Source organism: Paenibacillus sp. M-152, assembly GCF_003856555.1.
GTDB lineage: Bacteria > Bacillota > Bacilli > Paenibacillales > Paenibacillaceae > Paenibacillus > Paenibacillus polymyxa_C.
Map to the genome: position 1 here is coordinate 5,337,843 of NZ_CP034141.1, position 57,671 is coordinate 5,395,513.

A 57,671-nucleotide genomic window follows, 5' to 3' on the forward strand; every position below is an offset into this window, starting at 1 on the left:
TACACCATTTTCAATTGGCATATTAATGTCCATCAGAACAATATCCGGTTTCTCGACGTTGCAGAATTCCAACACTTGAATGCCATCGCCACATTCTCCGATGACCTCAATGTCGTCCTCCATATTCAAAATACGTTTAAGTCCTTCACGGAACAACTGATGGTCGTCCGCTAAGAGAACTTTAATGGGTGCATTACTCATTTCCTGATTTTCCATGTTGTTACTCCTTTCCCTTTTCCACGTTGGTTGGGATATGAATCACTATCTTGGTGCCTTGATTCTCAGCTGATTCGATCTCCATTCTCCCCTCGAGCAGTTCAACCCTTTCCCGCATACCAATCAGACCAAAATGCCCATGGTCCTTGCTTTTTTGCTGAAAAAGCTCTGGCTTAAAGCCCAGACCATTATCCTGCACAACAATTTTTACAAGCTGTGCCTGGTAGGTAATCTCAACAAGCACATAGGTAGGGTAAGCATGCTTGGCAGCGTTAGTCAAAGCTTCCTGGATCAGACGGTAAATGGCTGCTTCCATCGCGGAAGAGAGACGGTGTTCCTTGCCCCTTGTTTCAAAAAGCGCTCTAATCTTTGTTTTTTCTTCAAAATCCTGCACATATTTCCGGAGCGTCGGAATAAGCCCCAGGTCATCCAGAGCCATGGGACGCAAGTTGAAAATGACCTTTCGCATTTCCTCAAGACTGGAGCGAACTTGTTTCTTCAAGTCTACTATTTCGTCCTGAACCATCTTAAATTCCTGCTTGGCGATCATTCTTTCCACAATTTCCGTCCTAAGCACTAGATGCGCAAGGAGTTGCGCAGGTCCATCGTGAATTTCACGGGATATGCGCTTACGCTCCTCTTCCTGAGCCAAAATAATTTTCAGACCAATAAACTGCCGATTTTTGGCCGATTCAATGATCCGCGTCACTTGCCCCAATTCACCCGATAAATATTCCAGCACGACCCCCATCTGCGAACCGATAGTTTCGGCCCGCTCAACAGAAGCCTCGACACTTTTGGCCCGCTTTTGAAGATCATCTCTTCTAGCTTTGAGATACATTTCCTTCTCGCGAAAAATCATCACATCGAGTTGAAGCTGTGTTGCCTTCTCATAAGCCTGCTTGATATCCTCTTCCGAGTAGCGGACGAAATCACGACTGACCTCAGTCAACCGAATTCGGGACCGCCGATAGTTCATTTCCAGCTGGTCCACTTTTTCGATCGTTTCTGCCGTTTCCTTCAATACGCTCTGGAGCTCTTGATTTAACGTGACCAGCTCGGTCCGGGCCGTGTCCAATATTTCGAACATCTGATATTTGCTGTTCTCCATCACCTGGATGGCATTTTTAATGACTCGGTCTATGATATCGGCTTGAAAGTCCACAAATGTTCTACTCCAATCCTAGCATTTCAAGTATATATCATACCATATCATGACTGGAGGGTGATGGTCTTCGTTTCTTGTTCCCATTTTACAGTCATTCCTAACTGTTCAGACACAAGTCTTAATGGGACTAAAGTCCTTCCTCCTAGTACAATAGGTGCAACTTCAGAGCTCTTACGCTTTCCGTTTAGAATCAGTTCTTTTTTTCCTACAGTCAAATCCATCAGCACACCACCGCGCATAATGGTGATCCGTTGATCGCCCGCATTCCATTTGGCTTGCCCGCCAAATGCGTCCAACACATACTTGATTGGAACATACGTCGACCCATTGCGAGTCATCGGAGCTGCATCAATCGTTGTTGGCGTTCCATTTACCGTCATCGATTTTTGACCGATCGTCATCTGAGCTGTTCCCTTTTTAAGTCCTTCTGTGCCGACTGTTCCTGGTGTATTAAAAGAGATATTATCAAAAGCGACCTTACCTGACTTAGCACGCTCATCCTGACCTTCGGCTACATTGACCACATAGAGACGTTTCAGCTTCGCCGGATACGAAATATTCAAACCGCTCATATCTGCGTTAATCGTTTTCCAGCCGTTCCAGTCGATCACTTTGGCAAGATCAATATATGCAGTTTTGCCTTGAGCATCTTCCAGCTCCGCACGTAGCCAGTTCAGACTCTTATCTCCTTTGACATCAATCGAGATGGATGTAGCTGCCTGCTCCAGCGTCTTGCCGGATGTGCCGTTTAATTGAGCGTAAGCATACATTTTACCACTGCCGTTCGTCATGACATAGCTTAGCTCCAGCACTTTGGAATTGGCATGGTCTCCATCCCCTTGTACAACTGCCGCTGTACCGGTAACACCTTCCGCATTTGAAGTAAAATCAACCGGATACGAAACATTTTCGAAGTTTTCCCAGTTATTTGTACTTGCCCCCCCAGCAGACAGGAAGACAACCGCACTGAAACCATCGTAGCGACCAATGGCATAGCCTGTTTTCACACCCACATCCACTGTATTTACCGTAAGCTGATTGTCCTTAACGCTTCCCTTAAAGCCGATGAACTCCCATTTGAGCGCATCTGATGTAATGCTGACACTCTGTCCATCTTTCGTCTTGGCCGTTATCGGTACTGCGATTTTTGCTCCTGCAGTAAGCGAGCCTGTCCCACTTCCTGCAGTAAGTGATGAAATTTCATCTGCCCCAAGCACGGTGACCTTGGTTGTCGCACTGGCTGAACCACTGGATGCTGTTAAGGTAGCAGTTCCCGGTTTGGCCCCCTTCACAACACCGCCGCTCACGGACACAACAGCAGGGTTGCCGGACTTCCACGTCACTTGAACTTTCGAGGTATCAAATGGATTGTAGTAGTTGTCGTAGCCTTTGAAGGAGTAGCTTCCGGTTTGACCAATCAGCAGCGTTTTATTGCCCTTGATGGTAAAGCCTTTGAGCGTTCCTTTAGGAGCAGTGGTATATACCCCCACTCCATTTACGATGCTACGTTGCTCTGTACCATATTCTGTATTGAATGTAAGCCCCGCTGTCGTATCTCCCAAATCACGAGTGACCATAGTGGTAGAGCCGCCACCATCAAGGTTCATCCCCTTCCAGACACCGATATCTTTCATCAGTGTTTGCAGCTCGCTCAGGGATACACCAACGCTGTTCCCATTCTTCTCAACGGCAATGACATATGCGTATCGTTTGTCACGGGAATATCCCAAAGCCGTACGCGCACGTGTCCCGCCAATACTTGTTGTACTTCGGGAGAACGAGGTCTTCTGTCCGTCATTTACTAATATGGTATGTCCACCGATCATCATCTGAAGGTTGGAAGGATCTACTTCGCTCCCTGTCGATTTGACGCGAAGGTGATAGTTCGTTTCTACGGTCTGTCCCACAGTCAGATGCGCTTTGGCATATTCAGCTGCTTTACCGTGTGTACGTAAAATATAGCCATCCTGCGGAACAGTCATATTCAATGTAGCATTTTCGGAGACTTGCGTAACCACGCCATTTTGTACCAATATTTCTGTAGGCGTTGTCGAACTGTTTTTAGGTCGCTCAATCGCTTTCCAAGCAGATGTATAAATATACATAGCATTGGAGTGACTGTAGCTGCTCCCACTCGTCTCTGGCGAGTACGAAGCCTTGTTCATCCCTGCCAAGGAGAAGGAAGACCCATCCCCAGCTTTTACTGTACCTTCGAAAGTAAATTGCTCAACCATCGGCGAGCCATCCTTCGTAACAGCAAAGGCATACATCCCTGTTAAATCAGAGGGTGTAGACATCAGCACGCCCTTGGATACCTGTCCACCGATCGGTGCTCCCTCACTAGAGGTATTAAAATAATCCCCGTTCACTCCAGCAACCGCACCGGTCTCTTTTGCCATACCGCCTGTGCTCTGACGGGTCGTAAACTGTCCGTTCTTCCCTGTCATGACATCCAGCTTTACGTACGGATTTTGCAGGTCTACTCGAATGATATCAGCCAGCGCTGTTCCTTTAGACCCTTTAAAGCGATATTTCAATAATGTTGCGCCCGAAGTAATAATCTCTTCACCCAATTTTACCGTTGAACCGGAGGCAGCACTCGCGATTGGAGCAGATATCCAATTGTTTAACGGGATTAGAACCCCAGTTCCAGCAACCGGACCGACCCATAATACTCCTGCCAGCGTTAATACAGCCCATCTTTTAGCGATTCCTTTGCCATCTACTTTCACTTTGCTGTGTTTTCTATTACTTAAAAACATTTGGATAATAGCTCCCATCTTCTTTTTATTCAAACGGTTTAATCCGCACATGTACTCTACCAATAAACAAAAAAATCCTCTTATGTTAATAGACTTATTATAAAGGCAAAAGTTCCGAAATCCCGCCAACTAATTCATAAAATCCAAAACAGTGAATTGACGAATACAATATTGGCGCACTATAATACACATGAACTTATGAGTTCAATTTAAACCAGTAAGTTTAAACAGAAACTTATGACCCTATTGGAAGGATGGATAATAATCATGAATAAACAACGGGCCATCATCATACTCACCTTATCACTGAGCCTCGCCATCGCTGGATGCTCTACCGGAAAAAAAGATGCTACTTCAGGTTCATCCGCACAGCCGACCGTTGTGCGCACTACAGTCGTCAAAAACACACCACTCCATACCGCCTATGACTTGTCAGGTACCCTTCAGGCCTATGAGGAACGTACACTAGCCTTTCAAAACGGAGGTACCGTCGCTAGCGCAGAAATCACGACTGGAACTCTTGTCCAAAAAGGTACAACCATTGCCCGTCTCGATGACGCCGACTACAGGCTACAGGTTGCACAGGCTACAGCCTCTATCCAAGAAGCTCTAGCCGGTATAGATAACGCACAGGCTAACTTACAGGCAGCTACCTCTGCGATTCAATCTGCCGATGCTGGTATTGCGAATGCTCGTGCAAATGTTAGCAAGGTCAACAAGGGTGCGCGCGCTCAGGAAAAACAGCAAGCTCAAACCACTGTCGATAAGGCACAAAGCGCCTATAACAAGGCCAAGACGGATAGCGAGCGGACACAAAAGCTGTTCGAGGCGGGTGCAGCTACCGCGTCGGATAACGAGAACGCCCGCCTGAACGCTACCACTGCTCTTCAAAATCTGGAGCAAGCAAAAGCTTCCTTATCTCTTTTGCTGGAAGGAGCCACAGTCGAAGAGCATCAATCTGTCCAAGCTTCCTTTCAGGATGCGATTGCAGGTAAAACTAAAGCTCTTGCAGCCAGCGAACAGGCTGAGGCTTCCCAAAAACAAGCGCGTGCCAACTACGAAAAGGCGCTTGTTGCCAAGGGCCAGGCAGAGCTGGCACTGTCACGCACCCGTTTAACTTCTCCTGTGAACGGCGTAATCCTAGACAAAATCGTGAATACAGGTGATTTGGTCGCGTCGGGCCAAGCCGTCTATCGCATAGGCTCCATCGACCGTCTTAAAGTACTCCTTCCCGTACCAGACAGTGAAATTAAGGATTGGAAAAAGGGACAACAGGTAAAGGTGGCGCTCTATGAAGAAACTCGTCAGGGTACGGTGTCCAACGTCTATCCTTCAACCAGCACCGATACAGGGAGGGTTAACGTAGAGATTGTCATTGCCAATCCACAGCGAGACTGGTTACCCGGCCAGGTCATCAAAGCTGCGCATCAGGTGACAGACAAGAATGGTATTCTTGTGCCTGCTGAAGCAGTCATCAATACGGGAAGCAAGCCTTTTATTTTCAAAGATGTTCAAGGAAAAGCAGTTAGAACCCCTGTGGAGCTTGGCAATCAGGTTGTAGATAATCAATTGCAAATTGTATCCGGGCTTCGTGAAGGAGAACGTATTGTCATTAAAGGGGCAGAATCCCTATTTGATGGAAATGCGATTCAGTCGGAGGAAGGCGGACGTCCATGATTGAGTACATCGTAAAAAAACGAAAAATTACGTTGCTGTTTTTTGTCATGCTGATTGTAGTTGGAACTTTTGGTTTTTTCCAGTTACCACAGCAGGAAATGCCCGATGTGACCATACAGAATGCTACGGTCACAACCGTCTATCCCGGCGCTTCACCACAAAAAGTAGAACAAACCGTAACTAAAGAGCTGGAGAAACGCATCAAGGAGGTTGAAGGTGTTAAAACGATTAATTCGACTTCTGGGAACGGATTCTCTTCTATTTTAATCGAATCCAAAAATGGAGTCGATCCTCAAACGGTTTGGGATAATATGCGTAAAAAAGTGCAGGATGCACAAGCTGATCTTCCTCAAGGCGCTGAAGTGCCTGTTATAAATGACAAGCTAACCAGCTCGTTTATCGGCTCTTATGCCCTGACCGCCGACTCATCTGCCCCACTGTATAAACTAAATGATTTGACCACCACCTGGAAAGATCAACTTAATATAATTTCCGGCGTATCCAGTGTCAAATTCAATGGTCTTCCCGATCAGGAAGTACGTATCCATATCGACAACCAAAAGCTTCAGCAATATCAATTGTCGTGGGGACAAGTGGCACAAGCGATCCAGTCTCAGATTGATCGGGTTCCTACTGGTAATATTGAATACAACGGACGAACCTATCAACTCGTTGTTCGTGAGACCGAAAAAGCTGACGAATTAAATCAGGTCATCTTGACACGTACAAAAGAAGGTAACCCTGTTTATTTAAGAGATATCGGCACAACTGAGCTGGCACATCCTGAGGTAGAATATTTCGCTTACGTAGAGGGTAAACCGGCCATTACACTAAGTATTGGGGCGGAAACAGGCACAGACATCCCTTCTATGAGCGCAAAGGTCAATAGCAAGCTCAAAGAGCTGGAGAAAACACTCCCTGCGGGTGTTCACTTACAGACTCTCTTTGCACAAAAGGATCAGGTAAGCCATATCTTTGACGACTTAAAGCGTGAAACGATTCTGGCCATTGCAGCGGTTATTCTTGTTTGTATGTTGGGCTTGAATTTACTCACCTCAGCTTTTGTCGCGCTGGCAATCCCTATTTCGGTTTCGATTGCCGTTATCTTTTTACCTATGTTCGGCATTACTCTAAATCAGATTTCCGTTGTCGGTCTGATCATTGTACTCGGCATACTCGTGGATGACGCTGTAGTGGTAAACGATAATATTGAGCGCAGACTTACGGAATTAGGAGAGCCACCCTCCGTTGCAGCTATAAAAGGTACCAAAGAGGTCATGCTATCTATTTTGATTGCAACATTGGCCACGATCTCTGCCTTTGCTCCATTGTTGTTTCTGCCCGGAAATGTAGGTGCCTTTATTAGACCTATTCCCACCATTGTTTCTCTGGCCATGTTAGCTTCTATGATCATGTCTCTCACGATCATCCCTATTTTTCGAGAGTGGTATGAGAAACGCAGACAGACTCGTCACCCTCAGAGGAAATCTAAACCAGTAGGCTTGCTCGGTCAGCAGATTCACTCTTTAAACAAGCTTTATTCACAAAAGCTGATGCCTAAAGTCATTCAGCGTCCCTTGCTGACGGCTATGGTTGGACTCATGCTTGGAACAGCCGCTTATGGATTAGTTCCCTTTACATCGGTTGAGCTTTTCCCTGAATCTGAAGATCCTCATGTTGCATTAAATGTAAAAATGCCTGTAGGCACTTCCATTGCGGAAACCGACCAGGTCGTTAAAGATCTTGCAGGCTGGATTAAGAAGCAACCCGAAACTTCCAAGGTCGTTTACAGTGCAGGTGGGACTGCCCCCCAACTGTTTAGTGACATTAATAGTGCGGGTGGAACTATCAGTTATAACGAAACCGTAGGTCAGATTGCTGTTGTCGGAAAAGAGAACGTATTCGATCTCAATTCGACAGTTGATGCTTGGGAACAACATGTTAAGAAATCCTACCCTGGCGTTACGGTTACCATGTATGTTCCCCGTCTTGGGATTCCAGTAGGTAAACCCGTTTCTATTCGTATCTCAGGTCAGGATCTGAATGAACTGCAAACCCTTGCCCAAAAAGCAAAGGAGCAGATCGCGACAGTTGAGGGCACAACGGGCATCGTAGATGACATAGGAATTGAACGATATGCCCTCGAGCTTGAGGTCAACAAACAAGCCATGGATCAGTATCTAGTAAGCTACACAGATTTGACTCGTACCCTTCTTCTGTTAAAAGAAGGAGCTCAAGTCAGTCAATTCGATACGGGAAGTAGTCTGGTAGATATCAAAATGTATTTGAATCACAGTAACGAGGAGCCAAGTAAGCTTTTCCAACAATTAAGTGTAGTGAATGCAGCTGGCAAGCAAATTCCATTAAACCAGCTTGTACAGATTAAACCGTCATTTGCTATTCAGCAAATCAAGCATTACAATATGGAGCGGACGATTACGGTCGAAGCTGACTTGAATGGAAGAACTGCAAGTGAAGCCATGGTAGATGTGGAAGGCAAACTGGCACAAATGAAGTTCCCCGAAGGCTATAAATGGGAGGTAGGCGGTGAAACATCCGATCAGTCCACCATATTCGGAGATTTAGGGAAGCTGGCGATTGTTGTAGTCTTACTCATTTTACTCTTGATCACGATGCAGTTTTATTCACTCTCCATTCCTATTATTATTATGACGACCGTGTACCTAGCAGCTGCCGGCGGGATTATTGGTATTTTTCTAACTGGTATGCCCATCGGTTTTATGAGTATCATGGGAATTATCGCACTTGCGGGTATTGTGGTACGGAACGGGATTGTCTTAATTGAATTTATCGAGGATGCAAGACATGAAGGAGTGGAGTTAAGGGAAGCCGTAATACAAGCCGCCGCTGCTCGCTTCAGACCGATTTTGTTGACTTCCCTGGCTGCCATTGTAGGTATGATTCCATTAGCACTATTAGGGAGCCTGCTCTTTAAGCCACTGGCGTTCACCGTCATTTTCGGTTTGTTATTTTCAACCTTGTTAACTTTGTTTGTGGTGCCGTCCTTGTATATGATCATGGCCAAGTACAAGATGCACCGGCAACTCAAAAAACAGCAGCACACAGTTATTACACGTGACCAACCTTTGTAATGTATGAAGTATCGAATTCCGCATGCTGTCGAGTTGGTTCCTGGAGGGAGTATGTATGGAAAGTAAAAAAAATGATATTTTACAGGCGGCCATTCGGCTGTTCTCCAGAAAAGGCTATTATTCAACATCTGTTGAAGAAATCGCTAAAGAAAGTGGAATGGCAAAAGCATCCTTCTATAAATATTTTCAAGGGAAAGAAGAATTGCCTTTGGAAATGTGTGTCATTCTGGAAAACAATATTGAACAAGACATCCGAGCTCTCTACAGTAAACCTGACCTATCTAAACACGATAAGCTGCACGGTTTTATTGTACTCTACTTGAAAAATCTTGTTGAAAACAAAGTGTATCTCATGATGGATCTTCCTGAGCCTTCCATGCTTATTTTTCAAAATGAACAACTCAATGGTGCGTTTGAACAGCATGAATACAAATTATACAAATGGGTTCGCGACTGCCTGATTGATATTTTTGGACCAGGCATTGAAGATCATGCATGGGATATAACCTTTGTGCTGAAAAGCATTGTGTTTGAATATATTCGCTTCTTTGCCGATCGGATGAATGATGAAACGATTGAGCATCTAACACAGTTTATCATCTTCTTATCCAGTTCCTTGGCAACCAGCCTGAGCAGTGCTGATCCCGCTCCACATTTGTTTTGGAGCAAGAAAGGCTGGTTACCCGAGAGCGCTTTAAGTAATCCCTTTGACCAAGGTCGTCAAATTAACGGCCTTCTCCACTCCCTGGAAGACAGTATACTGCTGTCTTCGTGGAGCTCAGAGGAGAAACAGGAGTGTCAGCAAATTTACGCTCAATTAAAGGAAGAGGCTCTGAAATCGAACCCTCAGAAAGGTCTCTTAAAAGCTCTTTTTGCGTATTTGGAGCAATATAAGGAAGTACAGAAGGTATGTCATTTACTCAGAAATTTATTGGGTCTCGCACCGATATCCGAATAGTGGAGCGAAATTAAGTACACCGTGGCAAGTTCATAGTTAATAGCAAAGTATATCAAAAAAAGACTGTCTCATGCATAGCATGAACAGTCTTTTTAGGTTAATGCGTTATTCTGATGACCTACGAGGATTATAACCCCGCTTGCTCTCTCAGAATTTCCGCTTTATCTACACTCTCCCACGGTACATCCAGATCTGTGCGTCCAAAGTGGCCGTAGGCAGCTGTTTGCTTGTAGATTGGACGACGCAGATCCAACATGCGAATGATGCCTGCTGGGCGAAGGTCGAAGTTATTTCGGATCAATTCAACGAGTTTTTCATCACTGACTTTCCCTGTGCCGTATGTATCGACGTTAATCGAAACAGGCGTAGCTACACCGATGGCATAAGCAAGCTGTATTTCAACCTTGTCAGCCAATCCAGCTGCCACAAGGTTTTTCGCTACATAACGAGCAGCATAAGCAGCAGAACGGTCTACTTTAGTTGGATCTTTACCCGAAAATGCTCCCCCGCCATGACGTGCATAACCACCGTACGTATCCACAATAATTTTACGGCCTGTCAGACCTGCATCCCCTTGAGGACCACCGATTACAAAGCGTCCTGTCGGATTAATGTAGTACTTGGTTTGCTCATCCAGCAATTCGGCAGGAACCACTGGCAAAATAACCTTTTCTTTGATATCTGCTTGAATTTGCTCCAAAGTAGTATCTTCTGCATGCTGCGTAGAAACCACAATGGCATCAATACGGACAGGTTTGCCGTTTTCATATTCTACCGTTACTTGAGTTTTACCATCTGGACGAAGGTAATTCAGTGTTCCCTCCTTACGCACTTCAGACAAGCGTCGTGCAATACGGTGAGACATAGCGATAGGAAGAGGCATTAGCTCAGGTGTTTCGTTCGTAGCAAAACCGAACATTAATCCTTGGTCCCCAGCCCCAATGTTTTCTGTTTCCTTATCTACTTCAGCAGGATCACGGCTTTCCAGGGCAGCATTAACCCCTTGAGCAATGTCTGGCGACTGTTCATTCAAAGAAGTCAATACAGCGCAAGTATTATAGTCAAAACCGTATTTTGCACGTGTATAACCAATTTCCTTAATCGTATTACGAACAATGGATGGAATATCCACGTATTCCGATTTGGAGCTGATTTCACCAATGACGAGAACGAGACCGGTAGCTACCGATACTTCACATGCTACCCGTGCATTAGGGTCATTAGCCAAAAAGGCGTCCAATACAGCATCGGATATCTGATCACAAATTTTATCCGGATGGCCTTCTGTTACAGACTCGGACGTGAACAAATGACGACCTTTTACAGACATGAATTTCAACCTCCCATAATTAAAATACATGAGGATTTTTAATAAATCCTAACATGGCATGGCATTATTCAGTTACCTCCAACCCAACAAATGACGGAAGATATCTTTTACACCTGATTAACAAAAAATGAACCTTTTCCGGTAGGAAAAGGTTGCGTACAAGCCTCAAATGCCATGATATCCTATTTAAAACAAGGTGTCAATTCATGTCATCCAAATAACAAAATTCGAAAATGAAGTGAGTTTACATGCGAACCATTTTGATCCACATGTAAATAGCTCCAGTTGTATACCTACTATTTGTTTAAAATCTGTATCAATAATTACAATTTATAATGTACCAAATTCAGATAAGCTACGTTCAGCGGATTGTATCAATCTTTTAGTAATCTCTCCACCAACGGAGCCATTTTGTCTTGAAGTTAAATCGCGCCACGCTACATTTTGACTCCTCGTAAACTCTCCTAATTCTGCAGCAAATTCACTGTCAGCATTCGGAGGTATATGTGCATATTGAGGATTATAAACAGGTAACCCAAACTCGGCAGCAATTTCATACTTCAAATCATCTAACCTGGCACGGCTTTCGGGAATTAATCGTCTTTGACCTCTTGACGCCATTGTACGCACCCTCCACTCAATGAATTAGTTTTCATGAAGTTAGTGTGCAGTGTTTAAAGTCAACTTAGCCAAGAACAATTTGCTATCCCAAACAGGATTTAAGAAAAAGAGTACCTTAAAAAGAGATAGACCCCAGTTATTGAACAGTATAGCCGCCACGTACCATAACGACTAAGCCATACTTTTGGCCTTCTTTTACTTGAATACCTCTTCCTTCTCTAGGAAACGATAATAAATGATTTTTTTCGACAGCCTGGTTATGAACAATTTCAGTTCCAGAAGTAATATCAATAGCACCACTGGCATCCATGCTATACACAACAGCATTTCCATTACGTAAAATAAATTCTGCTCCAGCTTTAGCAATTAGTTTCTGACCAGGCTTTACATCAACAACCTTCAAAGCCTCTGTCTGCTCCACCGTTGAACTTTTAGTTGCATTAGAGGTTCCTGAAGACGTGGTTGTATTAGAAGTAGTGGTGTTTGTTGCTGGAGCAGTCGAACTAGTTGTCTTACTACTAGTACTACTTGCACTTCCCCCACCTTTGATGGCTTGAGCAATTTTTTGATCAACATAGCTTTTGGTTACGACTGGATCATCAGCTGTTCCAGGTTGTCCAGAACTGGAGGCTCCATTGACTGAATTGTTCATCAAAGAGCCAGCCACAATTCCTCCTCCAAGTAAAACAACAGCCAACGATACTTTATAGCGTGATTTCATGAAGACCTCCTACTGCAGGTTATAACAAGTATAGGTAAGCTTAAATTATTGCGCACTTGCTCCAGCGGAACCTTGCATAGCCCATGGCTTATTGAAAGCCAGCTTCAAAGTATCAATACTTGAAACAATATCTTCCGCTTGTTGTTCAGCGGTAGTCACTTTCAAATTAGCCTCGTAAACCTGAAGCTCTGTAGCCAATCCAACATCAAATTGCTTTTTAGCCATATCAGCCGCACTTCTTGCACTCACCAAACCGGCTTGAATCTGTGAGTACTGACTTTCCAATGCTTTGATGTTGTTATAAATTGTTCTCACAGCTTCTTCCAATTGTCTCTTTGTGCCTTCTGTAGCATACTGAGCCTTTTCAACATTAAGTTGTTCAGCTTCATAAGGGGTATTTCCTGGAGTGCTAAAGTTATAAAGCTTCAAACTCAGTTCAGCCAAATCCACTTTTTGCTCACTCAACCAAATGGCAGTGCTGCTAGTGAGTACTTGGCTTACTTTTGTCTCTACATTATCTTTAAATTCAGAATATACAGGCTTATCCTTCAATTCATAACGTTGCTCTGGTTTGTAGCCAATCAATTGATTTAAAGATACATATGCACTATCCAAATCTTTTTTAGCTTTATCCAAAGCTGCTTGATTTTGAGTCAACTGATTGGTCGCTTGGGTAACTTCATAATCACTCGACATTTGATTATCTCTCTTGATTTGCGCAACTTTAAGTTTTCGCTCTGCATCTTCGATATTCAAAGCAGCCAGCTTAACGGCATTTTGCTTTTGAAGGAGCTTATTGTAAAGATCTTTTACATTATATTCAATACTTTCTTTGGTCATTTCCAGATTCTTTTTGGTAGCCTCATAATTAAGGTTCGTTTGGGCATAACCTTTGTAAGCTTTATCTTGACCCTCATTACCTGCTTCTGCTGGAACAAAGTCAATATTTTTGCCTGTCTCTTTTAAAATTTTTCCTGCCTGATCAATACTCACTTCTCCTGTTTTCACTGAAGTACTATCAGCAATAGCCAGTTTGACTGCATCGTCATAGGTCAAGGAGTCATTATAGTAAGTATCATAAGTAACTTTGGTCACAGGAGCTGCAAGTGGCTTACTAGACAAGCTATTGGTGTCAGTAGCACTACCACTACCTTGATTCGAAATGGTCACTGTTCGTGTAGTCTGATCCCAATTTACTTTGGCGCCTAATGATTGGCTCACAAAACGTAAAGGAACGAGTACTTGACCCTTTTGAATTTGAGTTGCTGCATCGAGCTGTACCGGCTTACTGTTTTTATAAGCAAGTTTGGAGCCAATATTTAAAGTTAATGTATCGTCATTTTTAGATGCTGTTACTTTTTTAGCCTTGCTGTCCCACTCCACTTGCGCTCCCAAGCTTTCAAAAACACCACGAAGAGGCACCAAGGTTGTATTTTGACTGACTATCGGAGACTGTGTATATTGCTGAGTCACACCGTTAATAATAACCTTTATATCACCTGACTGAGCTCCTGCAAGATTAGCAAACGCAGAACTAAGAACCAATGTGGATAGTAATGCCACTCCAAAACGTTTCATAATTTCTCTCCTTTGTCAATAAGACTAATAAAAGAAAAGGGCTCCAAAAAGGAACCCTCTTCTCATCTAATTCAGTTAACTCAAAAGAGTTGCTCTTAAATTAGTTGTTGTTTTCAACAGTTACTGTTTTAGCAGTTGCATCATAGTTGATGGATGCATCCAGCGCTCTGCTCACCCAGAAGATAGGCAGTACAGTACGGTTTTTGTTAGTTACAGCTTTAACGTCCATACGAATCACAGAACCGTTAACAGTCAACAGGTTAGTGTTCAGTTTGATTTGAGCAACGCGGTCACCTTTAATCAGGGTAACTGTGGAAGTTGCTTTGTCAAACAGGATGTTTTGTGGGGATACACCCAAAGCTTCAGCTGCATAACGTACTGGCAAGTAAGTGCGTCCGTTTTGAGCATAAGCAGCTACATCAGCTGTTTTAGATTCGCCGTTCACAGTGTAGGAAGTGCTTCCCAGTGTGAAGACAGCTTTAGTTTTAGTAGCACCTGGAGCTGGAGTTCCAACAGTTGCGATTGCTACTTCAGCAGCTGCAGTGTTGTTGTCTTTCCAGTTTTGAGTGTTGTCAGTTGCGCCTCTGTATGCAGTGTAAGAAACTGCGCTACCTTTCAGCTTAGCAACGATGTCACCTTGAGCTACAGTACGGTCAACAGTTAGCTTAGGAGCAGAGATTGTAATTGTACTTGGAGTAGCGGATTCGCTGTCGATGTAGAAGCTCAAACGGCCTTTATTGCTTTCGCCGTAAGTATCAGTAGATACGCTCTTCACTTTAACGTCACCAGCTGTAACTTTTACTTCTGGAGTAGAAGCAAAACGTACGCCTGTTGGCAATTCCAAGATTACTTCACGGCTACCATCTTTCTTAACGAAAGCTTCTTTAGCAGCTTCAGTGATTGTGATATCGCCAACTTGTTGATCGCCCAGACCGATTGTCAGGGTTGGTTTGGAAGCAGCAGCCAGAGTAACTGCTTGTTTCACAGTTGCAACCTTAACATTACCGCTCAGACCTTGGCTACCAGCAACTTCAACGTTCAGATCACCGGAGAAACCTGGTTGCGTAGCAACTTCAACGTTTTTCAGTTTCAAAGTACCAGCATCAGTTGTGCTATTAGGGTTGTTGAAAGTCAGTTTCAAAGTACGTTTGTCAGAGTCAGTGTAGGATACCTCTGCTCCACCCAATCCGTTAGTATTTTCCATAGAACCAGCAAAGCTGTTTCCTGGGTTGTTACTCTTGAAAGTTTCTTGCCAACGAGCACCTTCAGGCAGGCGCAAAGTTACAGTACGTCCTTTTACAAAGGATTTAGCAACAGTTTCTTTAATTACGATGTCGCCAATTTTTTGTTCGTCATGTCCAGCAAGAATAGTTGTTGGGGTAGCTACAGTAACACCACCACCGATTTCGCCATAGTTACCAACAACAAGAGAGCTAACATCAGTTGTTGCATTACCAGAAACGCTAACAGTAACATCGCCTTGTTTAGCATTTGTTTCATCATCTACATGGAATTTAACTGGCAATTGGAAAGAATTTTGTTTGGAGCTTTTCACAGTATCTTTCAATCTTACAGTAAGAGTATCATCAAGTGGGTTAGCCTCAATGTCAGCAGCTTTTATATCACCAAAAAGAATTGCAGCTGTACCAGCAGCATCCCATTTAAAACCACTTGGCAATTTCAACTTGATATAGTTACTACCTGTCAAAGAACCTGCAGTTTCTTCTTTAATTTTCAATGTTGCAGTGAAGTTATCTTCACTGGAAACTGTATCGTTTGCAGCAAGAGAAACTTGACCGGAAGAAACAACGTTTGCGATTGTAATTTCACCACTAGTCAAACCACTATTGGAAGCAGCATCAATAGCTGCTTTAACTGGACCGTTACTTGGACCAGCTACATTAATTCTACTGAAGTTTAAGAAGAGAGTAATATCATCACTGATATTAGTGTCACCAGTAAAACTAATTTTAGCGGAGTTTACGTTAACTGGTTTACCATTAGTGTCATAATTGTTGATGATTGGAGCAACTGTAATACCAGTGTCCTTATTTCCATCAAAGTCAGCGTATACACCCAAACCATAGGTAGCATCACTTACAGAACCAATTTGAGTATCACCTTTTTTTGTACCTATAACATCAGCAATTTTAGCAACATCACTACTGTTAAAGTAGAAACCTTTAGGCAAAGTAACAGTAAAAGAAGAACCATCTTTTACAGAAGCTTTGCTCACTGTGATTTTCACTCTGCCATCAAGATTAGCAAAATTCTCAGCGCTACCACTAATAGTAGGAGTGTTAATAGTTGTGAAGCTAGAAGATGCATGGATAGCAGTTGGTGCAGTCAATGCTGCGATTGGAGCTGCTACACCAGCAACCAATGTTGCTGTTGCCAGCACGTTGATCATTTTTTTGTTAAACTTTGTCATAACCTTTTTTTCTCCTCCTTGAATATAAACAGAAATATTATTTTTGTCTTTTTGTCGGATCTTGTCACTCATCAGTCGTTACACCTCCTTTCCGAGCTTTATGAGAACCCTTATAAAATGATATCTGTGACAATATCACAGAAGCTTGGAATCTAGTTGAAAGAAAGCGTCCATTTATGACGTACTCCAGTATTATACAATGTGATAACAATGCAGTAAAGATTTTTTTTAGCGAATTTTGTCTTTACGCTTTTGTACCCCTTTGTTTCATACTCACCCAATTAGACGTAGCATGGGTCCAAAAAGTTGCGTCTGTTTCAAAAAAAAAATTATTTTATTTTTTTTGATTATGTATTCCGCTTTCCACAGTCATAATTATACTATTGAACCTGTTCCTCCGTCATCCTACAACTTTTACCTTCTCAACCTTAAATGTACAGGGGTATTTTCTGTACATTAATTGAGGTCTTTAATGGAGTATATTCGTAACGAATAATCCATAGAATACATAAAGTACATAAAGTACATAAAGACTATAGATTCCTTAAAAATCTAATACTCTAATACACTTTAAATAGTAGAAATGACGGAGAACAGCAATATAATGTAAATATAACGAAACAAATTATTTTACTACATTAATCTTCGCGCCATCTGAAAGCAAACTTACGCCCTTAACGACGACATTTTGTCCCTCAGTGAGCCCCTTGGTGACCTCAACCTGTTTGGCACTTTCCTGGCCTGTCTGCACTTCTACCCTCTTAGCAACAGTACCCTCCACTACATATGCATACTTCTTCCCTGCCTGCTCTGTAATGGCGTCCTGCGATACTAAAATGTTTTTAGGAGCTTCTGACTTCATATATACAGTTACAACCATCCCTGATTTTAATTCACCAGAACCATTTGGAACCGAAATCTCGACAGGATATGCCTTGAGGTCATTATCCATTACGGGATTGACGGCAGTCACTCTAGCTTCTATGCGCTTGTTCAATGAGTCCACACCTACAGTTACAGACGAACCTACCTGCATCTTCAGAAGCTCTGATTCAGAAACGTTGACTTTAGCAATGATAGGATTGGTATTTGCAATTGTAACAACTGCAGATTGCGCACTAACCATTTGTCCTTGGACTCCTGTTACTACCGATATCGTGCCGGAAATCGGAGCTTTGACTACAGCATCCACCAATTGGCTACGTGCTGTGTCTAAACTCGCTTTAGCTTGATTTACAGAAGCACGTGCTACGTCTATGCCCGTTTTTTGTTGTGCAAGACGCAATGATTTCTGGGCATTATTATATGTGGTTTGCGCACTTTCCTTAGATGTTTGTGCATTGTGCAGTGCAACCTGTGCATTCTCCACAGCAGTTTGAGCCTTTCTATACGCTATTTGGGACTGTTCTAACTCGGATTGAGATAGAGCGCCCGCACTAAACAACTGTTGGTTGCGATTAAGCGTATTTTGAGCATCACGCACGGAATTCTGAGCATCGATCAGACTGGTCTGAGCTTGTGTAATGGAGTTATCTTGCTGTACAAGCGCACTTTTGGCTTGATCCACACTGGACTCGGCCTGTTGCACAGATTGTGCTGCGCCTGACTCAGCCTGTTTTAAGTTGGCCAAGGCAACCTGGTACGATTCCTGAGATTGCTTAATCGAGTCCTGAATATCCTTTTGGTCTATAGTAAACAATGTGTCGCCTTTGTTTACTTTTTGCCCCACTGTAAGATTGATACTTTGAATTTTTCCGCTAATTTTCGGAGATACTTGAGCCGTCTCTTTCGGAGCAAAGCTTCCAATAATACCTGTTGAGTCGTTAATACTGCCTTTAGCCGCTTTTGCCACTTGGACTGGGATCGCCTTCTGCACTGAAGCTGGCGCAGCGGGGGCCTCCCCCCCACCACAGCCGGCTAATGCAACTGATAAAAGCAAAGTTGTGGCAATCAGAGCACTTTTTTTATTCATTATGTTTCTCCACCTCACCTTATATATGAACACTTTTTTGCAGTTTCGCTTCTTTTTTCAGTTGTCTCTTTTCTTGTCTTTTCAGTTTGCGATTTTTACGTTTTTGAATGATATTGTCCAAAATAACATAAACAACCGGAATAAGAATCAGCGTGACCAAAGCTGCGAAGGATAACCCGAATACAACAACAACCGCCATAGGAGCTTGCGTCTCATTACCGTCACCTTTAGCAAATGCCATAGGGATCAAAGCAAGCACGGTAGCCAACGTTGTCATCAAAATCGGACGCAACCGCTCAGATGCGCCATGAATAATAGCTTCATCTCGATCTTCGCCTTCTTTTCGAAGCTGAATAATGAAATCAATCATGACAATTGCATTATTTACAACCAAGCCAACGAGCATGATGTAACCGGTAAAAGCCGAAACACTGAGGCTCGCTCCCGTTACCACTAGGCCGATAAGTACACCAATTAACGTAGGCGGAATCGAAAACATAATAACAAACGGTGTGAGCAGAGATTCAAACTGTCCTGCCATAACCATATAAATCAGAACTACAGATAGCAGAATAGCTATCCCTAAGTTTATAAAAGACTCCATCATTTGTTCAGATTGCCCGCCACCCGTATCTGCACTATAGCCTTCTGGGAAGTGAGTACTCTTCAAAAGAGCATCTATTTTCTGTTTGACGGTTAGAATGTCCCCTGATCCATCAATGTCAGCAGAAATCTGTACTTGACGTGTCTGATCTTCACGGGTGACACTATCCGGTACAGCGCGTTTATCAATACTTGCTACCGAAGATAAAGGCACATCAATCCCTTGTGAAGTGGTAATACGTAATGCTTTCAAATAGGACCAGTCATGTCGATCCTGCTCAGGCAGAGAGATTTTCACATCGATTTGATCATCACCTGTGCGATAGCTTGTTGCAACAGATCCATTAAAGGAAGTATTTACAGCAGATAAAATTTGGGTTGCTGATAAGCCATATTGACTAGCAAGTTCTCGATTAACGGTAATCTCATATTCTTCGCGAACCGCATTCAAAGAACTTTTTACATTGACCGTTCCCGGTATGCTCTTTACGCCGGCAACGAGATTGTCGGAAAGTTCCCTCAAGACGTCCATATCATCGCCTTTTAGGTTAATATTAACCGCCGCTCCAGTCGAAAGGCCTGTTGCAGACTCCAGTGTAATCTCTGCATCCGGAATACTATCGAATTTCTTGCGAAGGCCTTCAACTACAGCGTCTGTTGGCTGATGCCCATCCTTCAGCGCAACACTTAGTTCTGCCGAATTGGATGGAGTTGCCCCTGAATAACCAGAAAGACCACCAGCACCAACAGTCACTGTCATTTTGTCCAGATCAGGAACTTTCAGAATTTCTTTCTCTATACCTTGAACAACTCTTTCAGTCTCCTCTAGAACTGTTCCATTAGGAAGTTTCACTTTCACTGAGAATTCCCCAGTGTCGGATTCAGGAATAAATTCAGCCTTAACCATAGAAATCAGAGACCCAGCTGCCACAAACATTAATACAGTAATGATTAAAACAGATTTTCGATGATTAATTCCCCACTTCAGTACACGGCGATAACCACCCTTAAATTTCTCAAATCCGATATTAAACCACACAATAGGGTTAATACCTTTATAAGTACCTGAAGAATATATGGATTCATCCGGTACTGTAGGCATCCAACGCGAGCCAAGCATTGGCACAATCATAAGGGATACCAGCAAGGCTGCTATATGGGAGAAGATAACAGTTAATGCCAACGGTTTAAACATAACTCCTGCAATTCCGTCAACAAAAACAACCGGTAAAAATACTACAATCTGTGCAAGTGCAGATGCCATAACCGCATTGCCCACTTGCTTGGAGCCATCAATTGCCCCTTGTAGCATACTTTTCCCTTCATGTCGCTGCCTAAAAATATTTTCAATGATAACAACGGCAAAGTCGACAAATGATCCTAACCCTAGAAGCAAACCGCTCAATGAAATAACATTAATGGTTTGTCCAGTGAAATACATCATCATAAACGTTGCTACGAAGGAAATTGGAATAACGATCGCAGCAATAATAGTAGAACGTATACTGTTCAAAAATAATAGCAACACAATAGCTGCGATAATAAGCCCCAATATAGCATGTTCTATTAGTGAGTGTACGGAGTCTCTAATAGGCTTGGAAGCATCAGTTACCATCTCCAATTGTGTTCCAGGAGGCAGGTCCTTCCGTATCGAATCCAAACTTTCCTTCACAGAATTAGCGATTGAAAGAGTATTTCCACCAGTAGCCTTAGTAACAGAAATATTAATACTTGGCTTCCCATTATAGGTAGAAATAGTGGTGACTTCTTCTACGGAGTCTTCAACTGTCGCGATATCCTTCAATTTCACGCTTCCCTTACCTACAGGGATTGGCGTTTCGCCCATTTCTGAAACAGCTTTATATTCACCTTGAACGCGAAGTTGAATTTGTGTATTACCACGATATACAGAACCCGCAGAGCCAGCAACATTATTAGCCGATAGGGCCTGTCGAATTTGATCCAGCGTAATGCCATAGCTTTGAAGCTTGGCCTGATCTACAGTGATCTTTACGAGTCGTTCTTGACCACCTGACATGTTGGCTGCAGCTACTCCCGCAATTCTTTCAAGCCGCGGCTCGATAATATCTTCAGCAATAGGCTTCAGCTTGTTAATATCCTGGTCTCCTGTAAAAGCGAGGGTAATAACTGGCGTTGCATTGAGGTCCACTTTTAGAACACGCGGCGAATTTGCCGTGTCTGGGAGAGATCCTCTAACGGTATCAACTTTATCCCTCATGTCGAGGGTTGCTTGGTTCATATCTACTCCCCAGTTAAATTGAATCATGACCATAGATGATCCTTCTGAAGACTCGGACGTGATTGTATCCACGTTCTCGATAGAAGCCAGACTCTTTTCAATAGGTTTAGTAACCAATTCCTCAACCTCAGTAGGCGTTGCGTTTGGAATACTGGTCACCACTGCAGCGTAAGGTAGCTTCATATCTGGCATATACTCGACAGGAAGCCTTAACGCAAATATACCGCCCCCGATTAACAAAGCAACAATTAACATAAATACTGTTACAGGACGGCGTATTGAAAACTGAGACATCTCATCACTCCCCACTCACTTCTCTATGTAATATTTAAGCACACACATCCTCTACTACGATGAAATAGGCGTAAAGTTTCAGATAAATGCGCAAAAAAAACATATGCAAAAATAATAAACACATTTTGAGATAAATTCTTAAAAAAAAGAAATTAATACACCCATTTAAGGCAAAGCTAAATAAAAAATGCCGTAATGCTTCTCCAAAGTTTTCATCTCATTGATATTATGGCATAGGCCCGTAATTCCAGTCAAATAGCTGATTTATAAAAAACATCCCTCTCATGTATATGAAAGGGAATTTCCATTTCTCATGGAGGGATGTTTGATAATTTCAGGTTTTTGAATGATTAAATTTTAGGAAGCAGTTTTTTATCAGCCATAACTTTAGCTACAATAATTGCTGCATCTCCGCGCAAGGTCAAGGATGTAGGGTTAAACATATATCCTTTTTTCAGATCACTTGCGTCTACAGGCGACCCTGTGATAAAGCCTTTCTTAGCAATAGCCAATACAGATGCTTGTGCGTAGTAATCGATCTTGTCCGCATCTTTAAAGGTCTTGGACAGATTTTTCATGATCTTGTCATGATCTGTTTCCAGCTTCAAATTCAATGCCTTGGCGATAATGACTGCTGCATCTTGACGTGTGATTACATCTTCCGGCATAAAGATTCTTGGTTGCGAACCTTTGACAATACCGGCACGCGCAGCTGTTTCAATATAACGATAATCGTAGAGCGCATCTGCGGATATCGTATTTGGAATAGACACGTCGTCGAAATGCTTCGCTCCACTGAAATTAAGCGGAATTTGCAGACCTTTGACAATCATCGACGTGAATTCGCCTCTTTTAATGTAGCTGTCAGGTCCAAAGCTATTAATTGGATCCATTGGGTTCATGACACCTTTGGCCAAGATAGCTTCGATATAATCTCTAGCGTATTTGTGCTTAATGACATCACTATACGTTTCCCCAACCTTAGCGACTACATAGTATCCGAAACGGTCAAATGGTACTTTAATGGTATGTTTCTTCGGATCCACCACACCACCAATGTTCTGCCAATCCTTCAAATCAGGATCAAAAAAGAACACTGTCATTTGTTTCCCTGCATCCTGAGCAATACTGCTATCATACGTCAGCGTCAATGTAGCACGCTTGGAAGGTACTAGCTCGTTAGATGGGTCACGCCAGTAGAAGTTTTTGATCTTGCTACTGTCATTTTGCGATTTGTTAGCCAATTGATATGGATCAGCACCATACGTTACCGGATCGTAAGCATCTGTTTTGATATCATCTGCTGTACCTGGGTCAATCCAGAATACTGGACTGGACTTGGTAAAGCGACTTGGGAAATCTCTGTTGAAGTATCTACTTCCATCTGCAATCAAGCTCTGCATATCGGACAATGCTTTTTCAGTTTCAAATTCATGACGGTCCACCACACCATCCTCGCTATTTGCGATCGCAAAGTACAAAGTGTGGCCAGAGAAAACCTGGTTTTTGAATTGCTGCGGTTGATCGTAATCCCGACGAATCAGGCTCGTTCCCTTCGCGAACGCAAGTGTAAGATTACCATCAAACACTTTGTGCGATGTTTTCATCGCTTCCATGTACTGCTCGCCAGGAATATTAGTAGGCACATATTTAACAGTAATGGTTTGTTTTAATTTTTCCTTACCTACTGTAACCACTACATCAATTTTATTATCTTTGTTGGCTTTTAGACCTGTAACGATGGCTTTGTAGGTTGATGGGTAATCAACAGTACCATCGTAATCAGAATCAAAACCTTCTTGAACTGCTTTTTCCTTACCTACCATAACACTATCTGCATTACCTGCGTTCACAACAACTTGCACAAAGTTTTGATTCACGATTCTTTTTTCAGGAAGCGGACGCAAGATATCAAAAGATGTGGATTGACCGGATACTTGCAGTCGGAAAGTAGCAAACGGTCCGCTCTTGCCGCTGTTGTACAAGGTAATGTTATAAGCTACTGGCGTTCCATCTTGCGAAATAGTTTGGTTTTTCAATACAAAACTGAAATACTTTTTGTCCGGATGGTAGTATACGAGCAGGTCTTTCAAATCTTTGCTTGTAAACTTATCCGTAGTAGCACCAGAGTTGTATGCAGTTTTGGCATCTTCCGCTGAGAAGAACTCGTTATTCAGCGTCCAGTTTACCTCACTGTCGTCCGAACCTTTAATTTCTAAAATGTATTGATCTTTATTGGCAATATCACTTAACGAACCACTCACCTGATCCGCTTTACCCAAATCAGCAAGACTGAAAGTACCAAAGATATTGATATTTTTCAGCGATGTATTGTAGTTAGTGTCATCTACTTTTGTGAAGTTTGCATCTTTTGATTTCGGTGCAATTTCGCTATATTTCGGCGTATTGCTCAGACCGCTAACGGGTGTAAAAGGAATAATACCTTGTGTGTTTGGAACAGGAATTACTGGAATATTCGTTTGTGTAAAGTTTACTTTTACCGTATTGCTATACTCGATGCCTGGCTTGAACACAAACTTGATTTCATTATTTCCGTTTGCCAGTGCGTTGGCAGCCGCTGTTTCCGAGGAAGCAGCCAGCTTAAAGTTCGCTCCTGTGCCATCAAGATCAACTAGTACGTTGTTCACATACAAGAATACATTTCGGTTACTACCAGTGTAGTGAATATCCGCAGCATTACTCACGTCCAGCAATTTACCTTTAAAATAACCTAATTGATTCAGTTTGTACGTATTTAAGTTTGCACTCGATGTATTCAACGGAATTTGTTGACCATCATAAATGGTATCGTATTTCATGAATGGACCCTGCAATAAATTAACAGTTGCCTTAATCAATTTACTTGAGTCACCATTCAGGTAAAAATTCAGTACGTTTTGTCCTTCTTTAGGCAAAGTATCTACGTAAGCAACAATTTTTTTCACTTGTGTTGACTTACCATTAATTGTCCGAATCACATCTTGGGGTGAACCCACGGTATGAACCGATACACCAGAAAGCTCGTTAATTGAGCTAGGCGTACCATTAACAATGATAAATTCCATACCTACAGGTACAGATGGAGCATCTGTAGTTTTGTTCTTCATAGAACTACCTGTTAATTTCATAGCTTCATCTATGGCAGCTGCTTGATCAGACCCGCTACCCTTGATTCTATTCAACAGCTGATTATTAAGATCCGGGAGAAAGTTCACGTCATCAATATAAGGCTGTGTGCTGCTACGCAATGTAAATTGAACCGCAGATGCATTGGAACTCGTTCCATTTGCAAAACCTACACTCAGAGATGCACGAATCAAGTGGTCGGTTACGATGCCATCAGGCACTGTTACCTGGAACGGATATAATTTGTAACCAGTAGATGTAACAACATTTGCTGTATCAATCGTAGCATCAATTCCATTGGTATCACCAATTGCGCTACCGTTATTGCTTACGTCCGTAAATCTAGCATTAATTTTGCTCACTACTGGATCAGTTGCTCCGGAAGGAACCAGAACATTACCTTTCAAAACCACACCGCTTGTAGACGATACAGTAAAGTCAGGGGAAGTCGTCAGATCAGCAGACACATTGCCGTCCTTATTCAAAGTCAAATCGGAAAATTCAGGTTTACCCGTATAAATCGTGATTTCACGCGTAACCGTAAGAGCCTGAGTTCCGTTACCCACTTTAATCGTCACTATATTTTTACCCGGGCTGAGTACAACACTTCCTGTTAGCTTATAGCTGGTATAGGAGTTAACAGTATACGTATTGCTACTTTTTGTAGAAGTAAGCGTTACACTGTCAGCATTAGGCGCCGTACCTTGAATGACTACTTTCACATCATCCGTACCGCTATTTCGTGCGTCTGTCAGTACCGCCGTTTGATTCTCTACTAACTGCTGGGTTTCACCATTCAGTGTGGCAGACAGATCATACAGCTTGGGTCCATCCTGATACTCAATGTAAATGGAGTCCTTCATTTCAGCCGAATTTTGACTGCTTTGGAATGTAATTCGGTTCAAACCAGGAAACAGTTTAATGTCTGAAATTTGAATCGTAGAGCCATTGACCGTAATTCCGCCCTTTTGACTCTCATTTTTATTAACTACGTTAAGGTTTGTTCCATTTTTAGAGAGTTGGAATACACTATACGATATAGTACTTCCATTCACTCCGTTAATCGTACCGTTAACTGTAACACGGTCAGTGTTTACCATTCTGGCCGAATCCGCATCATATTTTTCATTTGGAAAAATGAAATAAGTTCCTGTCGCAGCATGAGCCGTACCTACCAGGGCCGCCGGCACCAAGCCAATGATGAGACCAACCGTCAGCAACATGGATAGCAATCGTTTCAAATCATTGTCCTCCTTTGATTCTGTCGCACCTTGGGGTACGTAATCATTCATTACTTTTTTTATCGGTAGCAAACATACAAAAAATTAGTAAATTCTCAAAAAAGGAGGGAGTTTTTTTACAGCAAACATCAAAAAAGCCTTCAAACCTGCGGTATACCGCTAAGCTTGAAGGCTTACATTTAAATTAAAATTATAATTTCGATCGCGTCTGGGAATCTGGTTTAGCCAACAACCGAATTAGTGTGTTAAGAACAGGACGTTTGGTTTTGCCAACGAGACCAATAACTTCTGCTCCGATCTGTAGGAAGAACATCATGATGCATATCACGACAAAGGTGACCCAGTTTGCTTCATTAAGCGCAGCCGACGATTGGATAACGGCTAATATACCGAAAAATACAGCAATACCGTAGATAATCAACACCGTCTGTCTGTGACTGAAGCCTAGTTCGCGCAAGCAGTGATGCAAATGGCCTTTATCCGGTGAGAATATCGGTTTTTTCTGCAGCTTGCGACGAATAATAGCAAAGAATGTATCTGACAAAGGCACACCGATAATAATCAATGGCGTAATAAATGATACGATAGCAATTTGCTTGAAACCAAGCATTGAAAGCATAGCTAGAGAGAAACCTAAAAATAAGGACCCTGTATCACCCATAAATATTTTTGCAGGATGAAAGTTAAAAAATAAGAATCCGATAATACTACCTAACAGCACAAGGCAAAGCATCGCCACCATGTAATTGCCCATTAGTAGTGACATCACAGCGATAGTTCCAATCGCAATTCCTGAGACACCTGCAGCTAGTCCATCCAGACCGTCAATCAAATTGATAGCATTGGTCACACCTACGATCCAAAATATCGTTAGTGGAATGGAAATCCAGCTTTCTAAAGAAGAGTATGCATCCTGAAAAGGTACATTTACAAAATCCACACGAATATCAAAAGCAAACACGACCATACATGCCACGGCAATTTGAGCCAAAAATTTCAATTTTGCATTAAGATCAAAACGATCATCGAGAGCACCAATCAATGTAATCAGCGTACCGCCAATCAGAAAGGCTGCAATAAAGTTAATATCCCGCGAGGACAGCATTCCATCAGGCACACAAGGTAACATCGCCAATAAGGACAACAGAAATGCCAAGAAAATCCCCAGACCGCCAAGACGCGGCATAATTCGGGTATGTACTTTTCGGGCATTCGGCACATCGACGGCTCCAACCTTCACAGCGAATTTCTTGACAAGCGGCGTAAGTAACAGCGCAAGTCCCAGTGCCATGATGAAACCAATAATATAGATCAATAACATTTGATCATTCGACCCCCAATTTTAAAGCAATGCCTTTTCAGATGTAACCGCATTGAATTATACTCTGATCAAAAATAAATACCAAGCCTCATATTCTGGCAAATTAGCGGGTTTTAAAGGCAGATTCAAGCTATTTATCACACTTTTGTGACGTTTTCTTTTTCACGCATCACTTTCACTGCGAATTTCGGCAACGCAAGCATTCTTTTGTAACGACTAGGCTCTTTTAGGAGTCTATATAACCACTCAGCTCGTAGCTTTTGAAACAGTTTAGGTGCGCGTTTTGTTTTTCCTGATATAACATCGAAACTACCGCCGACCCCCATCATCACCGGCACGCCCAGTTGTTCCTTATATTTACCAATCCAAGGTTCCTGCGTATCCGCTCCACGCGCTACAAACAACAAATCAGGGTTCGCTTCACGAATAGCCCTAATCACCGCTTCATCCTCGTTAGGACCAAAAAAACCATCGCGCTTGCCACAAACCGTAATTCCAGGATAAAGCTCCTGTACCCGCTGAGCGGTCGCTTGAATCACTTCAGGCGTTGATCCAAGTAAATAAACTTTCCAATGATAGTTTTCTCCAGCTGCGAGCAATTCATGTAACAAGTCAAAACCTGCCACCCTCTCGGGTACAGGATGTCCAACATAGTTTGCTGCCCAGACCACACCAGTTCCATCTGGAACAATCAACTCTGCCTGTTTCATCACATTCATATACACTGGATCTTCCAATGCAGCCATGACCATAATCGGATTGGCAGTGATCACTTGATGGGGGCGGCGAGACTTCACCGCCTGAATTAATACATTTAATGTACCTTTCATATTAAGCCTTGATACCTGAACACCGAAAATCGGGACGGTAGGCACACTCGTAACCTTATCAACTGTCACTGTATCCATCATCCTTTGCGACACAAGTAATTAACGATATGCTGTGCTGGTAAGCGAGCCTCACTTTTTAACAAAGCAATTGCTGCCCCTTGGCTCTCGATCCATTGACTACGCTGATCCAGCAGCCGCATAGACTCGTTAGCCAGCCTTTGCCCATCCAGTGCATCTGTAGTACCTACAGGCTGGCTACCAACACGGCTGAGGAAATGATCAATTTTGGGATCGTAAGATATACCCAACGGGGGCACTTGATGGGACGCTGCATAGATTAAGCTGTGCAGCCTCATCCCGATCATCAAACTGCATCTGCTGACCTCCAAAAGCATCTGTTGAGGATCGGTAACTTGGTCACACATGCTGACAAGGCTCCCTGTCCCCCTAATATCCCCCAACAAATCCATTACCATCCTTGAAGCCTGTACGTCGTCAGGTAAATGGAATGGTAAGAAACGCAAGTGAACACGGCGTTCCTCAGCTAATCTTTTTAAGCCATCTGCAATAGCCGTTAAATCGCGTTGTTCCTTATCCCAGTAGCGTACAGACACGCCAACGACTGGGAGTTTATCCCCATCAGCCTCAGTTGCAGCATCATGCAGCTCGGAACCGGAGGGCAAAGGAAGCCCCATTACAGGATCAGGAACAACCTCGACAACCGGACGTTTCAGTTTCATGGTACTCAGCAAAGCAGCAGATTGCTCATCTCTGACGGAAACATATTCACAGCGTTGAAATACAGATCGGATCATAGGATAAAATATCTTCCGTTGTACTGGGCCCATGCCCTGAGCGTATACAAACGTTGGCTTTCCAGCCCATTGAGCCAGTTTCAGAATCGCCAGATAATACGGAATGCTTTTAGGGCTTGTAGCATCCTGGAGCAGACTCCCGCCGCCACTAATGAGCCCGTCACTGTTTTTAATCGCTCTCCGCACTTCCCCCAGGCTCATACGCGGAACAGCTTCTACTCCGTACATTTTCTGTGTCCAAGCAGGGTCAGAAGATAGAACAACAGGCTTGACCGTAATCCCCGCCTGACGGCTTTCCTCTTCTAAAGCAGTCAAAATCGACTTGAGCACCGCTTCATCCCCACTATTGCGAAACCCGTAATAACCCGAGATTATTATCGTTTTAGCTGTGGTGACCATTTCTTCCAACATCCTTCCAGCACTTGCCACACGACAATTGCGATGATTCCCAGCACCAATCCAAGTCCCAATCCCAACAGCCCACGACTAAGCGAGAGTGCAGCTGGAGAGTGAATGTGAGCAAAGGTATCGACCATCGAGGCTTGACCAATAGCAGCTATGATCAGCAAATAGATTGCTTTGCGATATTTCAAAGCCAGGAATGCCCCTGCAATAAACAGTGGATGAGCCATTAAGAATTCCTTATTGCGCGGACGTACACCAAACGCATTCTCCAGGAAGTTACGGAAAACCAGCTCGGTGTTCGACACCGTACCTGCGTTTCCAGTACGAGTCAAATAGTAGTAGCCTGCCGCGGCGATAACAGCCAGTGCAATAACCCACAATACAGTAATCGGCATACGTAACAGTTTGGAGATTTCCTCCCGTATAGAAACGCCACGATAAAAGAAAATATAAATCGCCGCCAAGAAGATCGGCAGAATGTGAAGCAAGCTTACACCTCTAAATTGGTTTAACACCAGGCTGTAGGCAATGCTGTTCAACAGCGCAATAACAAAAGGCACTGCAGCCAGCGACAAGATCGCTGTCTGTACGTACAGTATAAGCGTGCGAGTCAATCGTTGACCTACAGAAAGTTCAGGCCCCTGTTCACGTTTAATTCTGATCGTACGCACTGCAATGATCATTGCAACTGTAGGTCCGCTAATCGCTGCAAGCAGCGCCAAACCTTGTTCCATCAGGCTGGAGTTCAAAACATAAAGCCCAGCAGAACCAACCAAACCGAGTGCAAATGCCAGCAAAGTCAATGCCGGAACAAAATAGGACACCATTATGGAGAAGAAAGCTAGTGCACCCAGTACGACGATCATTTTGAGATAGCGCTGAATGGAGGAATCGACCACTTGGAACGGTTCAGCTTGTCCAAGTTCAAACCCTTTTTTCTCCATTCGTTGCACAGCGTTGCCCGGTTTGTCTAAGCTGTGAATCAGGTTGTCAACCGAGTCTTTCACCTTGGCCTCAGCAACACTGCGGCTAGGCGCGGTATTCAGATACAACATGCGAATATTCCGATCCTTGGTGGCGAGTGCAAAACGATCGGCCAACGTTTCCACATCGAGTGTTGAATCTTTATCACTTAGTGAGTATAGACGCACAACATTATAGTGGATATCGTAAGCGAGCTTATTGAAGCCTGCCTGCGGTTTCTTTAAGTTTTCGATAGCAGCTAGGCCGATATCGTATTTGTTCAGCAATTTAGCAAATGCCGCTAAGCTATGCTCTTTCTCGTTATCAGTAAAGCCTTTGACTGAATCCCCTTCAAACAAAATGCGCTTTACACCATTTTGCTGAAAGGAAGCCAGCATCTCTTCTGTCAACTCCTGTTTATAGGGAAGGCTGTCACTCATGCGTGGAACAATAAAAAATCCTTTGCTACGAAGCTGCTTCATAGCAATCGGGTCAGGCTGCATAGGCTTGAGATACGCATCCTCTGGGGATGTTTCCACAACAAGCCCTTCCTGTCCCTGATAACTCCACGGCTTTACATTGATGCCTAGACTTGTAAAGGTACGTAAAATTAACGGCTTTAGTGCTTCGGCATTTTCTTTGTCAGCGAATACCATGTACGTATAATTCTCATTTGCAGGTGAAAGACGTTTTTCCAGATCCGCAACATTCTGAGTCGTATAAGTTACAATGCGGCCCGCTTTACGGAAATCATCCAACGTACTTTCATACATCGCCATGCTGTTTACACCAGCCTGTTGTAAGCGGTCAAGCTGCTCATTCAGATAATCCTGCGGATGAGCCTGATACGAAGCCGCCTCCGTCAAATCTCGGTAATCGAATACAATCTCTACTTTTTTACTCGAGGATTCTGTCTTTACACGATCGGCGATGACTGGAATGGAAGCCAGCAAGCCAACCGCGACCAGAATCCACAACCATTTTCGAGAAGCTGTATTCCAATACTGCCATTTCTGATACACCAAAGAACCTCCTTAATATTCGGGATTTTGCAAAATTCAATGCTGCCCACCTTGCCATTCTACTCTTGAGTAGGCCACTCATTGAATTTTGCAAAATCCTCCGTTGCCGGAATAAGCCTATTTTTCCAAAGCCTCTTCCAGGTTATTCTGCAATACAGAGAAATGACCTCCACGGCGTACTGCCCTTTGCCGTGAGAGGTCACCGATTACTTATTCCATATCTAATTACCTTAACCTATTCTATTATAAAGGGAATTTTCTCAAGCGTCTACGCGAGCCATAACAGCATCGACCAGCTGACCGATTCTTTGCTCCGCGTCTGCCAGCGAGGAACCACGTACTGCAAAGTATACTTTGATTTTAGGCTCTGTGCCCGAAGGTCGCAGGCAGAACCAAGAACCGTCCTCCAATAAAAACTTGAGTACGTTTTCCTGCGGAAGTCCGTCCAAGCCTTGCGAGTAGTCCAGTACTTTGTCTACCTTCACACCTGCAATCTCTTGAGGTGCGTTGCTGCGCCAATCCGTCATTTTGCTCTGGATTTGCTCCACTCCATCCTTACCCTTGAGTGTACGAGACTCCAGCTTTTCAAGGAAGTAGCCAAACTGCTCGTATAGCTCTTGTAAAACATCATAGAGCGTCTTGCCTTGCGTGCTGTAATAAGCAGCAGCTTCGGCGATCAGCATGGCCGCCAAGACAGCATCCTTGTCACGTGCGTAATTTCCTGCCAGATAGCCGTAGCTCTCTTCATAGCCAAACAGGTAGGTATACTCGCCAGTTTGGTCAAACTGGTTCATTTTCTCGCCAATATACTTGAAGCCGGTTAGCGTGTTAAACACTGTTGCTCCAAAATGTTCGGCAATGACTGCACCCATTTCGCTAGTTACGATGGTTTTGATAACCGCACCATTATTCGGAAGCTTACCAGTTTCTTTTAGCTGATTCAGCAAGTAGTAAACCATAATTGCGCCGGACTGATTACCAGACAATACCACATATTCGCCATCACGGTTTTTCACAACTGCCCCCATACGGTCAGCATCAGGGTCTGTTCCGATCAACAGATCTGCACCAATTTTCTCACCCCGCGCAATGGCCAGCTTGAACGCATCACGTTCTTCCGGATTAGGCGACTTAACGGTCGAAAATTCTGCATCTGGCTGCTCTTGCTCAGGCACAATATGCACCTGTTCAAAACCGATTTTCTCCAGTACACGACGAACAGGTATATTTCCAGTGCCATGAAGAGGTGTAAATACAACTTTAAAGTTCTTGCCTGGTCCAGCTGCAATCAGTTCTCGGTTCACACTCACACCGGCTACCGTATCCACAAACGCTTCATCTTCCTCTTCTCCAAGCCAAATCAACAATCCCTGTGCCTCTGCTTCTTCACGTGTCAGACTTTTGATGTCAGCAAAAGAAGGAACCTCACGAATATAGCCAATCACCTTTTCAGCCTGATCTGGAACAAGCTGACCACCTTCATTATTGTATACCTTGTAACCATTATACTCGGGAGGATTGTGACTCGCCGTGACAACAATTCCTCCACTGGCTCCTAAATGACGTACACTAAACGAAAGCTGTGGCGTTGGACGCAAGGAAGGGAACAACTTAGCTACGATACCATTGCCCGCCAGCACCAAAGCTGCATCCAAAGCAAACTCGGGCGAAAAATGACGCGAATCATGTGCAATGACAACCGAAGGTTTGCCTTCTTTGCCAGCATGCTGCTCTAAAATATAGCGAGCGAGCCCTTGAGTCGCACGTCCGATCACATAACGATTCATCCGGTTACTGCCTGCCCCAATCACTCCACGTAGACCGCCTGTACCGAATTCCAGTTCTTTGTAAAAGCGATCCTCTAGTTCCTGGTCGTTGCCTTGCAATGCGCGCAACTCCTGTTTGGTTTCTTCATCAATATAAGGGTCTTGCAGCCAGCTCTCAATGCCTTCTAATGCTTTTTTACTCAACTGCGTCATACGGAATTTCCCCTCTCCATTTTTGGGTTGTCAAAACAGGATCTCTATGTACACATGCACTCGGTTCAGACATCGTGCTTATGTCGGCAGGGCTTGTCTATTGAGGTGGGTCTGATAAAGCAAACATAATCTCGCCCTCAGCTACTACTGTGTCGCCCACTTTCGCCGTAGCTTTCCCTTTACCAAAAGCACCTTTGGAACGAGTGATTTCCACTTCAAGTGTCAGCGTATCCCCAGGGACTACCTGTCCACGGAAACGGAACCCGTCCAACCCTGCCAAAAAGCCGATTTTGCCGCGATTGCTCTCTAGGTGCAGTAATGCGACTGCTCCGACTTGAGCCAACGCTTCAGTGATCAATACACCAGGCATAACAGGATAACCCGGAAAATGTCCAATGAAATGGGGCTCAGTCATCGTTACATTTTTAATGCCTACTGCTCTTTTACCTTCCTCCAGTTCAATAATACGGTCCACCAACAAAAATGGCGGTCGATGCGGAATAATCTCCTGAATTTGATTAACATCCAATTGCAATTTGTCCATTTACCTTAATAACTCCTCTCGCTTGCAGATTTGACTCTGTTCAGCCAGAGTTACTGCAAGCATAATATTACCCCGCTAACGCTGTATAAAAACAGCTCATCACGGCAACAATGTTAGATATCCTTCACCTACTGCAGAAGTGAAGGTTGAGATAAGGGGCTTTTTCCGCCGGTTACGCAACAGAGGCGAGAAGAAGCCCTTTTGCTCGTGCTTGGTTTTACCCCGTAGTGTTATAAACTCCCCATCATTATACATTCATCAGATGCAAAAAGAAAATTATGCGGAAGTACCATATTTGTTGCTCCTATTATGGGGGTGAAGCGAAGTTTCCTTTGAGCCAAGGGGGACAGGCTGCGCGATTTATTTGATCTTCCGATCGCTGTTGCCCCTTAATTTTCTCATTCTACAAAAGCCTGTAAGGTTAAAATTTAGGGGCAAAGGCGAACGCTACCGCTTCTCCAGATTCAAATAAACCTCTCCGCCTAGTTACTTTTGCTCAAAAAGAAGACTCGCTTCAATAATACTCGCTTGTCGTGAAGGGCAAACAAAACAAACGAAGGCCTCTGAACGGCCTCAATTGGTTGCAATCCATACTCGCTACACTGGAGGGTTCTGCGGTGAAAACATAATAAAACCCTGCGCCACTGGCACAGGGTTTGTTTTTTTATTTACTACCCACAAAATAGCGGGTTGATTTACCTTTACAAAAGTGGACAATGGCGGGTAGCAGCGGAACGAAGGATTTGAATCTGGAGAAGCGTAAGTGTTCGCCTTTGCAACGGGATTTTTACATCTAAATCTTAATAATATGAAAATTCCGTTGCAACAGCGATCGTAAGATCAAATCATTCGCGGAGCGACCTTCTCCCACCACAGTCACTTTTTTAAAAATAAATCAAGGCGCAAATATAAGATCAATGACATGCTGCCAGGTTTTCCATTCAAATACGCCTGCCAGCCCTTGCTTACCTACAATTACATATCCTGCAATTAAGCCGCCTAACAGCGAGAACAGGAGCAGCAACGGAACTACGAAATAACGAGCAGTACGCCAGCGGGATTTAGTCTTTTCAGGCACCGGACGGGAATCAGATTGTTCTTCCTTCATCACCAAATCCTTAAGCCCTCAAATTATTGGCCAGGTTCATCATCGTATCGCTAGAGGTTAATGCCCGTGCCGCCATTTGATACATCCGCTGGACTTGCATCATATCCGTCATTTCGCCCGCTAAATCCACATTAGACTCCTCAAGATAACCGGAACGCACAGATACGTCCGTTGGAACAGCACCTGCCACCCCTGCTGCCCCGAATACATCGGCTTCTGTCACACCATTTGCTAACACAAACAGGTTATCATCCCGCTGTTGCAATCCTTCTGGACGCTGTACATCCATTAGCTTAATTCGCTGACCAACTGTCGGAGCGCCAGTTCCATTAGCACGAATCAGCAATTCGCCATCGGAGTTAATAGCTACTTTGGAACCCGCTGGCGCAGTCACAGGAATATCGTTATTATCCAGCACAGAATAACCTTCCGCAGTGGTCAACATCATCGTCTCATTATCATTCGGATCAGGAATAAAATGGAAGCTGCCGTCACGCGTCCAAGCTTTTTGCCCATTTCCCTGGATTTCAAACAAGGCATTCCCCTGGATCGCCAGATCCGTAGGAAGTCCTGTCTCCTTGAGTGGGCCTTGCTCCATATTTTTCATAATTGCGGTCGTTTTGACTCCGTAGCCCAAATTATAGCCGAGCGGCATCGCCCGTCCATTTTGGAGATACGTTGAAGGCTGTTGCTGCACATTAGCCAATACATCTTCAAAGGAACCTTGTTTACTCTTATAACCAACCGTATTGACATTGGCGATATTATCGGCAATTAAATCCAAACGCTGCTGCACACTGGCCATAGACACCATTGCGCCAATCATGGAGTTGTTCATCACTTACCCCCTGTTATACACGGCCTACTTCGTTAACGGCCTTGTCCAAGCTTTTATCATAAAATTGAATAACCTTCTGATTCGCTTCATACGCTCTTAACGCAGCCATCATGTCCACCATCGACTGAGCAGCATCTACATTAGATACTTCCAGATAGCCCTGGCGAACAGATACAGTATCATTACCGGTCATCATTCTAGCTGTAGCACCATCCGTATCATTCAGGCGGAAATTACCGTTGCCCTCACGAACGAGCTGGTACGGCCGATCAATAACACTAATTCCAAGCGTCGTTCCGAGCAACTGGTTGGATTGGCTGTCCACCAATTGACCCCGTTCATTTACTTTAAGCGCTGAGACAGACCCCGTCAATTGAATTGGGTTTCCATTCGTATCCAACACTGCTGAACCAGTCGACGAAAGCAATGCTCCCGTTCCATTTACTTGGAAATGCCCATCACGTGTATAGCGGACATTACCATTATTGTCCCGTACCGTAAAAAACGCTTCTGGACGATAGGTGACTTCACCGTTAGCATTGATGAATTTTCCAGCCTGATCAAAAGCCATAGGTCGACCAGTAGCCGGGTCGTTCACATTAATATTGGACTGTAACGCAAAATCCGTAGTTTGTCCACTATCCTTCAACGCTCCCTGAATGTAAGGAGAGAGGCTTTCCTCAGCAAAAACGCCAGTATTGAGCTTGCCGACCGTACGGTCCGGGTTATCAGGGTTTCCCCCCGTCATGGAAATAAGCATTTCGGGGAATGAGCGTTGAACGCTATTCTCCTGTTTATATCCCGTGGTATTCATATTAGCAATATTTTGCGTCACAGTGTCATGACGTCGTTGTTGTGTCATCATTCCGGCGGCCGCAGTATATAAACCTCTCAACATGTATCGTGCACCCCAATCCTATACTCTGCTCATCAATTATATGCTCGCATGGAGGCACTAAAGCCAAAATGCTAGGCAACCTGCCTGACCGCACACGAGTCTCTTATAGTCACTATCGGCAGATTAGAACTTTTTCTTAACCACATGATCCAAATTATCCAGCATAATTCCTGTACCTTTAACGACACAATGCATCGGATCTTCAGCAACCAGCACTGGAACACGCAATTCTTCAGCAAGCAGCTCGTCCAAACCGCTAAGCAACGCACCACCGCCAGTCAAAATGACACCACGGTCAATAATATCGGCTGATAGCTCCGGTGGGGTCTGCTCCAGTACAAACTTAGCTGCAGCTACAATCGCTGACACGGGATCTCTCAGCGCATCCTGCACTTCTTCCGCGGAAATACTTAACGTCTTGGGCAATCCGGATACCATATCCCGTCCACGGATGTCCATCTCAGCACGTCGTCCGCTCGGATGCACGGTTCCGATAGCAATCTTGATATCCTCAGCCGTACGTTCCCCGATGAGAAGCTTGTACTTCGTTTTTACATATTTCATGATGGCTGTATCAAATTTGTCCCCTGCCATTTTAATAGAAGAAGCTGTTACAACATCTCCCATAGAGAGGACTGCAACGTCTGTTGTTCCGCCACCGATATCTACGACCATGTTGCCGCTAGGCTCAAAGATATCCATTCCGGCCCCGATGGCAGCCGCTTTTGGCTCTTCCTCCAAAAATACTTCTTTCGCCCCGCTACGCTCCGCCGCTTCACGAATCGCTTTTTGCTCCACTGAGGTAATGTTCGTCGGCGCACAAATCAAAATACGAGGGTGGCTGTACCAGCTTTTTCCCCCTACCCGATTAATAAAATATTTCAACATCGCTTCTGTTACTTCAAAATCGGCGATGACACCATCACGCAATGGACGGATGGCTATGATATTACCAGGAGTACGTCCTACCATACGGCGCGCTTCTTCTCCGACAGCCAGAACTCTTTTTGTATCGCTTTCTATCGCAACAACGGAAGGTTCGTCAAGAACAACCCCCTTACCTTTGACGTGGATAAGCACGTTGGCCGTACCGAGGTCGATACCGATATCATTACTGAACATATTAAAAAGGCCCCCAAAGTGATATTTTAAAAAGCTAAGATTCGACAAGAAGCGGCAAATATATGTATAAACCTACGGTTACATGTCATTTTTCGTCTTGTACCATCTTTTAACATATCATACTTCAGGGGGTTGATTCAATGGCTTTGCCAGCCAATTCACTATATATTTTTAGGACTTGCCGGAAACAAGAATTCCCCTTCTTTTCCCACTCGTTTTTTTGTACTTAATTTTCGTCGCTTCCCCCCCCCGCAGATGGCGGATGGATTTATGGTATTCGAGAATGTGCTTCACCTGATCGGCAAGATCCGGGTTAATTTCAGGCAGCCGTTCGGTCAGATCTTTATGCACCGTGCTCTTGGAGACACCAAATTCCTTGGCAATCGTACGGACCGTATTCCTTGTTTCCACGATACAGCGACCGATTTTGATGGTCCGTTCCTTGATGTAATCGTGCACGCTCCCGCCTCCCTACTGTGGATAGTTTGGTACATTATATGAGGAGCGTGCCTATATATTCGCGGTTTGGTGGGAAGACATGCTTCGGAAGGCCTATTTATTTGGCAAAAGCAGCTTATGTTTACCTCATGCGCTAAAACTACACAAGAAAAAAGCAGGGAATTTGAATTCCCCGCTGTGTATGCAAAGCTATGATCCATTTATTTTTTAGGAAGCAGACCTGCTGGATTCACCGGCTTGTCATCCTGGTACACTTCAAAATGCAGATGTGTTTTCAAATCCTTTTCAAGCTCGTTGCGCCCTGCTGAAGCAATCACATCATTTTGTTTCACTTGATCGCCTTCTTTTACTTTCAGATCGCTCAAGCTTTGGTACACTGTTTTGAGATTATTATCATGCGTGATTTCTACGACGTTACCTACCAGCGGATGTTGTTCCACACGAGATACTTTTCCACTCAGAGCGGCTCTCACTTCAAACGCCTGATCGTCGGACCGAGAAAGGTCAATCCCCGTATTAGCGGTAAATGTTTTATCGTACTCTACCATAGCTGCCGCTTGCTCATCAGCTGTCGCGTTTTCGTCAAAGAAAGGCTTTACGACCTGCACTGCGCTAGCATCTGCCACCGGCCATGCGATATTTTCTGACTGAGCAACAACCTCCACACTTTCTGGTTGTTGTTCGTTAACATCGGTACTCACTGCGCTTGTGCTTTGTAACGATGGACTAGCTGGGTCAGGTTTGAAAGACTTCTGGCTAGCATCCTGATAGACCCACACTAAGGTTAGTATAATGGCTGCTGCGGCAATGTAGGCTGCCGGGTATGCCCACCTTTTGGACAACAGCTTTTTCCACGAAGACGGCCGTGAAGCTCTTCCACCCTGAAAGGTTTTGGGTGTATCTTCATGATTTTGGTTCTGGTTTTTATTTTGTTCACTCATTTGCTCATCACCTCAGTAACCAGTGTTACCGGGCGCAACTCTTTTATACTTCAAAGTTACGAAAAATTTACTAACTTAGAATACGAGAGGCATTCGCAAAAGAAATGCCAGTATAATAGTGAAGAAGAATCTGAGTGGCGGTATGACCTTCCTTGGCCATTCCATTGGCTCCCCACTGGCTCATACCGACGCCATGGCCATACCCATAGGTTGTTATTGCAATCCGGTCCCCTTCGGTCTTCCACGTAAATTCAGCCGATCGCAGCCCTAGTTTGTTACGAATCTCCGGCCCCGTAAAGACCAAGCCTCCCACCTCAATCTTCTTGATGCGATGCCCTTCTGTCTTGGAGAGTATACGAATCTCTGGCATACTCCCACCTCCAGTAGAAGCAGTGACCGCAGCACGACTCAATCCCAATCTATCGAACACGCTCTGACGGCTCAGTGTGACGGTTTCTGTAAAACGGGGGGCCAGCTGCTTGTCCCATGGACTAGACACACTTCGTAAATAGGGCACGGCCTTCGCCCATACATCCTCTGAATTTTCAGTATAGCCGTTGCTGGTAGAAAAAAAAGAAGCTGTAATGGGTTTACCCTCATATACCATGATTGTATCCTTAGTCTCGCGCACAGCCTGGCGAATTTTTGCCAGATCTGCGGATTTACCAGAACGCTCCCATTCTCTAGTAAGTTTAGCTTTGGAGATGTAAGCCTGGTGTTTAACGGTATCTGTCACATCTGCGCCCGCCGGGGCGCCGCTGGTGTCATCAGCCAACAAACGCCGGGTAATGAACGTACGCGCGGCGATAGCCTGTGCTTTCAATGCCTCTTCCTCAAAGCTGGGCGGCATTTCAGCTGCTACTACGCCGACAATGTATTGCTCCAAAGGTAATGTCTCCGTCCGGCCAGTAGACGTGACGTACACCCGCACGTCCGGCTCTACCACGACCGGAACGCTACGCGCTGGAGCAGCGGGTACGGCCGGTATCGGCGGGACACCCGGCAGGCGCGTGACGGGTGCCTCGCTCTTTGCCGTCGTATTAGACTGCGCGGGTGCGGCTGTGCGGCTCCCAGTCGGCAAAGGCTGCGCCGCCTGGCGAGGCCATGCCATGAGTGCGGGCACAGCCATGGCAAGCACCAGCACCCCTGCCATGGCGGCAAATGGCAGCCATGGGCGGCGGCTGCCCCAACGCGGAGCTCGCCCGGCTGCAGGTCGCAGATGCGGCTGCGGTCCCCGCCGCCTGCTTGCGTCGTATGTGTTACCGGGCGATGTTCCAGCCTCAGGAAGCATCGTACCGACAGTGTGAGTAGTGGAAGTCAACGCTGTGGTACGCCGATTGGTCTTGGCGATAGTCGGAAATGCACCTGTTGATTCTGCATGCTGCTGCATACGTTTATTTTTCTGCAACGAAGTTGCTATAGAGCCAGAGCTTTCCTCCGCAAGTGAGACCTGGCGATGTTCCTGAGGATGATGAATTGGTATACGGATGCGAACCTGTGAATCTTTCATAGGCTGAAACCTCCATCAAAGGGCTAAGTGTCCGGCTGAAAGTACAGATATACTCCAGCAGATATTTTCAATCATATGAGGTCGTCCACTTTGATAGAACCGTTTTAAGAGAACTGAAAGAATGAAAAAGACAAGCAGCAAAAACACAAAAAAACCAAGCCCTTTCGGACTTGGTTCTAATTGTTCAAGTTTATACCTATGCCAATAAGTTAAAGGTTAGGCGAGGGAAGGCTGAATCTTCTTGAACAGATTCCCCGGCGTTTCTTCTGCCACAACACGCTCTGTGCTAGCCGAATGATCCAGTTTGGATTCATCTACAGTCACTCTGTAAATATCCGCTCCCAATCCAGTCAGTTTCTCAGCCAAATGAACGTAACCACGATCGATGTGATGAACGCCAGATACCTCCGTTGTACCTTCTGCAATAAGTCCAGTCAGAATTAACGCCGCACCTGCACGCAAATCTGTCGAGGTTACTTTCGCACCCGTCAGCTTAGCATTGCCAGTTACAATCGCCGAACGACCTTCGACTTTAATTTCTGCATTCATGAGATGAAACTCATCCACATGCATGAAACGATTTTCAAACACAGTTTCCGTAATGATGCTCGTTCCTTCAGCGGCAAGTTGAAGTGCCATCATCTGAGACTGCATATCGGTTGGAAACCCAGGATAAGGCAGCGTTTTAACATCAACGGCCTTTAGCGGCTTATCCGCAATGACACGAATACCATTTTCATCGGGTTGAATCGTTACACCCATTTCTTCCATCTTGGATATAACCGGTCCCAAATGATCGGATATTGCGCCTTCTACATATACGTTCCCGCCTGTGATCGCAGCAGCAACCATATAAGTACCTGCTTCTACCCGGTCGGGAATGACCGTATGTTTTACTCCATGCAGCTTCTCGACGCCTTCTATACGAATTACGCCTGTGCCCGCACCGCGTACTTTGGCTCCCATGCCATTCAGGAAGTTGGCGAGATCAACGATCTCAGGTTCCTTAGCAGCATTCTCAATGGTAGTTACGCCCTCAGCAAGAGTAGCGGCCATCATAATATTCTCGGTTGCTCCTACGCTGGCTACATCCAAATAAACTTTAGCTCCGCGCAGACGACCGTTACTTTTAGCTTCAATAAAGCCCTGGCCCAAGCTTATCTCGGCGCCCAACGCTTCGAACCCCTTCAAATGCTGATCAATAGGTCTTGTTCCAATTGCGCATCCGCCTGGAAGCGAGATTCTTGTACGTCCCAAACGTGTAAGCAATGGCCCCATAACCAAAAATGATGCGCGCATTTTCCTAACCCACTCGTAAGGGGCTTCACAGGAAATTATCTTCCGCGCGTCAACACGAATGACCTCGTCTTGGTATGTAACGCCTGCTCCTAAGGACTCCAGCACTTTGTTAATGGTCATCACATCGTCTAGAGGAGGTGCATCCATAATAACACTTTCTCCTTCTTCTCCTAACAGAGAAGCGGCGATGATCGGCAGAACTGAGTTTTTGGCTCCGCTGACTTTGACACTCCCGGTCAATCTGTTGCCACCGCGGACGATAAATTTGCTCATCTATGGTTCCCTCCGCGCGTCATTTCCCTTTTCCATTCTGGAAAAAAGAACATATTCCGCTATTTTCATGCCTTGCTTTTTCATTACATAAAAAAACAAGATTTTATTAATACCCTAACTGCCATCATACCACTGATTAAAACAAGTATACAAGCGTTTTTTACACTTGACGACCACCTGCGTTCTAACGGATTCAGGCTGTTATACATGTACGGTGCTTTTGTTTACCATTGTTAACAATATGGCATGATGTTATTCGACAATTCCTGCACATACAGAGTCATAAAGTCATATAACCCGCTTACTTCATGTTAAAACAAATTCTACAGCATCTGGCTCCAAGAGATGTAGCTCAATAAGAAACCAGAAACCAACTGTCCCAAAATAATAGCAAGAAACAAGTGCAGCAATCTGCCCTGCGGTCCTTTGGGTTGCCGGATTAGTAAATCCAGCTTTAAGCTTTGCAAAGCCCACCAAGCTAACGCTATACAGATGAGCGATACGATCATAGAGATCAGCGCGGTCATACTCGCCGATTGACTTAACTGTTCAGCCAACTGCTGCTTCCCGTTCATTCGTAATCCCTCCCATCTGCGTCACAGACTTCTTTATAATACTCGGCAAGCGCCTAATATGCTAGTGCTATTTCTGTTTCCAGTACATTTATTTCGACAAAATGTGAATAATCACTTCTGTTTCGCGAATTTAAAAGGTACTAAATACCTAGCTATCAACCTAGAAATAGGACTATACTTTTGGAAAAGACAGCTAAAAAAGGGCTCGATCACAGTGATCGAAGGAAGCAAAGGCGTCACTTTACCTTCTGCAGGCATTCTTGGGCAGAAGTTATGAAGTGGTCTCTTTGTCATTCCATCCGTATACTATGCCGAACCCTTTTTAAATTCCACTCAAAATCCAATATTAATTCTTATTGGTTCTGATACTTGTGGCATTCAATCGGTTAAGCGCCCGTTGCAGAGCGACTTCTGCCCGATGATGGTCTATCTGTTCCTGCTTGCTCTGGAGCCGCAGTTCTGCCCGCTCCCTTGCCGCACGGGCACGTTCCACATCAATATCTTCGGAACGTTCCGCACTCTCAGCCAAAATGACCACTTTGTCTTTGCGGACCTCAATAAAGCCCCCATTGACCGCAATCACTTCGGTTTGACCACCGATTTTAATGTGAACCGGTGCAATCTTCAAGGGAGTGACCAAGGGAAGGTGTCCTGGTAAAATCCCAAGATCGCCTTCCGAGCCGCGAACACTGATGCTGTTTACCTGTTCTGCATAGACCAGGCGCTCCGGCGTCACAATCTCTAGTAAATAGGTGCTCACTTGAATCCCTCCTGGAAGCTGTCCACAGACAGCTCACTTCGTAAGGCTCGGCTATTCTCTGCCTGTATGTTTACAACGTTTTAGCTTTTTCAACTGCTTCTTCAATGGCTCCTACAAAAAGGAAGGCCGCTTCTGGAAGGTTGTCATGCTTGCCCTCCAAAATTTCTTTGAAGCTACGCACCGTTTCTTTAACCGGTACATATTTACCCGGGAAGCCGTTAAATGCCTCAGCAACGTGGAAAGGTTGTGAAAGGAAACGCTGGATTTTACGGGCACGTGCTACCAGCATTTTATCTTCTTCACTCAACTCGTCCATACCCAGGATCGCAATAATATCCTGAAGCTCATTGTAGCGGGCCAAAATTTGTTTTACCCCTTGCGCTACATTGTAATGCTCTTCACCCACAACGTCTGGAGACAAAATACGGGAGCTCGATGCGAGTGGATCAACCGCCGGGTAAATACCCATTTCGGAAATTTTACGTTCCAGATTCGTTGTAGCATCCAAGTGAGCGAACGTTGTAGCAGGAGCCGGGTCCGTATAGTCATCCGCAGGCACGTAGATCGCCTGAATGGAAGTAACGGAACCTTTTTTAGTAGAAGTGATCCGTTCTTGCAATTGACCCATCTCAGTTGCCAGCGTAGGCTGGTAACCTACTGCAGAAGGCATACGTCCCAACAGGGCAGAAACCTCAGAGCCTGCTTGGGTAAAGCGGAAAATGTTATCAATAAAGAGCAACACATCACGGCCTTCTTGGTCACGGAAATATTCCGCCATCGTTAGACCTGTGAGGGCAACACGCAAACGTGCACCTGGGGGCTCGTTCATTTGTCCGAACACCATCGCTGTTTTGTTGATAACGCCGGAATCTCTCATTTCATGGTACAAGTCATTTCCTTCACGTGTGCGTTCACCAACACCCGCAAATACAGAAATACCACCATGCTCCTGAGCGATATTGTTAATCAGTTCTTGAATGGTTACGGTTTTACCTACACCAGCACCACCAAACAATCCGACTTTACCGCCCTTGGCATAAGGAGCCAGCAAGTCGATAACTTTAATACCAGTTTCGAGCATCTCTGCTTGAGTTGTCAGTTCTTCGAAAGAAGGCGCTTGACGGTGAATCGGATTTCTAGCCGCTTCACTCATATCAGCACCATTGTCAATTGGCGTTCCAAGCACGTTAAATACACGTCCAAGAGTAGCTTCGCCGACAGGTACAGAGATAGGCGCTCCCAGATCTATTGCTTCAGCTCCACGAACCAAACCATCTGTGGAAGACATGGCAATACAACGCACACGGTTGTCACCTAGATGTTTTGAAGCTTCGAGCGTCAGGTCAATTTTGACTCCGCTCTCCAGCACAGTCCCAATATGAATAGCATTCAGAATTTCCGGAAGCTGTCCACGTTCAAACTCAACGTCGACAACCGGACCCATGATGCTCACTACGCGTCCTTTGTTCATCTTTTGGTTTCCCTCCTACAAGCTTGCACAGCCGCAAATCTGAACCATTCTGATTTGTTTTGCGCCCGCAGTTTATCATAATAGTGTAGACCCTGTTATCAAATAGTCGCAAGCCAGTCGTATTAAGACTGAGCGTTAGCCCCTGCGACAATTTCCGTAATTTCCTGGGTAATAGCCGCTTGACGAGCACGGTTATAGGTCAAGGAAAGCTCTCCAATCAACTTGGTAGCATTCTTCGTAGCAGCTCCCATCGCCGTCATTTTCGCTCCCAGTTCACTTGCTTTACCATCCAGTAAAGCGCCGTAAATGAGCGTTTCCGCATAACGGGGCAGCAATACTTCAAGCACTCCCTCTGGTGAAGGTTCATACTCATAATTAATTGAGGATGAAGCTGTAGCTGAATCCGGTGTTGCCATCGGCAACAACCGATCAACTGTTGGAATTTGAGTCAATGCGTTAACAAAGCGGTTATAGCATAGATAAAGCTCATCAAATTCTTTAAGTTCAAAGCCTTGTACGGCTTTGCTAGCAATCGTTTTGATATCTGAAAATGCAGGTGTATCTGATAGATCTGTTACCGATTCTGCAATAGGGAATTCACGACGTCTGAAATAATCCCGTCCTTTTCGCCCAATGATGAAAATCACGAATTCATCCTGTGAACGGTGACGTTCAGCAATCGTCTGCGTAACCTGTCGCAGAATATTAGCGTTATAACCACCAGCCAGACCACGATCAGATGTAATGATGAGATAAGCCGTCTTTTTAACCGGACGACTCTCCAGCATTGGATGCTTGATGTTATTCGCTCCAGAGGCAATACTACTCACAACTTCTTTGAGCTTTTCCGAGTAAGGTCGAGCCGACTCTGCTTTCTCTTGAGCTCTTCTCAGTTTGGAGGCAGCGACCATTTCCATCGCTTTCGTAATCTGCTTCGAACTCTGCACACTTTTAATCTGACGTTTAATGTCGCGCATACCTTTTGCCATGATTTCACCACCTTCAAGCTTTGGCCAAACCAAAGCTAACTTCATAAGATTAAAATCCAGACGCACATATGTTAAAGGGCCTGTTATTGAGAGTAAAACATGCCAAGGAAGCCACAACCCAGAGGGTACGCTTCCTTAGGACATCTTTCATCATAAACAGGCAAATTCCAATATAATTAAACCGACGTGGCGAATGATTTTTTGAATTTCTCGATAGCTGCCTTCAAAGCTGCTTCATTATCAGCAACCAAGTCTTTCGTGTCGCGGATTGATTGAAGCACATCCTGATGATCGGACTCCATGAAAGACAGGAAGTCTTTTTCGAAACGTTTTACATCCGCTACAGGGATATCATCGAGGAAGCCTTTTACAGCAGTATACAAGCTCACTACTTGTTGCTCTACAGCAAGCGGTTGGTTAACACCTTGTTTCAAAATTTCCATCATGCGTGCACCGCGATCGAGACGGGCTTTAGTGGATTTATCCAAGTCGGACCCAAATTGGGAGAACGCTTGAAGCTCGCGATATTGAGCAAGATCCAGACGCAGGGAACCTGCAACCTTTTTCATCGCTTTAATCTGAGCGGAGCCACCTACACGAGATACGGAAATACCTACGTTGATCGCCGGACGTTGCCCTGCATAGAACAAGTCAGCTTCCAGGAAGATCTGTCCATCCGTGATGGAGATAACGTTAGTTGGAATATATGCAGAAACGTCGGAAGCCTGTGTCTCGATGAATGGCAATGCGGTAAGTGATCCGCCACCGAGCTCATCATTCAGCTTCGCTGCACGTTCCAGCAAGCGAGAGTGCAGGTAGAAAACGTCACCCGGATATGCTTCACGACCCGGTGGACGGCGCAGCAACAGGGAAAGTTCCCGGTAAGCAGACGCTTGTTTAGTCAAGTCATCATAAACAACGAGGACGTGCTCGCCTTTGTACATAAAGTACTCACCCATGGCACAGCCAGAGTAAGGAGCAATGTACAGCAATGGTGATGGTTCGGAAGCAGATGCCGTAACGACAATCGTGTATTCCAGCGCACCATGACGACGCAATGTTTCAACAACTTGAGCAACCGTGGATTGTTTTTGACCAATAGCAACATAAATACATTTCATTCCGTTGCCTTTTTGGTTCAAAATAGCATCGATTGCGATAGAAGTTTTACCTGTTTGACGGTCACCGATAATCAACTCACGTTGACCACGACCAATCGGTACCATCGCATCAATAGCTTTAATTCCTGTCTGCATAGGCTCATGTACCGATTTACGGGCCATAACGCCTGGAGCCTGACTTTCAACCGGACGGAATTCTGTTGTAGCAATCGGTCCTTTACCGTCTACTGGTTGCCCCAGCGGGTTAACTACACGCCCGATCATTGCTTCGCCTACAGGGACTTGCATGATCTGGCCTGTACGTTTTACTTGACCACCTTCACGAATGTCGGAGAATTGACCCAAAATAACAACACCGACATTGCTTTCTTCCACGTTGAGCGCCAAGCCCAATACGCCAGTGTCGAATTCGACCAATTCACCGGCCATAACTTTTTCCAGTCCGTAGACGCGGGCAATACCGTCGCCGACTTCAACAACAGTGCCGACTTCAACGACCTCGATATCATTTTTATATTGTTCAATCTGACTTTTAATCAATGAACTGATTTCCTCAGGTTTGATACTCAAGTGTGTTCACCCCTATCTTCTATACTCGTCTGTTAAAGGATTTCTCGAGACGATCCAGCTTGCCGGCCAGACTGCCGTCGTACAGTGTATCGCCGATAACCACTTTCAATCCGCCCAGCAGACTCGGGTCCACTATATTTTCCACACGGATTGTTTTATGTTCACGGGTTCCGAATTCCTCGGCTACCGCTGTTTTTTCCTGCTCACTTAAAGCATAAGTCGAATACACCTTAGCATGGGCAATTCCCAACTTGTATTCCTGAATATCGAGATATCCGGCCAAGAGAGATTCGAACAAATCTGCTCTACTGCGCTGAATCAGCAGCTTAATCGTGTTAATCAGCGACGCAGACAACTTGCCTTCAAAATTGCTAGCCAGAACCTGAAGCTTGACTGCTTCCGTAATGTTAGGAGAATTAATGAATTTACGGATCTCAGCATCCCCCGATACAGCTTCTACAAAAGCACGTAGCTCCTGTTCGGTTTCCATAATGGTTTGCTCCTGCTCTGCTACTTCATACAAAGCTTTCGCATACCGTTTGGCAACTACTGTATCTCGGCTCATGCTTTGCCTCCTACCTCTTTAAGGTATTGGTCGACAAGCTCTCCCTGGACTTGGTCTTCCTTGATTTCCTTTTGAATCAGTTTGGAAGCAATTTGTACCGAAGCTTTACCCACTTCGCTGCGTAGTTCGGCAACTGCCTTATTACGCTCGCTTGTGATTTCACGAACAGCTTCGTCTTTCAGGCGGACAGCTTCGTCTTTAGCCTGAATAATAATTTGTTCCGCTTGCTTGTTACCTGTTTGTTTTGACTGTTCTATAATATCGTAGGCTTCCTTACGCGCCTGTTGGAGAGCCTGCTTTTGCTCCTCAACATAAGCAGTAGCCTGTTCACGCGTTTGTGCCGCCTCATTCATTTGCTGTAACACGAGTTGACGCCGCTTTTCCATAACGGAAAAGAGAGGGCCAAATGCATAGCGCGTCAGTAACCAGTACAAGATCAAAAATGCAATGATAGTGAAAACGATACTTGTCCAATTTAAACTCAATTGAAGTCACTCCTTTCCGGTGAACGTCGGTTCTGGATCTTTCATGTTCCAACGAACAAAGAAGGCGCGGATGGCTGTGCCTTCCCCGCCAAACCTTGCTTAGTTCAATTCATTAAGCCTTAGCGTAAAAAATAAATGCCAGAACGACACCGATAATAGGTAGGGCTTCGACCAGACCTACACCGATAAACATAATAGTTTGTAAGGTGGACTTCGCCTCTGGCTGACGAGCGATACCTTCAACTGTTTTACTTACGATCAGACCGTTACCAATACCTGCGCCAAGCGCACCCAAACCTACTGCGATAGCTGCTGCTATTAATGCCCAAGCTCCCATTTTAAAAATCCTCCTTAGAGATGTGTATTTGTATTGTACATGTATTTGCAGTTAAGCGCGAAGCGTACTCCTGAACTTAACTAAAAACCTGAAACATAATTCACCTAATGTTCTTCTTCATGTGTGTCAATTGCCTGTGATATATATACGAACGTCAAAATGGTGAAGACGAACGCCTGAATGCTACCGACAAAAATACTGAATCCCTGCCAAACTACGAGCCCCAATACGGAAGCAACCATACCTCCCACACCAAGTGCTGTCATTTTCAGCAGAACACTAATCAAAACTTCGCCGGCAAAAATATTACCGAATAGACGCATACCGTGTGTCAATAGTTTTGAAAACTGTTCAATCAAGTTAATTGGCAAAAAGAACGGAAATGGCTGAACGTAATGCTTGAAGTAAGCTTTGGTATTACGGAAGATTCCCAGGAAATGAACCAGGACAAAGATCATCAATGCCAGTCCAATGGACACCCCTGCATCTGCGGTAGGTGATTTCCACCAGCTGATACCTACATGGGCAGCTTCGCCCGGGTGAGACGCCTGTGCTTGTTCCAGTGCTTCTTTGACTGGAATGATTTCATGTCCAAATACTTGGGCACTTTGCACATTATCGAATTCAGTCACAATTCCGAACGGTAAACCCAGCATATTGCCCACGAAAATGAACATGATCAGCGTCATCCCCAAGGAGAGGAAGGGCTTCCCTTTTTTCAAATCCATTGTGCTGGAAATCAGTCCTTGAACGAATTCTACGACCCATTCCATAAAATTTTGCAGTTTGCTCGGATTGTCCACAGACAAATTGCGTGTTGCAGCAAATGCTAGTCCAAATACAATCGCGCAAGTCACAAAAAGCATAATAATGACGGACAAGTCAATGTTAAACCCGCCCAATTCGATAATCGGTGATTCATGCAACATGTTTTCTCACCCCTTTCTCAGTTGAGCCATTATTTTTCCTGTAGCGTGAATATGATGCCTATAATTAAAAGAAGAAATTGTCCAGTTACCAGGCTTGCCATTACAGCGATCTCATGGAAATAGGCTGGGAACTCCATAGCCAGCACCACTGCCAAAATAGAGGTCGCCAATCGAACGCCAAAGCCAATCCCCACCTTTTTCTTCTTTCCTTCACCGGCAGCCGCACTCGCAACCTGTCGAATCTTGTAGGCCATATATAGCACATTTAGACAGCTTACTCCCGTTCCCAGAATGATTCCGTGAGCAATGTCACGATGTTGGGGCATGAAGGCGGAGACCAGGAAACACAGAGCCATAATCATAAGCGCTACGATCCATAACATCTTTTGCATTCGGGTCATCTCATTCATTTGTCCCTCAGTACCTTTCCGATCACAAGGGCAATACTCAATGCGCCTACAACCAAGCCTGCGAGAACGCTTACGCCAGTCCAGATTCCAGATCCACCAAGTTTGGCATCAAGCCATTTCCCGGCATAGAAACCACCCAGTGTGCATATCGTCAAATCAATGCCGATCGCGCTCACCAGTCCTATAGCCTTAAAGGCATTTCCGGTGTTGTTTCGGTTGTTGTTTTGCTTGGAAGGTTTGACCACTTTTCTCATGTCACCCCTGCAATTCCAGTCCATTTTACTTAAATATAAGATGCTTTGTCAATTGAGATATTTTAGCGCCCTAAAGTATAAAAATCAGTCGACAAAGCATCTAAAAATGCTGTATCCCTTGGTAACCGTACAGTTTAACTGTATGCTTACCTTGTAAAGATTAATGATTACGAACGAACGCCTTTTGTGAACATTGTGTGAAATTCTTCAGGACGTTCTGTTTGAACACCATAATGGTGCAAAATCGCATTGACAATTCTTATAGATGCTTGTCCATCACCGTAAGGATTCGCTGCCTGACTCATAGACTCATACAATGCGGAATCTGTCAAAAGAGCCTTGGTCCGACTGTACACGTTCTCTTCACTTGTACCCACCAGTTCCAAGGTACCCGCTTCAATCCCTTCCGGTCTTTCGGTCGTATCACGCAGCACCAGCACAGGTACTCCGAACGAAGGCGCTTCTTCCTGAAGACCACCAGAATCCGTAAGAATCAGATGCGTGTGCGGATAAAAATTGTGCAGATCCACTACATCCAGCGGATCAATCAGCTTAATACGCGGATGGTTGCCCAAAATTTCAAATGCAGGTTCCTTCACGGCCGGGCTCGGATGAACCGGGTAAACAATAGCAATATCCTCTAACTCGTCTGCGATCCGCTTAACCGCGTTAAAAATCTGACGGTGCGGTTCCCCTTGGGACTCCCGACGATGTGCTGTCATGAGAATTAGGCGTTTGCCCTGAGCCCAGTCCAGTACAGGGTGCTCGTAGTCCTGGCGAACTGTATACTGAAACACATCCGTAACTGTATTGCCTGTTACATATATTCGCGATTCAGGCTTATTTTCCTTCCGCAAATTTCCAGCTGACAAAGAAGTAGGCGAGAAATGCAGATCGGACAGCACACCTGTGAGCTGACGATTCATTTCCTCAGGATATGGAGAAAGCTTGTTCCATGTCCGCAAACCTGCTTCCACATGCCCTACTTCAATTTGTTGCATAAAGGCTGCATAGCTAGCCAGGAAAGTCGTCAGCGTATCGCCGTGAACCAACACAATATCAGGCTTCGCCTCACGCAATACGGGCTCCAGACCTTGAAGTACACGTATGGAAATTTCATTGAGTGTCTGGCGATCCTTCATTACATCCAGATCATAGTCAGGGTGAATATTAAAAACTTCCAGAACCTGATCAAGCATCTGGCGATGTTGAGCTGTAACGCATACCACGGACTCGATATGCTCCGGATGGCGCTGAAGCTCCAAAATGAGAGGAGCCATCTTAATCGCTTCCGGACGCACACCGAAAATTGTCATCACTTTGATTTTAGACATTTTCTGTTGAACCCCTTTTCATAATAAACATCTGCTTCCCAGATCATTCCGTTCTTCAGATAGATGATCTGTCTTAGCGTCCATAGATTGTGCCAAACCGCTAAAAGCAGTCTACTTGGTTCCGTACAAGCGGTCTCCTGCATCTCCAAGACCCGGAATGATGTAGCCATGATCATCCAAACGCTCGTCTAGTGCAGCGACATAAATGTCTACATCAGGATGCGCATCCTGCACAGCTTTCACTCCTTCAGGAGCGGCAATCAGATTCATCATTTTAATTTGAGTACAGCCTCTCTTTTTCAACACATCAATCGCTGCGATCGCCGACCCGCCCGTTGCAAGCATTGGATCAATTACGATCAATTCACGTTCAGTTACATCCGTAGGCAGCTTCGTATAATATTCTACAGGTTGCAATGTCTCAGGATCACGGAACAACCCCACATGTCCTACTTTTGCTGCCGGCAAAAGTTTTACGACACCATCCAGCATACCCAAGCCTGCACGCAAAATCGGAATAAGCCCCAGCATACGACCAGAAATCACTTTACCTTCGGTTTCAGCAACTGGAGTCTGCACCGTAATGCTCTCCAGCGGGATATCCCTTGTAATTTCATAAGCCATCAAAGTTGCTACTTCATCAACCAATTCACGGAAATCTTTCGTGTTGGTCCGCACATCGCGAATAAATGTAAGTTTGTGTTGGATCAAAGGGTGATCGCAAACCACCAGTTTTGCCATAATATATTCCCTCCGGTATTATCGTCACGTTCTTCCGCACCAGCATATCGAACATCCTGATTCGAAAGGATCTATGTAACCTATTTGTACAAACCAAATAAGCACAGATGCAATGCGTGCCTGTAAATCCTGTTTATTATAACATTCCCTTGGTTGATTTAACACCTGCCACCGCAACCTTTTGTCAAGGGAAAGATATGACAAGTAAAATGCTTGGCAAGGCCCATTTACGTGTGACTTTTGTCATATAAAATCATATCAAAAAGGCTTTGACGGCCCTTGACCGTCAAAGCCTACCAGCTCTAAACTTCCTGCCTGAGATATAGCCTCTGCCACCCCATGCAATTTCTTTATCTATACTTCAGATTGTCCCACGCTCCCTGAAATTGCTGAAGCATTTCGTCCTTCGTAATAACCCCTGCAATATAGGCTTGTATACTACTGCTTAAATCCTGATTCAGTCCCTTCGGGAAGCGCTGGAAGTTCCAGCTCCATATCTTGCCTTCCTTCACGTGCCGAGATATTTCCGCACCCAAATCACCTGTGGTCTCGTCACTGGACGTGATACTTTTGAAGGCAGGAACGAACTTAAACTCCTTGGTGATATAATGTTTGCCTGTTTCTGATGTAACCAGCCAATTGAGAAATTCCTTTGCCTCCTGCTTCACAGGAGAATTTTTATTGATCACCCAGTTTGAGGCCACTCCCACAGCCAGTTTGTCTCCAGTAGAGGAATCATTGTCTATGGGGCTTGGAAGAATACCCAAATTCAAGTTAGGATTAATTCCATCTATTTGCGGCTGCGTCCAGTTCCCCTGGTGCATCATAGCGGCCTTACCTGTCGAAAACAGTGTCACTTGTGTGTTGTAGTCCGTTGTGAGCGGATTGGGGTTTCCATATTTTAAAGTCAGGTCAAGCAACTTCACCCACTGATCGAACACGGGATTACCAGGGATGCGAGCAGTTCCTTTGTTTAAATCCGCAACGTAACTCTCCGGGTTCGACTGTCTGGCAAAGGGGATATTGATAAAGTGATTTCCCAGAACCCACCACTCTGCATAGCCGTTAGCAAAAGGGATAATCCCTGCTGCTTTCAGTCGCTTGGCTGCTTCCTCCAATTCATCTAACGTCTGAGGTAGTTTGGTTATACCCGCTTTTTTGAACAAATCCTTGTTGTAGACAAAACCGAATCCCTCCAGGTTCATAGGCTGTCCATAAATCTTACCGTTAACCGTCATGGGCTTACGGGCGAAATCGTCCAAGTCCTTCACCCATGGCTGATCCGACAAATCCTCTAGGTACTCAAACCACGTATCGCGATCTTGATAACCCTCATTTGTGAAAATGTCCGGCTGATCGCCTGATGCGAACTTAGCCTTCAACGAAGCACCGTAATCTGTACCCCCACCAACAGATTGGATATCCAGCTTGATGCCAGGGTGCGTTTTTTCATATTCAGCCTTCAGCTTGTTCAACGGTTCCGAAATCTCCACTTTGAATTGATAAATGTGTATCGTTTTGGTCCCACTCTGTTGAGCCTTCGTATTACCACAACCTGCAAGCATACATGTAAGCAGCAACATCAGGGAGATGACAAGCAGCACTGTCTTTTTCATCCGATATCCCTCCCATCAGCCTTTAACCGCTCCGGACGCAATGCCGGAAACGATGTATTTTTGCATCACCAGAAAAAACACAACGATTGGCGTGATTCCAAGTACCAGTGCGGGCAACGCCAAGTCCCATTGCTTGGTATATTGACCAAACAGCATATAGGTCGCAATCGGAATCGTACGCAGCTCAGGATCATTCAAAATGAGCGAAGGCAGCAAGTAATCATTCCAGATCCATAACGTATTCAAAATAAGTACGGTCACGAACATAGGGAGCAGCAGTGGACAAACGATGCGAAAGAACACCCCGTAACGAGAAGAACCGTCCACTCTCGCCGCCTGCTCAACCTCAATAGGTACCGTTTTAATAAAGCCATGAAACAGAAAAACTGATAAAGGCGCTCCAAAACCCAGATAGCACAAAATTAGTCCTGGTATGCTGTTGTTCAGACTCAATACGTTGGACACTTCCATAAGCGGCAACATAATCGATTGAAAAGGCACGACCATCGCAGCCACAAGCAGTCCGAACAGGAACCGATTAAAAAGAGTGTCATGCCGAACCATTTGGTAGGCGGCCATCGAGCTGATCAGCAGCAAAAACGCATTGCTGACGATGGTGACGATCAGTGAATTCCCCAGTGCTGTGGGAAAGTTTATTTTATTCCAGGCGTTAGCATAGTTTTCAAAACGGAAGGTTGTCGGCCACGAAGCGGAATGGGCCAAAATGTCTCCAAAAGATTTAACGGAGTTCACGAGCAAAAAATAGAACGGAACTAGAAAGATCAACCCAACCACAATAAGCAATATTTCAGCTACCCATGTGCTTAAACGATAGTTCGATGTTTTTTCCATTACATTTCGACCTCCTTTTTCTTCGTGAGACGTACCTGAATGCTGGTAATGATCGCAACGACCACAAAGAAAATCATAGCCTTGGCAGTTCCCAATCCAAGTCGATTATTTGTAAACGCTTCATTATATATGTCCAACGCTACAGACTCAGTCGCCTTGAATGGCCCACCCTTTGTTAAAGCCAAATTCAACTCAAATACTTTAAAGGACCAGGATATCGCTAGGAACAAGCAGACGGTCACTGCTGGCATAATAAGCGGCACCACGATATGACGCAAAATCTGTCTTCGACTCGCACCGTCAATTTGGGCCGATTCAATAAGGGCGTGCGGAACATTATTTAGAGAGGATATGTAAATAACCATGAGATAACCTGCGTATTGCCAAACAAACACAATGACAGTTCCCCAAAAAGCAGTAGGCCCATCACCCAACCACGGTAGTTTGAAAAAGGATAGCCCTGTCGCCTCTCCCACCGCCGAAAAACCGCGTACAAATATAAATTGCCAGATGAAGCCGAGCAGCAAGCCGCCGATCATATTAGGCATAAAAAATACAGTTCGCAGTGCATTGCGGGTACGCAATGGCTTTGTAAGCGCATAGGCCAGGAAAAAGCCCACCAGGTTAGTTAAAATGACACCACATACGGTAAAACGGACCGTAAACCAAAAAGCATTACGGAAATCTGGATCATCTCTAAAAATATGAATGTAATTCCCTAGCCCGAGCCATCGGACATGTTCAGATACGCCATCCCAGTTCGTCATGGAATAATACAGCCCCAGCAGGAACGGAATGACCATAATTAAGACGAAAAACAACGCCATCGGTCCCACAAATACGAGCTGCTGCAATAATTGCGCGGATTTTCTTTGGCTCATTGCAATCACTCCTTTGTCGTAGATCATGAAGGAAAACGCGCGTAATCCTGACTGTAATCGCTTATTACCCAAAAATGTAAGTTTCGAGTCATCTGGACACAAAAAAGGCTGTTCCCCCTCCGCTAACGAAAGGAAAACAGCCTTATCATATAAGATTAAAAGGAATGACGATGAATTAGTATTGGGTTCCTGGATAGATTGGGAACTTGTCTGTCAACTCGCCAACCGCTTGGCTTGCTTTGGACAATACAGTATCATCTTTTGGATTTTTAAGAGTATCAGCAATGATTTTACCGATTTTAACCATAGCCTCTTCATCCATACCACGAGAAGTTGCAGCAGGTGTACCAATACGGATCCCGCTAGTAACAAACGGACTCGTTGGGTCAAAAGGAATGGCGTTTTTGTTGACCGTGATACCCACGGAATCCAATACATGCTCCGCTTCTTTACCTGTGATATTCAAATTGCGTGTGTCCAACAGCATCAGGTGATTATCCGTACCACCAGATACAATGTTAATCCCCTCTGCCAGCAGTGTTTCAGCCAGCACCTGTGCGTTGCGAACTACGTTTTGCGCATAGGTTTTGAATGATGGCTGGAGCGCTTCACCCAAAGCAACTGCTTTGGATGCGATCACGTGCATCAGTGGTCCTCCTTGAGTACCAGGGAAGATAGCTTTATCAATCGCTTGCGCCCACGCTTTGCGAGTCAGAATTAGACCCCCACGCGGACCACGTAGCGTTTTGTGTGTCGTTGTTGTCACAAATTGGGCATGAGGAACTGGACTAGGGTGAATCCCTGCTGCCACGAGACCTGCGATATGTGCCATATCCACCATGAACAAAGCACCTACATCATTAGCAATGGAAGCAAAAGCTTCAAAATCAATAGTACGCGGATATGCACTTGCACCAGCTACGATCAGACGAGGGCGGTGCTTGAAGGCTGCTTTGCGCACTTCATCGTAGTCGATACGGAAGTTGTCTTCACGTACACCATAAGCAGCAAAGTTATACAACAAACCGGAGGCATTAACCGGGCTTCCGTGTGTTAAGTGGCCGCCATGCGCCAGATTCATACCCAGCACAGTATCTCCAGGTTGAAGAGCTGCCAGATATACCGCCATGTTAGCTTGTGCTCCAGAGTGAGGCTGCACGTTCGCATGCTCGGCGCCGAATAATTCTTTCGCGCGGTCACGTGCAATATCTTCGACGATATCTACATGCTCACAGCCACCATAGTAGCGTTTGTTCGGATAACCTTCAGCATATTTATTGGTAAGCACGGAGCCCATGGCTTCCATTACTGCTTCACTGACGATATTCTCGGATGCGATCAGCTCGATATTGTGGCGTTGCCGTTTCAGTTCAAGCCCCATTG

General features: G+C 44.8%; 45 protein-coding genes (2 of these 45 cut by a window edge). 3 read left to right on the forward strand and 42 right to left on the reverse strand.

Annotated features, from left to right (window positions below):
* The 3 genes in view from EGM68_RS23385 to EGM68_RS23395 are tightly spaced (at most 47 nt apart) and all read right to left on the reverse strand, a layout consistent with a single transcriptional unit that may run on beyond the window.
* A protein-coding gene (locus tag EGM68_RS23385) for a response regulator (RefSeq protein ID WP_013373401.1) crosses the window boundary here: on the reverse strand, positions 1-216 show its 5' end (the start). 507 nt of this gene lie to the left of the window's left edge; the window shows 216 of its 723 coding nt (coding positions 1-216); its start codon is at positions 214-216; its stop codon lies beyond the left edge, outside the window.
* Positions 217-220: 4 nt separating this feature from the next.
* The gene (locus EGM68_RS23390; protein ID WP_013373402.1) at positions 221-1,381 is read right to left on the reverse strand and encodes a sensor histidine kinase; all 1,161 of its coding nucleotides are present in this window, start codon (positions 1,379-1,381) and stop codon (positions 221-223) included.
* A 47-nt stretch (positions 1,382-1,428) separates the two neighbouring features.
* Positions 1,429-4,146: a stalk domain-containing protein gene (locus tag EGM68_RS23395; protein WP_129550098.1), complete on the reverse strand. Its 2,718-nt coding sequence runs from the start codon at positions 4,144-4,146 to the stop codon at positions 1,429-1,431.
* 267 nt (positions 4,147-4,413) lie between these two features.
* Between EGM68_RS23395 and EGM68_RS23400 the strand changes: the two genes are divergently transcribed.
* Genes EGM68_RS23400 through EGM68_RS23410 form a run of 3 tightly spaced genes read left to right on the forward strand, consistent with a single transcriptional unit; the run spans position 4,414 to position 9,894 of the window.
* Positions 4,414-5,823: an efflux RND transporter periplasmic adaptor subunit gene (locus EGM68_RS23400; RefSeq protein WP_129550099.1), complete on the forward strand. Its 1,410-nt coding sequence runs from the start codon at positions 4,414-4,416 to the stop codon at positions 5,821-5,823.
* Entirely contained in the window at positions 5,820-8,936 is a 3,117-nt protein-coding gene (locus tag EGM68_RS23405) for an efflux RND transporter permease subunit (protein ID WP_129550100.1), read from the forward strand. Before EGM68_RS23400 ends, EGM68_RS23405 begins: the two co-directional genes overlap by 4 nt.
* A gap of 55 nt (positions 8,937-8,991) precedes the next feature.
* Positions 8,992-9,894 carry a TetR/AcrR family transcriptional regulator gene (locus EGM68_RS23410; protein ID WP_025678294.1) on the forward strand — a complete coding sequence of 301 codons (903 nt, stop codon included), beginning with the start codon at positions 8,992-8,994 and terminating at the stop codon, positions 9,892-9,894.
* A gap of 127 nt (positions 9,895-10,021) precedes the next feature.
* Here EGM68_RS23410 and metK read toward each other — a convergent pair whose 3' ends face one another.
* The 39 genes from metK to EGM68_RS23610 all read right to left on the reverse strand — a co-directional run.
* Complete coding sequence (gene metK, locus EGM68_RS23415) at positions 10,022-11,224, reverse strand: methionine adenosyltransferase (RefSeq protein ID WP_129550101.1); 1,203 nt, start codon at positions 11,222-11,224, stop codon at positions 10,022-10,024.
* Positions 11,225-11,554: 330 nt separating this feature from the next.
* Positions 11,555-11,845: an alpha/beta-type small acid-soluble spore protein gene (locus EGM68_RS23420; RefSeq protein WP_064961682.1), complete on the reverse strand. Its 291-nt coding sequence runs from the start codon at positions 11,843-11,845 to the stop codon at positions 11,555-11,557.
* A 136-nt stretch (positions 11,846-11,981) separates the two neighbouring features.
* Positions 11,982-12,566, reverse strand: a complete 585-nt coding sequence (locus tag EGM68_RS23425; RefSeq protein ID WP_058830213.1) for a hypothetical protein — start codon at positions 12,564-12,566, stop codon at positions 11,982-11,984.
* A gap of 45 nt (positions 12,567-12,611) precedes the next feature.
* Positions 12,612-14,144 (reverse strand): stalk domain-containing protein, encoded by a 1,533-nt coding sequence (locus EGM68_RS23430; protein ID WP_129550102.1) that lies wholly within the window; start codon positions 14,142-14,144, stop codon positions 12,612-12,614.
* 100 nt (positions 14,145-14,244) lie between these two features.
* Positions 14,245-16,647, reverse strand: coding sequence for a copper amine oxidase N-terminal domain-containing protein (locus EGM68_RS23435; protein WP_129550103.1), 2,403 nt, complete (start codon positions 16,645-16,647; stop codon positions 14,245-14,247).
* A 553-nt stretch (positions 16,648-17,200) separates the two neighbouring features.
* Positions 17,201-18,547, reverse strand: a complete 1,347-nt coding sequence (locus tag EGM68_RS23440) for an efflux RND transporter periplasmic adaptor subunit (protein WP_129550104.1) — start codon at positions 18,545-18,547, stop codon at positions 17,201-17,203.
* A 19-nt stretch (positions 18,548-18,566) separates the two neighbouring features.
* Complete coding sequence (locus EGM68_RS23445; protein ID WP_129550105.1) at positions 18,567-21,704, reverse strand: efflux RND transporter permease subunit; 3,138 nt, start codon at positions 21,702-21,704, stop codon at positions 18,567-18,569.
* 350 nt (positions 21,705-22,054) lie between these two features.
* Positions 22,055-26,071: an S-layer homology domain-containing protein gene (locus EGM68_RS23450; protein WP_129550106.1), complete on the reverse strand. Its 4,017-nt coding sequence runs from the start codon at positions 26,069-26,071 to the stop codon at positions 22,055-22,057.
* 190 nt (positions 26,072-26,261) lie between these two features.
* Positions 26,262-27,392: a glycosyltransferase family 4 protein gene (locus tag EGM68_RS23455; RefSeq protein ID WP_129550107.1), complete on the reverse strand. Its 1,131-nt coding sequence runs from the start codon at positions 27,390-27,392 to the stop codon at positions 26,262-26,264.
* Between the two features lie 137 nt (positions 27,393-27,529).
* Positions 27,530-28,291: a WecB/TagA/CpsF family glycosyltransferase gene (locus tag EGM68_RS23460; protein WP_129550108.1), complete on the reverse strand. Its 762-nt coding sequence runs from the start codon at positions 28,289-28,291 to the stop codon at positions 27,530-27,532.
* Between the two features lie 8 nt (positions 28,292-28,299).
* Positions 28,300-29,436, reverse strand: a complete 1,137-nt coding sequence (gene csaB, locus EGM68_RS23465; protein WP_090739153.1) for a polysaccharide pyruvyl transferase CsaB — start codon at positions 29,434-29,436, stop codon at positions 28,300-28,302.
* A complete protein-coding gene (locus EGM68_RS23470; protein WP_129550109.1) occupies positions 29,412-31,427 on the reverse strand; it encodes a DUF5693 family protein in 2,016 nt (671 codons plus the stop codon). Before EGM68_RS23470 ends, csaB begins: the two co-directional genes overlap by 25 nt.
* Positions 31,428-31,687: 260 nt before the next feature.
* Positions 31,688-33,406: a phospho-sugar mutase gene (locus EGM68_RS23475; RefSeq protein ID WP_129550110.1), complete on the reverse strand. Its 1,719-nt coding sequence runs from the start codon at positions 33,404-33,406 to the stop codon at positions 31,688-31,690.
* 97 nt (positions 33,407-33,503) lie between these two features.
* Positions 33,504-33,950: a 3-hydroxyacyl-ACP dehydratase FabZ gene (fabZ, locus tag EGM68_RS23480; RefSeq protein ID WP_013373420.1), complete on the reverse strand. Its 447-nt coding sequence runs from the start codon at positions 33,948-33,950 to the stop codon at positions 33,504-33,506.
* A gap of 895 nt (positions 33,951-34,845) precedes the next feature.
* Positions 34,846-35,058 (reverse strand): DNA-directed RNA polymerase subunit beta, encoded by a 213-nt coding sequence (locus EGM68_RS23485; protein WP_007432733.1) that lies wholly within the window; start codon positions 35,056-35,058, stop codon positions 34,846-34,848.
* Positions 35,059-35,068: 10 nt separating this feature from the next.
* Entirely contained in the window at positions 35,069-35,896 is an 828-nt protein-coding gene (locus EGM68_RS23490; protein WP_016324819.1) for a flagellar hook-basal body protein, read from the reverse strand.
* A gap of 13 nt (positions 35,897-35,909) precedes the next feature.
* A complete protein-coding gene (locus EGM68_RS23495; RefSeq protein ID WP_129550111.1) occupies positions 35,910-36,794 on the reverse strand; it encodes a flagellar hook-basal body protein in 885 nt (294 codons plus the stop codon).
* Between the two features lie 123 nt (positions 36,795-36,917).
* Positions 36,918-37,916, reverse strand: coding sequence for a rod shape-determining protein (gene mreB, locus EGM68_RS23500; RefSeq protein WP_016324820.1), 999 nt, complete (start codon positions 37,914-37,916; stop codon positions 36,918-36,920).
* A 171-nt stretch (positions 37,917-38,087) separates the two neighbouring features.
* Positions 38,088-38,375: a sporulation transcriptional regulator SpoIIID gene (spoIIID, locus tag EGM68_RS23505; RefSeq protein ID WP_013373425.1), complete on the reverse strand. Its 288-nt coding sequence runs from the start codon at positions 38,373-38,375 to the stop codon at positions 38,088-38,090.
* A 200-nt stretch (positions 38,376-38,575) separates the two neighbouring features.
* Positions 38,576-39,316 carry a stage II sporulation protein SpoIIQ gene (gene spoIIQ, locus EGM68_RS23510; protein ID WP_016324821.1) on the reverse strand — a complete coding sequence of 247 codons (741 nt, stop codon included), beginning with the start codon at positions 39,314-39,316 and terminating at the stop codon, positions 38,576-38,578.
* Between the two features lie 70 nt (positions 39,317-39,386).
* Positions 39,387-40,826 carry a stage II sporulation protein D gene (gene spoIID, locus EGM68_RS23515; RefSeq protein WP_129550112.1) on the reverse strand — a complete coding sequence of 480 codons (1,440 nt, stop codon included), beginning with the start codon at positions 40,824-40,826 and terminating at the stop codon, positions 39,387-39,389.
* Between the two features lie 216 nt (positions 40,827-41,042).
* Entirely contained in the window at positions 41,043-42,398 is a 1,356-nt protein-coding gene (gene murA, locus EGM68_RS23520; protein ID WP_016324823.1) for a UDP-N-acetylglucosamine 1-carboxyvinyltransferase, read from the reverse strand.
* 323 nt (positions 42,399-42,721) lie between these two features.
* Positions 42,722-42,973: a DUF1146 family protein gene (locus EGM68_RS23525; protein ID WP_013373430.1), complete on the reverse strand. Its 252-nt coding sequence runs from the start codon at positions 42,971-42,973 to the stop codon at positions 42,722-42,724.
* Positions 42,974-43,319: 346 nt separating this feature from the next.
* The gene (locus EGM68_RS23535; protein WP_129550113.1) at positions 43,320-43,733 is read right to left on the reverse strand and encodes a F0F1 ATP synthase subunit epsilon; all 414 of its coding nucleotides are present in this window, start codon (positions 43,731-43,733) and stop codon (positions 43,320-43,322) included.
* A 70-nt stretch (positions 43,734-43,803) separates the two neighbouring features.
* The gene (atpD, locus tag EGM68_RS23540) at positions 43,804-45,204 is read right to left on the reverse strand and encodes a F0F1 ATP synthase subunit beta (protein ID WP_013373432.1); all 1,401 of its coding nucleotides are present in this window, start codon (positions 45,202-45,204) and stop codon (positions 43,804-43,806) included.
* 122 nt (positions 45,205-45,326) lie between these two features.
* On the reverse strand, positions 45,327-46,193 hold the full coding sequence (gene atpG, locus EGM68_RS23545) for an ATP synthase F1 subunit gamma (RefSeq protein WP_013373433.1): 867 nt from the start codon (positions 46,191-46,193) through the stop codon (positions 45,327-45,329).
* A 176-nt stretch (positions 46,194-46,369) separates the two neighbouring features.
* Positions 46,370-47,884 carry a F0F1 ATP synthase subunit alpha gene (gene atpA, locus EGM68_RS23550; RefSeq protein WP_016822886.1) on the reverse strand — a complete coding sequence of 505 codons (1,515 nt, stop codon included), beginning with the start codon at positions 47,882-47,884 and terminating at the stop codon, positions 46,370-46,372.
* A 19-nt stretch (positions 47,885-47,903) separates the two neighbouring features.
* Positions 47,904-48,449 carry a F0F1 ATP synthase subunit delta gene (locus EGM68_RS23555; protein ID WP_013373435.1) on the reverse strand — a complete coding sequence of 182 codons (546 nt, stop codon included), beginning with the start codon at positions 48,447-48,449 and terminating at the stop codon, positions 47,904-47,906.
* Positions 48,446-48,934: a F0F1 ATP synthase subunit B gene (gene atpF, locus EGM68_RS23560; RefSeq protein ID WP_129550114.1), complete on the reverse strand. Its 489-nt coding sequence runs from the start codon at positions 48,932-48,934 to the stop codon at positions 48,446-48,448. The genes EGM68_RS23555 and atpF overlap by 4 nt, the downstream gene beginning before the upstream one ends.
* 112 nt (positions 48,935-49,046) lie before the next feature.
* Positions 49,047-49,271, reverse strand: a complete 225-nt coding sequence (gene atpE, locus EGM68_RS23565) for a F0F1 ATP synthase subunit C (protein WP_013373437.1) — start codon at positions 49,269-49,271, stop codon at positions 49,047-49,049.
* A 104-nt stretch (positions 49,272-49,375) separates the two neighbouring features.
* Positions 49,376-50,200, reverse strand: a complete 825-nt coding sequence (atpB, locus tag EGM68_RS23570) for a F0F1 ATP synthase subunit A (RefSeq protein WP_013373438.1) — start codon at positions 50,198-50,200, stop codon at positions 49,376-49,378.
* A gap of 29 nt (positions 50,201-50,229) precedes the next feature.
* On the reverse strand, positions 50,230-50,610 hold the full coding sequence (locus EGM68_RS23575; protein ID WP_013373439.1) for an ATP synthase subunit I: 381 nt from the start codon (positions 50,608-50,610) through the stop codon (positions 50,230-50,232).
* The gene (locus EGM68_RS23580) at positions 50,607-50,864 is read right to left on the reverse strand and encodes an AtpZ/AtpI family protein (RefSeq protein ID WP_013373440.1); all 258 of its coding nucleotides are present in this window, start codon (positions 50,862-50,864) and stop codon (positions 50,607-50,609) included. Before EGM68_RS23580 ends, EGM68_RS23575 begins: the two co-directional genes overlap by 4 nt.
* Before the next feature lie 167 nt (positions 50,865-51,031).
* Positions 51,032-52,198, reverse strand: a complete 1,167-nt coding sequence (gene wecB, locus EGM68_RS23585; protein WP_129550115.1) for a non-hydrolyzing UDP-N-acetylglucosamine 2-epimerase — start codon at positions 52,196-52,198, stop codon at positions 51,032-51,034.
* A 111-nt stretch (positions 52,199-52,309) separates the two neighbouring features.
* The gene (gene upp, locus EGM68_RS23590; protein WP_013312332.1) at positions 52,310-52,939 is read right to left on the reverse strand and encodes a uracil phosphoribosyltransferase; all 630 of its coding nucleotides are present in this window, start codon (positions 52,937-52,939) and stop codon (positions 52,310-52,312) included.
* 350 nt (positions 52,940-53,289) lie between these two features.
* A complete protein-coding gene (locus tag EGM68_RS23595; protein WP_129550116.1) occupies positions 53,290-54,555 on the reverse strand; it encodes an ABC transporter substrate-binding protein in 1,266 nt (421 codons plus the stop codon).
* Between the two features lie 15 nt (positions 54,556-54,570).
* Positions 54,571-55,407, reverse strand: a complete 837-nt coding sequence (locus EGM68_RS23600) for a carbohydrate ABC transporter permease (protein ID WP_129550117.1) — start codon at positions 55,405-55,407, stop codon at positions 54,571-54,573.
* Positions 55,407-56,288, reverse strand: coding sequence for a carbohydrate ABC transporter permease (locus tag EGM68_RS23605; protein ID WP_025678224.1), 882 nt, complete (start codon positions 56,286-56,288; stop codon positions 55,407-55,409). Before EGM68_RS23605 ends, EGM68_RS23600 begins: the two co-directional genes overlap by 1 nt.
* Positions 56,289-56,463: 175 nt before the next feature.
* Positions 56,464-57,671: the 3' portion of a serine hydroxymethyltransferase gene (locus EGM68_RS23610; RefSeq protein ID WP_016324828.1), read on the reverse strand. 43 nt of this gene lie beyond the right edge of the window; 1,208 of the gene's 1,251 nt are visible here — the last part of the coding sequence; its start codon lies beyond the right edge, outside the window — the gene reads right to left on this strand; it ends in the stop codon at positions 56,464-56,466.

Bases quoted from the DNA above. Each gene is read 5' to 3' on its own strand.
- EGM68_RS23525 (WP_013373430.1), bottom strand. From the start codon at position 42,973: ATGAACGGGAAGCAGCAGTTGGCTGAACAGTTAAGTCAATCGGCGAGT.
- EGM68_RS23475 (WP_129550110.1), bottom strand. From the start codon at position 33,406: ATGACGCAGTTGAGTAAAAAAGCATTAGAAGGCATTGAGAGCTGGCTG.
- spoIIQ (WP_016324821.1), bottom strand. From the start codon at position 39,316: ATGAGTGAACAAAATAAAAACCAGAACCAAAATCATGAAGATACACCC.
- EGM68_RS23575 (WP_013373439.1), bottom strand. From the start codon at position 50,610: ATGAATGAGATGACCCGAATGCAAAAGATGTTATGGATCGTAGCGCTT.
- EGM68_RS23580 (WP_013373440.1), bottom strand. From the start codon at position 50,864: ATGAGAAAAGTGGTCAAACCTTCCAAGCAAAACAACAACCGAAACAAC.
- EGM68_RS23395 (WP_129550098.1), bottom strand. From the start codon at position 4,146: ATGTTTTTAAGTAATAGAAAACACAGCAAAGTGAAAGTAGATGGCAAA.
- EGM68_RS23435 (WP_129550103.1), bottom strand. From the start codon at position 16,647: ATGAGTGACAAGATCCGACAAAAAGACAAAAATAATATTTCTGTTTAT.
- EGM68_RS23410 (WP_025678294.1), top strand. From the start codon at position 8,992: ATGGAAAGTAAAAAAAATGATATTTTACAGGCGGCCATTCGGCTGTTC.
- csaB (WP_090739153.1), bottom strand. From the start codon at position 29,436: ATGGTCACCACAGCTAAAACGATAATAATCTCGGGTTATTACGGGTTT.
- metK (WP_129550101.1), bottom strand. From the start codon at position 11,224: ATGTCTGTAAAAGGTCGTCATTTGTTCACGTCCGAGTCTGTAACAGAA.
- EGM68_RS23430 (WP_129550102.1), bottom strand. From the start codon at position 14,144: ATGAAACGTTTTGGAGTGGCATTACTATCCACATTGGTTCTTAGTTCT.
- atpD (WP_013373432.1), bottom strand. From the start codon at position 45,204: ATGAACAAAGGACGCGTAGTGAGCATCATGGGTCCGGTTGTCGACGTT.
- EGM68_RS23600 (WP_129550117.1), bottom strand. From the start codon at position 55,407: ATGGAAAAAACATCGAACTATCGTTTAAGCACATGGGTAGCTGAAATA.
- EGM68_RS23495 (WP_129550111.1), bottom strand. From the start codon at position 36,794: ATGTTGAGAGGTTTATATACTGCGGCCGCCGGAATGATGACACAACAA.
- upp (WP_013312332.1), bottom strand. From the start codon at position 52,939: ATGGCAAAACTGGTGGTTTGCGATCACCCTTTGATCCAACACAAACTT.
- spoIID (WP_129550112.1), bottom strand. From the start codon at position 40,826: ATGAAAGATTCACAGGTTCGCATCCGTATACCAATTCATCATCCTCAG.
- EGM68_RS23425 (WP_058830213.1), bottom strand. From the start codon at position 12,566: ATGAAATCACGCTATAAAGTATCGTTGGCTGTTGTTTTACTTGGAGGA.
- EGM68_RS23605 (WP_025678224.1), bottom strand. From the start codon at position 56,288: ATGAGCCAAAGAAAATCCGCGCAATTATTGCAGCAGCTCGTATTTGTG.
- mreB (WP_016324820.1), bottom strand. From the start codon at position 37,916: ATGTTCAGTAATGATATCGGTATCGACCTCGGTACGGCCAACGTGCTT.
- EGM68_RS23485 (WP_007432733.1), bottom strand. From the start codon at position 35,058: ATGAAGGAAGAACAATCTGATTCCCGTCCGGTGCCTGAAAAGACTAAA.
- EGM68_RS23440 (WP_129550104.1), bottom strand. From the start codon at position 18,547: ATGAATAAAAAAAGTGCTCTGATTGCCACAACTTTGCTTTTATCAGTT.
- atpE (WP_013373437.1), bottom strand. From the start codon at position 49,271: ATGGGAGCTTGGGCATTAATAGCAGCAGCTATCGCAGTAGGTTTGGGT.
- EGM68_RS23490 (WP_016324819.1), bottom strand. From the start codon at position 35,896: ATGAACAACTCCATGATTGGCGCAATGGTGTCTATGGCCAGTGTGCAG.
- EGM68_RS23595 (WP_129550116.1), bottom strand. From the start codon at position 54,555: ATGAAAAAGACAGTGCTGCTTGTCATCTCCCTGATGTTGCTGCTTACA.
- EGM68_RS23400 (WP_129550099.1), top strand. From the start codon at position 4,414: ATGAATAAACAACGGGCCATCATCATACTCACCTTATCACTGAGCCTC.
- fabZ (WP_013373420.1), bottom strand. From the start codon at position 33,950: ATGGACAAATTGCAATTGGATGTTAATCAAATTCAGGAGATTATTCCG.
- EGM68_RS23420 (WP_064961682.1), bottom strand. From the start codon at position 11,845: ATGGCGTCAAGAGGTCAAAGACGATTAATTCCCGAAAGCCGTGCCAGG.
- murA (WP_016324823.1), bottom strand. From the start codon at position 42,398: ATGAGCAAATTTATCGTCCGCGGTGGCAACAGATTGACCGGGAGTGTC.
- wecB (WP_129550115.1), bottom strand. From the start codon at position 52,198: ATGTCTAAAATCAAAGTGATGACAATTTTCGGTGTGCGTCCGGAAGCG.
- EGM68_RS23445 (WP_129550105.1), bottom strand. From the start codon at position 21,704: ATGTCTCAGTTTTCAATACGCCGTCCTGTAACAGTATTTATGTTAATT.
- EGM68_RS23405 (WP_129550100.1), top strand. From the start codon at position 5,820: ATGATTGAGTACATCGTAAAAAAACGAAAAATTACGTTGCTGTTTTTT.
- atpG (WP_013373433.1), bottom strand. From the start codon at position 46,193: ATGGCAAAAGGTATGCGCGACATTAAACGTCAGATTAAAAGTGTGCAG.
- EGM68_RS23555 (WP_013373435.1), bottom strand. From the start codon at position 48,449: ATGAGCCGAGATACAGTAGTTGCCAAACGGTATGCGAAAGCTTTGTAT.
- atpB (WP_013373438.1), bottom strand. From the start codon at position 50,200: ATGTTGCATGAATCACCGATTATCGAATTGGGCGGGTTTAACATTGAC.
- EGM68_RS23455 (WP_129550107.1), bottom strand. From the start codon at position 27,392: ATGTTATTGATCTATATTATTGGTTTCATCATGGCACTGGGACTTGCG.